The organism is Quatrionicoccus australiensis (assembly GCF_020510425.1).
GTDB lineage: Bacteria > Pseudomonadota > Gammaproteobacteria > Burkholderiales > Rhodocyclaceae > Azonexus > Azonexus australiensis_A.
In genome coordinates this window covers 1,826,936-1,884,606 of the sequence record NZ_JAHBAH010000001.1, presented here as the reverse complement: position 1 = coordinate 1,884,606, position 57,671 = coordinate 1,826,936, and the positions used below count along the sequence as shown (strand labels likewise).

The following is a 57,671-nucleotide window of genomic DNA, read 5'->3' as shown; positions in this document are numbered from 1 at the left end:
CGCCGCCGATTATCTCGACCGGCTGTTCGAGCCGTTTTTCACCACCAAGCCGGTTGGTCAGGGTACCGGGCTTGGGCTGTCGATCAGCTACGGCATCGTCGAGCGGCACGGTGGTCACCTGACGGCCGGCAACGCGCCGGATGGCGGGGCGGAATTCGTCTTGGCACTGCCGCTGGAAAGTCTCTGACCACTTTGTCGGTTCGGCGCGGCGGCAAAACAAGGCAGATGCAATACGAACAATGACTTATTGCGCTGGCACGCAATTTGTATGAAGATCCTAAAATCATTCATACGGATGCCATGGAAACCCTGCCCACCGACTGGCTGTCGCTGCTCATCCTGACCTTCGTGCTTGGCATGAAGCACGGTTTCGACGCCGACCACCTCGCCACCATCGACGGCCTGACCCGCTACAACGCGCGGCAACGGCCGGCTCTGGCGCGTTACTGCGGCACGCTGTTCTCGCTCGGCCATGGCGCTGTGGTCATGGCCATCGCGCTCGGCGTCTCGGCCATTGCCGGGCGCTGGGAAGTCCCGGAATGGTTCGGCCTGCTCGGCGCCGTGATTTCCATCGCCTTCCTGGTTGCGCTTGGCAGCCTCAACCTGGCCGCCGTGCTCGCCGCCGGACCGGACGAAATCGTCCAGCCGGTTGGCCTCAAGGGCAAGTTGCTCGGCAACCTCCGCCATGTTTCGCAGCCGGCGCTGATCGCGCTGGTTGGCGCCCTGTTCGCGCTGTCCTTCGACACCCTGTCGCAAGCCGCCTTCTTCGCGCTGACCGCAACCCAGTTCGGTGGCTGGGAACATGCGCTGATCCTCGCGTCGCTGTTCATGCTCGGCATGCTGCTTACCGACGGCATCAACGGCCTGTGGATCGCCCGCCTGATTGCCCGCGCCGACCAGGTGGCGCTGGTCGCTTCGCGTGTCATGGGCCTGGTCGTCTCCGGCATCAGCCTGCTGGTCGCCGCTTTCGGCGCCGCCAAGCTGCTGTCGCCGGCGGTCGATGTCTGGAGCGAGGGCAAGGAGCTGGTTTTCGGATTTGCGCTGGTGGCGATCATCGCCTTGAGCTTTGTCGCGGCGCTGCGCCTGACGCGTCGGCCGGCCGTGGCCTGATTCATTTATAGGGAAATGGCCGGGCAACCGGCTTTTTTTGACGATGCTGTTAAGACAAAAATTAATTTGCTCATATTTTTTGCTCGCTTGTGCCGGCGCGGCGGCCGAGGAAGCCACGCTTTCGACCGTCGAAGTGCGCGCGCAAACCGAGAATCTTGAAGGCATCGCGATGGCGGGCAGCGCGGGCGTGGTGTCCAGCCAGCGTCTGGCGGCCGTGCCGATGCTGCGGCCCGGCGAGGCGCTGGAGATGGTGCCTGGCCTGATCGTCACGCAGCATGCCGGCGACGGCAAGGCCAACCAGTATTTCCTGCGCGGTTTCAATCTCGACCACGGCACCGATTTTGCGACTTACGTCGGCGGCGTGCCAGTCAACATGCCGACGCATGCGCACGGCCAGGGTTACACCGATCTCAATTTCCTGATCCCGGAACTGGTCGACCGTATCAGTTTCCGCAAGGGACCGTATTACGCCGAAGAGGGCGATTTCTCGTCGGCCGGTGCGGCGCATATCGATTATCGGCGGCGCCTCGACGGCACGCTGGCGCAACTGACGCTCGGCCGGAACGGCTACGCGCGCAGCCTGATCGCCGGCTCGCCCGAGCTGGCCGGCGGTCATCTGCTCTACGGCCTGGAGCTGTTTCATAACGACGGGCCGTGGCAGGTCGACGAACATTACCGCAAGCTGAACGGCGTGCTCAGTTACAGCCAGGGCACGCGCAACAACGGCTTTGCCATCACCGGCATGGCCTATCGCGGGCGCTGGACCTCTACCGACCAGATCGCCCAGCGCGCCATCGACAGCGGCGCGGTCGACCGCTACGGTTCGCTTGATTCGAGTACCGGCGGCGAGACGCAGCGCTACAGCCTGTCCGGCGAATGGGCGAAGCATTGGGGCAAGGCGCAGAGCAAGGCGAATGTCTGGTGGCTGCAATCGAACCTCGACCTGTGGTCCAACTTCCAGTACTGCCTGAACAACGGCTGCCCGCCGGGCGACCAGTTCAAGCAGTCCGAACATCGTCAGGCTGGTGGTTTTTCGGCCTCGCATGCGATGTTCGACAACTGGGCCGGTTTTGATGTGACGAACAGTTTTGGCCTGCAAACGCGCGTCGACCGTCTGAGCCCGGTCGGACTGTACGCGACGAGCAATCGCGAAACCTTGTCCTCCATCCGCGAAGACAAGGTCACGCAGCGCAGCATCGGGCTGTGGGCGCAGAACGAGACGCGGTGGACCGACTGGTTCCGTTCGATCCAGGGCCTGCGCGCCGATGCCTATGACTTTACGGTCGACGCCAGTTTAAGTGCCAATTCCGGGCGGGCCAGCGACCAGATGCTGACCCCAAAGCTGGCCCTGGTCTTCGGGCCGTGGCGCAAGACCGAGCTCTATCTCAATTACGGGCACGGCTTTCACTCCAACGACGCGCGCGGCACGACGATACGCGTCGATCCGGCCGACGGTGTGACTCCCGTCAGCAAGGTTCAGCCGCTGGTGCGCACGCGCGGCTACGAAATCGGCCTGCGTTCGGAAATCCTGCCCGGCTGGCAGTCGACCGTTGCGCTCTGGCAACTGACCGCCGCCTCCGAGTTGCTCTTCGTCGGCGATGCCGGGACCACCGAAGCGTCGCGCCCGTCGCGGCGTTACGGTGTCGAATGGACCAATCTCTACGTGCTGTCCGACTGGCTGGCGCTCGATGCCGACCTCGCCTGGTCGCATGCCCGCTTCCGCGACCACGATCCGGTGGTGGGCGATTACATTCCGGGGGCGGTGACCGGCACGGCCAATCTTGGCCTGACCCTGGACAATCTCGGGCCGTGGTACGGCGCCCTGCGCCTGCGCTACTTCGGGCCGCGACCTTTGGTCGTGGACAACTCGGTGCGTTCTTCGGCGTCGACGCTGACCAACCTGCGCATCGGCTACAAATTCGACAAGCAAACGCAGCTTGCGCTCGACGTGTACAACCTGTTCGATCGCAAGGTGAATGACATCGAATACTGGTATTGCTCGCGCACTGCCGGCGAGGCGGCCAACCCGGCCGGTTGCGCCGATGGCACGGCCGGTGGCTACGACGACCGGCACATTCATCCGAGCGAACCGCGCAGCTTCCGCCTGACCGTCTCGCATCGCTTCTAGGTCAGGGGGCGGCCGCGTCAGAGCGGCCTGTAAAGGCCTTTCGGATTGTACGTAATTGTAACTGTAATTCATAATTACGCTTTCGGGCCCCAATAAGTTGGAGTAATCTACGGGGTTTTCCCTAACAGACAAACCCTCAGGAGAATCCGTGGAAAAGGATCTGCGCGAAGCCGCTCTCGAATACCATCGCTGGCCCACCCCGGGCAAGATTTCCGTGCGCCCGACCAAGGGCCTGACCAACCAGCGCGATCTGGCGCTGGCCTACTCTCCTGGCGTTGCCGCCGCCTGTGACGCGATCGTCGAAGACCCGGCCACCGCCGCCTGGTACACCTCGCGCGCCAATCTGGTCGGCGTCATCACCAACGGCACCGCCGTGCTCGGCCTCGGCAACATCGGCCCGCTCGCCGCCAAGCCGGTGATGGAAGGAAAGGGTTGCCTGTTCAAGAAATTTGCCGGCATCGACGTCTTCGACATCGAGTTGTCGGAAAACGATCCGGACAAGCTGATCGACATGATCGCCGCCATGGAGCCGACGCTCGGCGGTATCAACCTGGAAGACATCAAGGCGCCGGAATGCTTCTATATCGAAGAGAAGCTCAAGGCGCGGATGAATATCCCCGTTTTTCACGATGACCAGCACGGTACGGCGATCATTTCCGGCGCCGCCATGCTCAACGGCCTGAAGGTCGTCGGCAAGAAGATCGAAGAGGTCAAGGTCGTCGTCTCCGGCGCCGGTGCGGCTGCCATTTCCTGCGTGAACCTGTGGTGCGATCTTGGCGTCAAGCGCGAGAACATCACCATTTGCGACTCGAAGGGCGTCATCTACGTCGGTCGCCCGGGTGGCATGGACGAAACCAAGGCCCGCTACGCCCAGAACACTGAAAAGCGCACGCTGGGCGAAGCGCTGGTCGGCGCCGATATCTTCCTCGGCCTCTCTGCTGCCGGTGTCGTCAAGCAGGAAATGGTCGTCAGCATGGCCGAAAAGCCGATGGTCTTCGCGCTCGCCAACCCGACGCCGGAAATCATGCCGGAACTGGTCAAGGAAGTCCGTCCGGATGCGATCATCGCCACCGGCCGTTCCGACTACGTGAACCAGGTCAACAACGTGCTGTGTTTCCCCTTCATCTTCCGCGGTGCGCTCGATGTTGGCGCGACGCGCATTACCGAAGAGATGAAGCTGGCCTCGGTGCGTGCGATTGCCGAACTGGCCGAAGCGGAAGTCACTGACGAAGTGGCCATGGCCTACCCCGGCCGTGATCTGAGCTTCGGTCCCGAGTACCTGATTCCGACGCCTTTCGACCCGCGCCTGATCGTCAAGATTGCGCCGGCCGTCGCCCAGGCTGCCATCGACTCTGGCGTTGCTACCCGTCCGATCACCGACTGGGATGCCTACCGTGCCAAGCTGTCGGAATTCGTCTATCACACCGGTGTCGGCATGCGCGCCATTTTCCAGGCCGCACGCCAGGCTCAGGGCAAGCGCATTATTTATGCCGAAGGCGAAGATGAGCGCGTTTTGCGCGCCGTTCAGGTGGTGATCGAAGAAAAATTCGCCCGCCCGATCCTGATCGGTCGTCCGGAAGTCATCGAACACCGCCTGGCCAAGGCCAATCTGCGCATCAAGTCCGGTGTCGACTTCGACATCGTCAATCCGGAATCCGACGAGCGCTATCGCGAATGCTGGACGGCCTATCACCAGTTGATGGCGCGCCGTGGTGTGACGCCGGCCATCGCCAAGGAAGCCCTGCGCCGCAAGCCGACGCTGATTGGTGCCATGCTGTTGAAGCTCGGCTACGCCGACGGCCTGATCTGCGGCATGACCGGTCAGTTCAGTCATCACATGGGCGTGGTCAAGGAAGTCATCGGCAAGCGCCAGGGCGTCAATACGCTGTCCGCGATGAACTACCTGATGCTGCCGGGGCGCTCGCTGTTCATCTGCGATACCCACATCAACGAGAACCCGACGGCCGAGGAAATCGCCGAAATGACGATCAGTGCCGCCGAACAGGTCAAGCGTTTTGGCCTGCACCCGAAGGTTGCCCTGCTTTCGCACTCCAATTTCGGTTCCGGCAGCTCCGAGTCGGCGCACAAGATGAGCCGTGCTTCGGCGCTGGTATCGGCGATGACCCATGGCGAAATGGAAATCGACGGCGAAATGCATGGCGATTCGGCGTTGTCCGAAGACGTTCGTCTGGCTGCGCATCCGGAATCGACCCTGAAGGGCGAAGCCAATCTGCTGATCATGCCGAACATTGACGCTGCCAACATCTCCTACAACCTGCTGAAGATGACGGCCGGCGAAGGTGTGACGATCGGCCCCATCCTGCTCGGCGCGGCGCGTCCGGTGCATGTCCTGACCTCGACCGCCACCGTGCGTCGCCTGGTCAACATGACGGCGCTGGCCGTGGTCGAGTCGATGGAACGCTAAGCGACTGCAGACGCAAAAATGGCGCAGGAGGGGAAACCTTCCTGCGCCATTTTCATTTTTGCCTTCCGGAGACGGTCGACCGTCCAGCGACTGCCTAATTGGCCAATGCGGCCAGCAACTTGCCGTGTATGCCGCCGAAGCCGCCGTTGCTCATGACCAGGATCTGGTCGCCGGGACGAGCCGCAGCAACGATCTTGCCGACAAGTTCGTCGAGATTGTCTTCAACTTGCGCGCGTTCGCCCATCGGGGCCAGCGCTTCGCGGGCATCCCAGCCGAGATTGCCGCCGTAGCAGAACGCGAGATCGACCTCGCGCAGGCTGTCCGGCAACTGGCTTTTCATCGTGCCCAGCTTCATGGTGTTGGAGCGTGGCTCGAAAACGGCGAGGATGCGGGCGGCGCCCACCTTGCGGCGCAGGCCGGCGACGGTGGTGGCGATGGCGGTCGGGTGATGCGCGAAATCGTCGTACACGGTAATGCCGCGCACTTCGCCACGCACTTCCATGCGCCGTTTGACGTTGACGAACCGGCTCAGCGCTTCCAGTCCCTTGTCGAGCGGCACGCCGACGTGGCGCGCGGCGAGCAGCGCGGCGCAGGCATTGGCGCGGTTGTGTTCGCCGGACAGCGCCCAGGTGCAGCGCCCGATCTCGCCTAGCGGGCCATGCAGGACCAACTCGCCGTTGGTATCGTCGCCAGTGACGCGATAACCGCCTTGGTCGTTGAAGCGCTCGATCGGTGTCCAGCAGCCGCGCGCCAGCACGCGTTCGAGACTGGCTTCGCCGGCGTTCGAGACGATCAGGCCGGCAGCAGGCAGGGTGCGCACCAGGTGGTGGAACTGCGTTTCGATGGCAGCCAGATCGGCGAAGATGTCGGCGTGATCGAATTCCAGGTTGTTCAGGACCACGGTGCGCGGCTTGTAATGCACGAACTTGGAGCGCTTGTCACAGAAGGCGGTGTCGTATTCGTCGGCTTCGATGACGAAGAAAGGCGTGTCGCCGAGGCGGGCTGAAACGCCAAAATTGAGTGGCACGCCGCCGATCAGGAAGCCCGGTGCCATATTGGCATCTTCAAGAATCCAGGCCAGCATCGAACTGGTCGTGGTTTTGCCGTGCGTGCCGGCGACGCCGAGAACCCAGCGTCCCTGCAGCACGTTTTCGGCCAGCCATTGCGGTCCGGAAACATAGGGCAGGCCCTTGTCGAGCACGGCTTCGAGCAGTGGGTTGCCGCGTGAAATGGCGTTGCCGACCACGAATACGTCCGGGTTCAGCGCCAGTTGTTCAATGCCGAAGCCCTCGATCAGATCGACCCCGGCAGCGCGCAGTTGGTCGCTCATCGGCGGATAGACATTGGCATCGCAGCCGGTGACGCGATGGCCGGCGGCAACCGCCAGTTGGGCGACGCCGCCCATGAAGGTGCCGCAGATACCCAGAATGTGAATGTGCATGTCACAGAAGCCCGTTAGAATGGGGGCGATTTTACCCTGATTGAGCATCTATGCCCCGTCATGACAGGCAACACCCGAGCACCAGTGCCCGGGCCAGTATCGCCGCCGCCGCCGCCCGCCTGATGGTGGAGGACGGCATTACCGATTACCACCATGCCAAACGCAAGGCGGCCCGGCAGCTTGGCTTGCCTGAACACACGACCTATCCCGACAACGCCGAAGTTGATGTCGAGTTGCGCGCCTATCGCAGCCTGTTCCAGGATGAAGGGCATACTGAGTTGCTGCTCGCCCAGCGCCAGGTCGCCCTGCACATCCTCGAATTGCTTGAGGCTTTCCGGCCCTACCTGACCGGTTCGGTGCTTGATGGCACGGCTGGCGAGTATTCGACCATCGACATCCTGCTTTTTGCCGACAGTGCGAAAGAGGTCGAGATTTTCCTGCTTAACCGCAATATCGACTTCGAACATGCCGAGGCGCGCAACGACAGGGCAGAGGCGGTGCTGGTCCTGGAAACCGAGGTTGCCGACGTCAATCTGGTGATCCTGCCGCCGCAGATGGAGCGGGTGACGATGAAGCATCGCGACGGCCATCCGCGCGAACGGATTCGTGCCGAGGCCCTGCGCGCCTTACTTTTGGAATAGGCTGGACAAAATGCGGCTATTTACGGCAAACTTGCAGCTATGAAGAAGCAAAAAACCGCTTCCAAGCCGGTCGAAAGGGCCCGCATCCTGGTGGTGCATGGTCCGAATCTGAACCTGCTTGGCACTCGTGAACCCGAGCATTACGGTCGGGTTACCCTGTCCGACATCAACATGGCACTGGCCCGCATGGCGGAAGCTGCCGAGGTTGATCTCGAGGCCTTCCAGAGCAATCACGAAGGGGCCTTGATCGAGCGCATCCACGCCGCTCGCGAACAGGGCGTACGCGCCATCATCATCAATCCTGCCGCCTACACGCATACCAGCGTGGCGCTGCGCGATGCGCTGGCGGCGGTGGCCATTCCGTTTGTCGAAGTGCATCTTTCCAATGTGCATGCGCGGGAGTCCTTCCGGCATCACTCGTACTTTTCCGATCTGGCCGTCGGCGTCATTTGCGGGCTGGGTCACGAGGGCTACCTGCTGGCGCTCGAGTACCTGCTTAACAAGATCAACATTGAATAGTCCGGCCAAAAGCCGGCTTCTTGCGTCGAACTGGCGCAATATCGAAGGGAGTCTCCATGGATCTGCGTAAACTCAAGAAACTTATCGACCTCGTTCAGGAATCGGGTATCTCCGAGCTGGAAGTCACCGAGGGCGAAGAAAAAGTCCGTATCGCCAAGCATTACGGCGCTGTTGCTGCTGCGCCGCAGCAGTATTACGCTGCCCCGGCTCCGGTTGCACCGGGTGCGCCGGCCGCCTCGTCGGTCAACCTCGATGACGAGGATGATTTGCCGGAAGGTCACGTCGTCAAGTCGCCGATGGTCGGTACTTTCTACCGCTCGCCGTCGCCGGGTGCCGAAGCCTTCGTGCAGGTCGGCCAGAGCGTCAAGCAGGGCGAAACCCTGTGCATCATCGAAGCCATGAAGCTGCTCAACGAGATCGAAGCCGATGCCTCCGGCGTGGTCAAGGCCATCCTGCTCGACAATGGCGAGCCGGTCGAATTTGGTGAACCGCTGTTCGTGATTGGCTAATCATGGCCATGTTTGAAAAAATTCTGATCGCCAACCGCGGGGAGATTGCCCTGCGGATTCAGCGCGCCTGCCGCGAACTTGGCATCAAGACCGTCGTCGTCTATTCCGAGGCCGACCGTCACGCCAAGTACGTCAAGCTGGCCGACGAGTCGGTCTGTATCGGCCCGGCCTCGTCGACGCTGAGCTACCTGAACGTGCCGGCGATCATTTCGGCTGCCGAAGTGACCGATGCCCAGGCCATTCACCCGGGTTACGGCTTCCTTTCGGAAAACGCCGACTTCGCCGAACGTGTCGAAACCTCCGGTTTCGTCTTCATCGGGCCGCGTGCCGAAACCATCCGCCTGATGGGCGACAAGGTTTCCGCCAAGGCGGCGATGAAGGAAGCCGGCGTGCCCTGCGTTCCCGGTTCCGACGGCGCCCTGCCGGAAGATCCGAAGGAAATCGTCAAGATTGCCCGTGCCGTCGGTTATCCGGTGATCATCAAGGCCGCCGGTGGCGGCGGTGGTCGCGGCATGCGTGTCGTGCACACCGAAGCCGCGCTGGTCAATGCCGTGGCGATGACCCGTCAGGAAGCCGGTACTTTCTTCGGCAACCCGGCGGTGTACATGGAAAAGTACCTGGAAAACCCGCGTCACGTGGAAATCCAGGTGCTGGCCGACGAGTACAAGAGTGCGATCTATCTCGGCGAACGCGACTGCTCGATGCAGCGCCGCCACCAGAAGGTCATCGAAGAAGCGCCGGCCCCGCATATTCCGGCCCGCCTGATCGCCCGCATCGGCGAGCGCTGTGCCGAAGCCTGCCGCAAGATCGGTTACCGTGGCGCCGGCACTTTCGAATTCCTCTATGAAAACGGCGAGTTCTATTTCATTGAAATGAACACCCGCATCCAGGTCGAACATCCGGTGACCGAAATGATTACCGGCGTCGATCTGGTTCAGGAGCAGATCCGCGTTGCCGCCGGTGAAAAGCTGCGCTACAAGCAGAAGGACGTCGTGTTCCGCGGTCATGCCATCGAATGCCGCATTAACGCCGAAGATCCCTTCACGTTCGTACCCTGTCCCGGCAAGATCGAGTTCTATCACCCGCCCGGCGGTCCCGGTATCCGCGTCGATACGCACATCTACCAGGGCTATACCGTGCCGTCGCATTACGACTCCATGGTCGCCAAGGTCATCGCTTACGGCGATACCCGCGAGCAGGCCATCCGTCGCATGCGCATCGCGCTGTCCGAGATGAGCATTCAGGGCATCAAGACCAATATCCCGCTGCACCAGGAACTGATGCAGGACGCGCGCTTCGTCGAAGGTGGTACGAGCATTCATTACCTCGAACAGAAACTCGCCGACAAGGGCGAAGTGAAGAACTGATATGAGTTGGCAAAGTGTCAGTTTCCTGACCGACGCCTCGCGCGCCGAACCGCTCTGTGACGCCCTGCTCGAAGCCGGCGCGCTGGCGGCCAGCATCGAGGATGCCGACGCCGGCACGCCGGACGAGCAGCCGCAGTTCGGCGAGCCGGGCTCGGTCAACTCGCCGGGCTGGGCGCATTCGCGCGTCGTTGCCTTGCTCGAGGCCGATGCCGATGCGCACGCGCTGCTTGCTGCAGCCGGTGCCGCGATCGGTCTGGACGAGGTGCCCGCGTTTTCCATTGAAACGGTCGAAGAGCAGAACTGGGTGCAGCTGACCCAGTCGCAGTTTGACCCGATCCGCGTTTCCGAGCGTCTGTGGATCGTGCCGTCCTGGCACGAATCGCCCGATCCGGCAGCGGTCAACCTGATTCTCGACCCGGGAATGGCTTTCGGCACCGGTTCGCATCCGACCACCCGGCTTTGCCTGGAGTGGCTGGAGCGTACGGTCAGTGCCGATTGCACCGTGCTCGACTATGGCTGCGGTTCCGGCATTCTGGCCATTGCTGCGGCACGTCTTGGTGCCGGCCGTGTGGCGGGTGTCGACATCGATCTGCAGGCGGTCGAGGCGGCCAAGGCCAATGCCGAGCGTAACGGCGTCACCGCCCTGTTCGCCGATTCGGCTCAGCCGGTGGCTGGCGAGTACGATCTGGTCGTTGCCAATATCCTGTCCAATCCGTTGCGCGTACTGGCCCCGGCCATCTGTGCGCACGTCCGCTCTGGCGGTCGCCTGGCCCTGTCCGGCATCCTGCGCGAGCAGGCCGAGGAAATCATCGGCATCTACGCCCAGTGGCTGCCGATGCAGGTCGCCGATACGCGTGAGGACTGGGTCTGCCTGAGTGGGGTCAAGCCCTGATGCGAACACGCTGCCCGGCTTGCAGCACGGTTTTCCGTGTTACCTCCGAGCAGTTGCGCCTCAAGGCGGGAAAGGTCCGTTGCGGACATTGCCAGACCCTGTTCAATGCCTTTGACCAGTTGATTACCGAAACGGCGCAGGTTGAAGCAACGCCAGTGCCGGTTTCGGAAGTTCCTCCGGTGCTTGTTGGTAGCGAAATTCCGGAAAATCCTGCCGCGTTCGCCGAAGTAGAAGACAGAGTCCTGCCGGAACCGGAACCGGAACCGGAACCGGAACCGGAACCGGAACCGGAACCGGAACCGGAACCGGAACCGGAACCGGAACCGGAACCGGAACCTGAGCCTGAGCCTGAGCCTGAGCCTGAGCCTGAGCCTGAGCCGCCGGCCGCAGCGGTGGCCGAGCCAGCGGTCGACCTGCCGGAAGAGCCCGATTTGCCACCGGTCGAGCGTCTCGATGCAGAACTCGCCGAGTCGCCCGAAGAGAGCACGCTGGCTGCCCGCGAGGCGGGTCTGGTTGCCATACGCGAGCTCACCGACAGTCAAAGCCACAACCGCTGGGCCGCCGGTACGCTGGCCAGCAGCGGTCTGGGGGCTTTCGACAGCGGCCACGCCCGACCGGCCGTCTGGCCGTTCGCGCTGGTTTCCAGCCTGCTCTTGCTGACCTTGCTGGCGCAACTGCTGTTCCACTTCCGGACCGATGTCGTGCGTCGTCTGCCGGATGCTGCCGCGCTCTACGAGCTGCTGGAGGTCGACGTGCCCTTGTCGCGCAATGTCGAACTGGTCACGATCGAAGCCTCCGATCTGCAGGCTGACAACCAGCGCGGCATGTTCGTGTTGCAGGCGACGCTGCGCAATCGCGCCACCTATGCGCAGGACTGGCCAGCCCTTGAACTGACCCTGACTGATACCCACGACACCGTCGTTTCGCGGCGCGTGTTGGCGGCGGTCGACTATTTGCCGCCGGCTGTTTCGCCGGCCGCGTTCCCGGCCAATGGCGAAACCGCCGTTCGCTTATGGATCGAGGCCCACGACATCGGTGCCGCCGGTTACCGGCTTTACGTCTTTTACCCCTGAGAATTCTCGATGACTACCCTGATCTGCGGCTCGCTGGCTTTCGACAACATCATGGTCTTTCCCGACCGTTTCAAGAATCACATCCTGCCCGAGCAGATTCACATCCTGAACGTCGCTTTCCTGGTGCCCGAGCTGCGCCGCGAATACGGCGGCTGTGCCGGCAACATCGCCTACAACCTGATGCTGCTCGGCGGCGAGCCGATGATCATGGCCACGGTTGGCGACGATGCGCCGCCTTATCTGGCCCGTCTCGACCAGCTCGGCCTGCCGCGCACGCATATCCGCCAGGTGCCGGGCACCTTCACGGCACAGGCCTTCATCACCACCGATCTCGACGACAACCAGATCACCGCCTTCCATCCGGGCGCGATGACTTTCTCGCACCTCAACAAGGTCGAGCAGGTCAAGGGCGCCAAACTGGGCATCGTCGCACCGGATGGCCGCGAAGGCATGATGCAGCACGCGCGCGACTTCGCTGCGGCCGGCGTGCCGTTCATCTTCGATCCGGGTCAGGGTCTGCCGATGTTCAACGGCGATGAACTGCTCGATTTCCTGCAGCTCGCCGACTACGCCTGCTTCAACGACTACGAAGCCAAACTGGCCTGCGACCGCACCGGGCGCAGCCTGGAACAGCTCGCCAAGGAAGTGAAGGCGCTGATTGTCACCCGCGGTGGCGAAGGTTCCGAGATCTACGCCGATGGCCAGCGCATCGAAATTCCCTGCGTCGAAGCCGAGCAGGTGCTCGATCCGACCGGCTGCGGCGATGCCTACCGCTCCGGCCTGCTCTACGGCATCGTCAATGGCTACGACTGGCTGACGACCGGCCGTCTGGCGGCGGTGATGGGCGCGATCAAGATCGCGCATCGTGGCGGCCAGAATCACCAGCCGAGCCGTGAGGAAATCGGCGCGCGTTACCAGCGCGCTTTCGGTTCCCTGCCCTGGTAAGAGGCATTCGCTTGAAACATACGCGTCATCTTCGGGCAACGCGTATGTAACAACGCTCATCCAGACTTGTTCTCCAGACAAACAAGGAGAACAAAATGGAAAATATCCGCAAGGAAGCGGGTCGCGATCGTCCCAAACGCCATCAGCTCGCGGTCGGTTTTGCGCGCAGCCCGAGTGACATTCTCGAAGCGCAGCGCCTGCGCTACCGCGTCTTCGCCGGCGAGATGGGTGCCAACCTGCCGAGCCGCACGCCCGGCGTCGATCACGACATCTACGACCCGTACTGCGAGCATCTGGTGGTGCGCGACACGCAAAGCGGCGAAGTGGTCGGTACCTATCGCATCCTGTCGCCGGAAAACGCGCGCCAGATCGGCTACTACTCGGAAAACGAATTCGACCTGACCCGCCTGCAGCACCTGCGGCCGCGCCTGGTCGAGATCGGTCGCTCCTGCGTGCATCCCGATTACCGCACCGGCGCGACGATTACCCTGCTCTGGTCCGGCCTCGCCCAGTACATGACCGAGAAAGGCTACGACTATCTGACCGGCTGCGCCTCGATCAGCATGGCTGACGGCGGGCATGCTGCTGCCAGCTTGTATAATCGCCTGTCCGAATATCTGGGACCGCAGGAATACCGCGTCTTCCCGCGCTGCCCGCTGCCGCTGGCCGCCCTACAGCAGGACCGGCCGGCCGAAACGCCGCCGCTGATCAAGGGGTACCTGCGTGCTGGCGCGTGGATTTGCGGCGAACCGGCATGGGATCCCGATTTCAACACGGCCGACCTGCCCATCCTGTTGCCGATGGCCAAGGTTTCCAATCGTTACGCCAAGCATTACCTGGGGCAAGCAGACTGAACCAAACCAACTTTCCGATCCGCTGTTTCCGGATCCTTCGCCTGACGCTGCTGGTCATTGCCGGCGTACTGATCAGTTTCGCGATTTTCCCCTTGTGCACCGAGGCGGCGCGTCTGCGCCTGAAGTCGAGCTGGGCGATTGCCCTGCTCGACAGCCTCGGCATCGAGGTCGAGGCCGATCTGACGCATGTCGCGCCCGGCGCGCTGGTCGTTGCCAACCATATCTCGTGGATCGACATTTACGTCATCAATGCGGCGCTGCCCTCGGCCTTCGTCTCCAAGGCGGAAGTGCGCAACTGGCCGCTGATCGGCTGGCTGGCCGCGAAGAACGACACCATCTTCCTGCGTCGCGGCAGTCGCGGGCATGCCCGCATCGTCAACGAGGAAATTGCCGCGCTGCTCGGACGCGGCCGGCATGTCGCCGTCTTCCCTGAAGGCACGACGACGGACGGGCGCAGCCTGCTGCATTTCCACGCGGCGCTGCTGCAACCGGCGCTGAGTGCCGGGCGGCCGGTGCTGCCGGTGGCGCTTTCCTACTGGGAGCTGGACGGTGAGCGCAGCCTGGCGCCGCGCTACGACGGCGATATTTCGCTCGGTCAGTGCACGCGGGCGATTCTCGGCCGGCGCCGGCTGATTGCCCGTCTGGTGACGACACCGCTGCGCGGCCTGCACGGCGAAGACCGCCGCCAGGTCGCGGCAGAAGCACGCGAAGCGATTGCCTTGGGCGCGCGTTTGCCGCTGGTCGAGGCGCCCTCCGCCGATTTGCCGGTCAGCGCGTCAGCCGCCAGCCAGCCGCTCACCAGTTCTGCAGATTCGGCCTGATTTCAGCGGTCGACCGCTGCGCAAAGCAGATTTCGCCTATCTCCTTATTTGGGAGAAAATCAGGCCTTCGCCAGCCGGCATTGATCAGACCGGCCCGGCGCTTATTTTTGCGGATTGGTGAGGCATGGCTACTTACGCCATAGGCGACATTCAGGGGTGTTTCGATTCACTGCAGCAATTGCTTGCCAAGTGCGCCTTCGATCCGGTGCATGATCGCCTGTGGCTGGTCGGCGACCTGGTCAATCGCGGTCCGCGTTCGCTCGAGACGCTGCGCTTCGTCAAGAGCCTGGGCAAGGCGGCGCTGACCGTGCTCGGCAACCATGATCTCTACCTGCTGATGGTCGCCGAAGGCGGCGCCAAGGCGCGCGGCAAGGACGACACGCTGCAGCCCATTCTCGATGCCCCGGATTGTGCCGAACTGCTCGACTGGCTGCGGCAGCAGCCGCTCTGTCATGTCGAGGACGATTACTGCATGGTGCATGCCGGCCTGCTGCCGCAATGGAGCATCAAGAAGGCGCGCAAGCTGGCGCGCGAGGTTGAGGCGGCGCTGCAAGGCGAGCAATACCGCGAATTCATTGCCAACATGTGGGGCAGCCAACCCGATCGCTGGTCCGACGATCTCGAAGGCTGGCCGCGTCTGCGCGCCGTGGTCAATGCGATGACCCGGATGCGCTTCTGCAGCGCCGACGGTGTCATGGATTTCAAGGTCAAGGGCGAACTGGCGCGGGCGCCGGCCGGCTACATGCCGTGGTTCGAAGTGCCCGGGCGCAAGAGCGCCAAGTCGGTGCTGGTCACCGGGCACTGGTCGGCGCTCGGTTTCCGCCTTTCCGACAACATGCTGGCGCTCGATTCCGGCTGCCTGTGGGGCGGTCATCTGACCGCGGTGCGCCTCGAGGACCGCCAGGTCTTCCAGATCGATTGCGCCGCTGGCGAATCGGTGGTTCTCGTCAAGTAAGCCGCAGTCGGGGCTGGTCACTGCGTGACGAGCCGACATGTCTGGCAGATTTGTCGTTACCATCCGCTTTAATCAATTATTCAGCCCGCAGAATAAAACATGAAAAAGAAGAACTTGCCCGTCATGGTCGCCGTTGCGGCCCTCGCAACCGGCGCAGCCTGGTGGTACTGGAGCAATTCGACGGGGGGCGCGGCCGTTGCCAAGGTGTCGCCACCGGTACCGGTGGTACTGGCCAAAGCCGTCGCCCAGGACATGCCGGTCGTCCTGAGCGCGGTGGGACGAGCCGAGGCTTACGAGACGGTGACGGTCAAGTCGCGCGTCGATGGTCAGGTTGCCAGCCTGCAATTCACCGAAGGCCAGCATGTGCGCCAGGGCGAGGAGCTGATCCGCCTCGATGGCAATGATTTCGGCCTCCGCCTGCAGCAGGCCGAGGCGGCGCTGGCGCGCGACGATGCGCAACTGGCCAAGGCCAAGGCCGATACCGAGCGCTATGTCGCGCTGCGCGCCCGCAACTTCGTGTCCGAGGAAAAGGTCAATGAAATGCGCAGCAACGAGGCCGCGCTGACCGCCACCCGCCGCGCCGACCAGGCCGCGCTGGAACTGGCCCGCTCGCAGCTTTCCTACACCAGCATCCGCGCGCCGTTTGCCGGCGTGGTCGGCGCCAAGTTGGTGTTCCCCGGTGGCACGGTCAAGGCCAACGACACCGGGCTGGCCGTGATCAATCGCGTGCAGCCGCTCTATGTCGGCTTCGCGCTGCCGGAGAAATATCTGCCGCGTCTGCGCGCCGCGCAAGCCAAGGCCGACAAGGCGGGGCTGACGGTCAGCGTCAATCTGCCCGGCGAGCGGCAGACGACTTTCACCGGCAAGGTCCGCTTTGTCGACAATACGGTCGACGCCGCCACCGGCACGATTTTGCTCAAGGCCCTGTTCGAGAACCGCGACGAGGCCCTGATGCCCGGCCAGTTCCTCAACCTGACGCTGAATCTCGATACGCTGGATAACGTCGTTGCGGTGCCCAGCGAGGCGATCCAGCAGGGGCCGGATGGCGCCTTCGTCTATGTTGTCGAGGCAGAAGACAAGGTGGCCGTGCGCAAGATCGAGGTCGGTGCCAGTCATGCCGGTGCGACGGCCGTGCTCAAGGGGGTTGCCGCCGATGAAACGGTGGTCGTCGATGGCCAGCTGCGCCTGACGCCGGGCGCCAAAGTGGTGGCGAAGAAAGCGGCCGCGACACCGGCGGCAACTGTCGCGCCGGCCAAATAAGCGGAGCCGCGCATGCAACTGCCTGAACTGTGTATCCGCCGGCCGGTGATGACGACGCTGCTGGTGGCGGCGGCGGTCATCTTTGGCGTCATTGCCTACCGCGCGCTGCCGGTATCCGAACTGCCCAGCGTCGATTTTCCGACCATTTCGGTCAGTGCCAGCCTGCCCGGTGCCGCGCCGGAAACCATGGCGGCCGCGGTGGCAACGCCGCTCGAAGGGCAGTTCTCGACGATTGCCGGGCTCGATTCGATGACCTCGACCAGTGCCCAGGGCTCGACCTCGATCACCTTGCAGTTCTCGCTCGAACGCAATATCGATGCGGCGGCGCAGGACGTGCAGTCGGCGATTTCCGCAGCCTTGCGCAAGCTGCCGCCCAACATGCCGACGCCGCCGTCCTTCCGCAAGGTCAATCCGGCCGATTCGCCGGTCTTCTACATCGCATTGTCGTCGCCGACGCTGCCGCTGCCGGTGGTCGACGAATACGCCCAGACGCAGCTTGCGCAGCGCCTGTCCACGGTGCCCGGCGTGGCGCAGGTGCAGGTGTACGGCGCCCAGAAGTTCGCCGTCCGCATCCGCGCCAACCCGGATCAGCTGGCGGCGCGCGGCATGGGCATCGACGAGTTGCAGCAGGCGATCAGCCAGGCCAACGTCAACCAGCCGGTCGGCATTTTCGACGGCATCCGCCAGACCTTCGCGATCAAGGACAACGGCCAGCTCGCCAATGCCGCCGCCTATCGGCCGCTGATCGTTGCCTGGCGCAACGGTGCGCCGATCCGCCTGGAAGAAGTCGCCACACCGGTCGACGCCGTCGAGAACAACAAAATCGCCAGCTGGAACGTGGACAAGCGCGCCATCGTGCTCGCCATCCAGCGCCAGCCGGGCAGCAACACCATCGAGACGGTCGATTCGATCAAGAAGATCCTGCCCGGCTTCCAGGCCAAACTGCCGGCGGCGATCGAGATGACGACGCTGTACGACCGCAGCATCTCGATCCGCGAAGCCATCGACGACGTGCAGTTCACGCTGCTGCTGGCCGGTGCACTGGTCATCCTGGTTATCCTGCTCTTCCTGCGCAACCTGTCGGCGACGGTGATTCCCGGCCTGGCGCTGCCGATTTCGGTGATCGGCACCTTCGCCGTGATGTACGCGCTCGGCTACAGCCTCGACAACCTGTCGCTGCTCGCGCTGACGCTGGCGGTCGGTTTCGTCGTCGACGACGCGATCGTCATGCTCGAGAACATCGTGCGCCACATGGAAGCGGGCGAAACGCCGTTCGAAGCGGCGATCAAGGGGGCGCGCGAGATCGGCTTCACGATCATCTCGATGACTATTTCGCTGATCGCGGTGTTCATCCCGGTGCTCTTCATGAGCGGCATCGTCGGTCGCCTGCTGCACGAGTTCGCGGTCACCATCTGCGCCGCCATCCTGGTGTCCGGCTTCGTCTCGCTGACCCTGACGCCGATGCTGTGCAGCCGCTATCTCAAGCACATCGAGGCCGAGCAGCATGGCCGCGTTTTCAATGCTTTCGAGCGTTTCTTCGAGGCGATGAAGAATGCCTACGAGCGCAGCCTGTCCTGGGCAATGGCGCGGCCGCGCCTGATCCTGGCCAGTTTCTTCCTCAGCCTGGCGTTGACCGTGCTGGCTTTCGTTTCGGTGCCCAAGGACTTCATCCCGAGCGGCGACAGCGGCCAGTTGATCGCCTTCACCGAAGGCGCGCAGGATGCCTCCTTCGCGTCCATGGTCGAGCACCAGCGGGCGGCCGCGGCAATCGTCGCGCAGGACCCGAACATCCGTTCCTTCATGTCCTCGGTCGGCAGCGGCGGCATCCGGCCGACCTCGAACACCGGCAGCATCTTCATGCTGCTCAAGCCGCGCGACGAGCGCGAGCTGACGCCGGACCAGATCATTCAGGAGCTGCGCCCCAAGCTCGCCGCGATTCCCGGCCTCAAGGTGTATATGCAGAATCCGCCGGTGATCCGCATCGGCGGCCAACTGACCGCGGCGCAGTACCAATACACGCTGCAGGACACCGATCTTGACGAACTTTACGAGTGGACCGGCAAGCTGCTCGGCGAAATCCGCAAGCTGCCCGGTTTTGTCGATGTCACCAGCAATCTCAACAACCAGAGCCCGGTCGTTGCGCTCGACATCGACCGCGACAAGCTGTCCTCACTTGGCCTGACCTATGCCCAGGTCGAGGATGCGCTGCAGAGCGCCTTCAGCTCGCGCCAGATCTCGACCATCTACGGTGCCGCCAACCAGTACCAGGTGATTCTCGAGGTGGCGCCCGAATTCCAGGCCGAGCCGGCGATGCTGTCGCGGCTCTATGTGCGGGCCAGCGGCGGCAAGCTGATCCCGCTCGACACGGTGGCGCGGATCAGCCGCAAGACGCAGGCGCTGACCGTCAATCACCAGGGTCAGCTGCCCTCGGTGACGATTTCCTTCAACCTCCTGCCCGGCGTTTCGCTCGGCGATGCGGTCGACCGCATCAAGGGCATGGAAAGCCGGATCAGCCTGCCGGTGGCGCTCAATACCAGCCTGCAGGGCACGGCGCAGGCCTTCCAGTCATCGCTGAAGGGTCTCGGCGTGCTGCTGCTGATCGCCATCCTGGTCGTCTATATCGTGCTCGGCATTCTCTACGAGAGCTTCATCCACCCGCTGACCATTCTTTCCGGCCTGCCGGCGGCCGGTCTCGGCGCGCTGGTGACGCTGCTGCTGTTTGGCGTCGATCTCAGTCTCTACGCCTTCGTCGGCGTCATCATGCTGATCGGCATCGTCAAGAAAAATGCCATCATGATGATCGACTTCGCGCTCGACCAGCAGCGCAACAAGCTGGTCGCCGCGCGCGAAGCGATTTACAGCGCCTGCATCATCCGCTTCCGGCCGATCATGATGACGACCATGGCGGCGCTCGCCGGCACGCTGCCGATCGCGCTCGGCATCGGCGCCGGTGCCGAAGTGCGCCGGCCGCTCGGTCTGGCCGTGGTCGGCGGCCTGCTGCTGTCGCAGTTCCTGACGCTTTACCTGACGCCGGTGGTCTATCTGTATCTCGACCGCTTCGTGCCGAAGGCGGCGCCGATCGAGGAATAAGCTGGTCCGGCTCAGGCCGGGCCGGGCGTCTGCCCGGTACAGCCGCTGCGCCGGACATCCCGGGCGCCGGCTTTGTTGCCGCGGCTGGCCGGCTGGAATTTCGACAGCTTGCGCTGCAGGGTGCGCCGGTGCATTTTCAGGATTTCGGCCGTGCGACTGATGTTGCCGTCGTTCTCGGCCAGCACCTGGCTGATGTGCGCTCTTTCCAGCGCTTCGAGCGGCATGCGCTCGCTGCTCGGCACGGCCCGGGCGGCAAGATCGCGTTTGAAGAGTGCGGCGAGGATGGCGCTCGCCTCGACCGGTTTGACCAGATAATCGACAGCGCCCTGCTTGATGCAATTGACGGCAACCGGCAGGTTGCCGCAGCCGCTCAGCACGACGATGCGGCAGGCGGGCAGGGCGGCGCGCAGCGGTGCAATCAGGTTGATCCCCAGGTCGTCGCCGAGGTTAAGGTCGAGCAGCACGAAATCCGGCTGCTGTTCTTCGGCCAGGCGTAGCACGGCAGCGTAGTGGCCGGTGTCGCTTACTGTCAGGCCATGTCGCTGCAAGGCGCGCACCAGACTGCGGCGGAAGACGTTGTCATCGTCGATGACCAGCACGCGGCCCGCCGGCAAACCCGTTCCCTGTGTCATTTTGCCTCGTCCGGGATGGAAAAGCGCGGACCATAACAGCCTGAAAAACAAGGGGAAAGTGGCAAATTGTCGCACCCGTCCTGCGACAATTTGCCACTTTCGGCTTATGTAACGAATGGTAACAATGCGCCCCGCGGCAAATTGCCGCCCGTGCCGGTCGACGCGCAAAAAACACAAGAAATGCCCGCCGGTGCGATCTCCGAATTTCAGGGAAGGGGTTACGGCGTGTCCTTGTTTTTTCCGCGCAGCTACGGCAATCCATCCGGTCGCGAGCATGCCGCCGGCGGTATCGGTTCGGCCCTGCTCGTGCATGGCCTGCTGGTGGCCCTCGTCGTTTTGGGCATCGGTCACGCCGATAGCGTGATCGAGGTGGCACGGCCGCTCGCCGTGCGCATGGTCGAGGCGGTTCGGCCGGAAGAAAAGAAAGTGCTGCCGCCGCCACCCAAGGTCGTGCCGCGCCAGCCGCAGAAAACCCAGCCCGTGCCGATTCTTGCCAGCAAGACGGAAAGCGCCACGAGCGATTTCATCGTGCCGGTCCAGCCGCCCGTTCCCGCTGCTCTGCCCGCGCCGGCTCCGGCGCCGGTCGCGGTTGCCGCGGCCGAGCCGCTGGTCGAGGCCCGTTTCGACGCCGATTACCTGTCCAACCCGAAGCCGCCCTATCCGCGCGCTTCACGCCAGCTTGCCGAAACCGGCACCGTCTATCTGCGCGTCCATGTCGGCCCCGAGGGCCAGGCGCTCAAGGTCGAGCTCAAGCGCAGCAGCGGCTTTCCCCGGCTCGACCAGTCGGCGCTCGATACCGTCGCCCAGTGGCGCTTCGTGCCGGCCAAACGCGGCACTGTCCAGGTTGCTTCCTGGGTAGTCGTGCCGATTGTTTTTTCCCTTTCTTAAGATCAGGAGTCATTCATGGGCATCATGCATTTCTGGAACCAGGGCGATATCGTCACCCATTCCATCGCGGTCGTGCTGGCCATTCTTTCGCTGCTCAGCTGGGCGATCATCGGCAGCCGCTTCTTTGCCCAGTTGAAGCTCAACCGCAGTATCGACCAGGCTTTCGACGCCTTCTGGGGCGCCGCCGATCTCGAGCGCGGCCTGGCCGCCATCCGGGAGAAGGATACGACCGGCATCTTTGCCGGCATGGCCGATACCGCAGCGCATGTCGCAAAAATGCACGCGCAGCAGAAGGAAGTGACGATAGGCGGCGGCATCTCGGTCAGCGAAGTGCTGACGCGCAGCCTGCGCAACTACATGGTGCATGCCCAGGCACGCTGCGAATCGGGCCTGACGCTGCTCGCCTCGGTCGGCTCGACGGCGCCGTTCATTGGCCTGTTCGGTACGGTATGGGGCATCTACCACGCGCTGGTCGGTCTCTCCGGCGCCACCCAGGTGGTGCTCGACAAGGTTGCAGGGCCGGTCGGCGAGGCGCTGATCATGACGGCCGCCGGCCTCTTCGTCGCGATTCCCGCCGTGCTCGCCTACAACGCGCTGAACCGCGCCAACCGCTTGTCGGCCGCCTACCTCGACGGCTTTGCACACGACCTGCACACCTTCCTGACCACCGGCTCGCGCTATGCGCTGGCCAAAGCGGCGTAAGGGGCGGCGATGTCTTTCGGTTCCTTCGGCGAAGGCCAGAACATGCCCATGGCCGACATCAACACGACACCGCTGGTCGACGTGATGCTCGTCCTGCTCGTCATCTTCATCATCACCGCACCGCTCTTTCACCAGGCGATCCCGGTCGACCTGCCGCAGGTCAGTTCGAGCAAGCTCGACGACAAGCCGCTCGTGATCCAGTTGGCGATCGATGCGCAAGGCATCGTTTTCCTCGACGGCGAGGCGGTGCACCGTGACGCACTCGATGCGCGCTTCGCCGGACTCACCGCCGGCAATCCCGAGTTGCACCTGCGCGCCGACCGCTCGACCCGCTACGAAGTCGTCGCCGACGTGATGGCAGCGGCGCAGCGCAACGGCCTGATGAAGATCGCTTTCGTGACGCAGCCGCAGGAAGCGCGCTGATTTTCGCTACTCCTTCTTATTTCATCCGATATTTCCGGAAATACCTTCTCATGAAAAATACGCACCTGCCTGACGTCTGCGCCCCTGCCTTCCGGCGGAAAATACTAGGCGCGCTGGTGGCCAGCGCTTTTGCCGGCACATTTGCACCAGCGTTTGCCGAAGAAGACAGCCAGCTTTCCCACGTTGTAGTCAGTGCTTCAAAGATTGAACAAGCGACAGCCGAAGCGCCGTCCAATGTTTCGGTGATTACCGCCAGCAAGATTGAAAACTCGAATGCAATTCGCCTCGGCGACGTGCTGACCGCCCAGGTTCCTGCTCTTTATCTGCGCGGAGGCGCGGTCGGCAATACGAGCCGCGATGCCGGATCGTCCATCATTTCGTTGCGCGGGGCCTACGGGGCAAGAACCAAGGTGGTGATCGACGGCGTGGCTAGCCTGGCCGATGCTAATTCGGGCAACCTGAATCTCTCCACGCTTGGCCTGGGGGATGTCGAGCGGATCGAAGTCGTGCCCGGCGTTTCCTCCTCGCTATATGGCAGCGATGCCATTGGTGGCGTGATCAACGTGATCACCAAGGCACCGACCAAACGCGAGATCAATGCCGGCTATACGCAGGGCTTTGGCGATGGCGAGCGGACCAGGTATGAGTTTGGCTATCGCGATCGTTTTGCAAGCGGCCTCGGAATTTCCTTGAGCTATTACCACCAGAAAATGGAAGGGTATGCCAAGAACGACTTTCTCACGGTCAAGCCTGGTGCTTGTGGCACCTGTACGACAGCGGTTTCCGGGTGGACGAAGACAGTCGATAACACGGGGGTGACGCAGTACATCATTGGTGACAAGGGAGCGGTTGCATCGACTGCCCAGAATTTCAATGCCACTCTGTTTTATGACATCTCGCCTGATAGCAAGGTTAAGGCGGGGTTTACTTACTATGACAGCACGATCGGTTATAGCCCGTACAACCTTTACCTGAAGAGCGCGGCGGGTGATGTCACGCTTCCAGCGACCAATCTGCAAATTGACGGAAAACGCATAGCCAGCCTGACGGAAGCCTCGCTTTCCCTGCCTGGCGAGAACTCTAAAGTCGATACGCGCTATTTTGCCGGCTACGAAGGCAAGATCTTCGGCGACTTTCTGCTCAAGTTTGATGTTTCCCGTTTTGACCGTGATGCCTTCTACCTGTCCAAGGGGACAACAGTCGCCAGCACCTATTCTGGTGGCCCGGGTACGGCAACGCACACGCCGAACATCACGAATGACGCGCAGCTTCAGTTGAGCTTTGCTGCCGGCAATGATCACTTCATCGTTACCGGGCTGGCCGTCAATACCGGGCAGCTCAATCGCCGGGTCTATACCGTTTCCGACTGGCGTAACGACGACAGCAAAACGGCAACGACGGATAGTGCTGATGGTTATACCCGGACCAATTCGATTTTTATCCAGGACCAATACAGCCTCACCTCCGCCGCTACCCTCTATCTCGGGGCGCGTTATGACGACTGGTCTACGCATGGAACGATCAAGAAGCCGGCGGGCATCAATCCGCTGGTCAATGTCGATGAGCACTCCTATTCAGCACTGAGCCCGCGTGTTGCCCTGGTCTACAAACTGATTGATGGAGTTACTCTGAAGTCTTCAATGGGCAATGCTTTCCGTGCTCCGACGCTGTATGACCTGTATGCCGCCGATACCGTTTCCGGCGCCAAACTGATTACTTCTGATTTCAATCTCAAGCCGGAAAAGGCCCAGGCTTGGGATCTGGGAACGGAAATAAACCTGAAAAATGGGGCAAACATCCGGATGGCGTATTTCCATACCAAGATCAGCGACATGATCTATTCGAAGGAAACCGCCTACACCGGGCCTTACACGGCATCCATTCCGGCTACGGTCACCATTCTCAGCCAGAAAACCAACGCTGCCGAAGGCCTGACCAAAGGGGTGGAGCTGAGTGGTGACATGCCGCTGACGCGCTGGCTGCGGGCCAGTGCCAGCTATACCTATACCGATGCGCGGATCACCAAGGACAACACCGGTACCGGCCTGCTCGACAAGCAATTGGTATTTGTTCCGAAGAACATGGCCAGCCTGGGGCTGGACGCCAAGTATCACCAGTGGTCGGGCAGCTGGCTGTCGCGCTATAGCGGTCTGACTTATTCCAATGCAACCAACAGCGACACCGAAAAGAACGTCTATGGCGGGGTGTCGAAGTATTGGGTATCCGACATGAAGCTCTCCTATCAAATCGACAGGAACTTCAAGGCCAGCTTCCTGGTGAACAACGTCTTCGACAAGAAGTACTACGAGTATTACCTGATGCCTGGACGCAACTTGGCACTGCAGGTCTCGGCCTCCTTCTGATCGCTCGGACAGGCGCTGGCCCCGGCCGCGCTCCTGTCCGACGTTCTTCCCGTTATCCCGACATGACGAGGCAAGCTATGTCTTCCCTGGCGCTGACCGGCAAGAGCCGGCAATTGATCACCAAGCTCCATCGCTGGAGCGGGCTTGCCCTGTTGGCCTTTCTTTTTGTGGCTGCGTTTACCGGCGCATTTGTTTCCTTTCGTTGGGAAATCGATACCTTTCTCAATCCTCAACTGTTCAAGGTCCAGCCGGCCGGCAAACCCTTACCACAGTTGGACCTGATCGGGCGCATTGAGGCGGCCTTTCCGGATGCTCTGGTCTCTACCCTGACTTATCCGAAAGCCCCTGATGACGCATTGCGGGTCTCCTTGAAATCGCGGATGGACGCGCATGTCGTGCACAAGCATGTGCCGGGCATGAAGTCGGCAGTCGCCTTCAATCAGGTATTTGTGAATCCGTATAGCGGTGAAATCCTCGGGCAGAGAAATACCTCCGATTTCACGGTCGACCGTATCAACTTCATCCCCTTCATGCTGCGTCTGCATTACTCCCTGTTTCTCGAAAAATGGGGTGTCTGGCTGATGGGAGGAAGTGCCCTGGTCTGGCTGCTGTCGAGCTTTCTCGGTCTGGCGCTGGCCTGGCCGCGACTCTGGCGGAACATCAAGGCGTGGCGGCCGCTGCTGGGCATTCGCTCCCGTCAGGGCGAATACAAATTCAATTATGACCTGCATCGTTCAGCCAGTTTGCTGACCTTGCCGGTGATGATCGTGGTTGCATTCAGCTCGGCCTATTTCAATTTGCCGGACCTGGTCAAACCGGTCATTGGCGTGTTTTCTCCGATTTCCAGCACGTCGACCGTAGCCAGTGTCGGGCAGGTCGGGTTGGACGACTCGATTTTGCCTCCCGAGCAGGCTGCCGCGGTGGCCCTGCAGGTTTTGCCGGAAGCCCAGGTCAGCTATGTCAATCGTGATTTCACCAAGGGGCTATACGCCGTACGCCTCAAGCTGCCGACGGATGTCGCGCCGATTGGCAACAACACGGTGTATGTCCGCATGCGCGATGGCGTGGTGAGTTCGACCCGCTTGGCAGCCAATCGCAGTGGTGCCGATACCTTTATTGCTTGGCAAATGCCTTTGCATTCCGGAGTGGCATTCGGCCTGGCCGGCCAGATCATCATCTGTCTCTGTTCATTGGCTCTGCTGGCCATGTGCGTGACCGGCTTCAACGTCTGGTTGCGCAAGCACCGTAGCGAAAAGGACCTGGCCATGCGGCGCCGGGCGCGCCAGACACCGGTATCTGAGCAACAGGCAGCGGCGCCGATCGAAGCGTGAATATCTTTCAAAACCAGGAAAGGGGTCTTCCCATGAAATCTCCGGTTCATTTTGTTGCGCTATTGCTTGCCGTCCGCTTGTTCGTTCCCGGCGCGGCCCAGGCGGCGCCCGAATTATTCTGGCTGACCGACAGCGTACCGAAAAAGGCACAGCCTGCGGCGGTACACGCGCATGGCAATACCGATGCCGTGATGAACGGCGAGGAGGCTGACACCATTCACAATGCGACCAAGCATCTCTGGTTCCGTGTGGGCGATCAGTTGGCCGATGCGGCCTACCTCGACGCGAAGGAATTCTCCGGCCAATTGCTTGTGCTCGATGCGCTCGGCATGCGCAGCACGGTCGATCAGGTACCGGCCAGCGGCCTGGCGCACAGCAAAATGGAGTTCAAGGAACTCGGCTTCAACAATGCTTACGCCCGTCGTGAGTTGTTGAGCGAGCAAACCCTGTGGGTCCAGACGGCCAAGGCGGAAGTGCTCAAGGGAAGCTGCTGTGAGCGGGAGGTGGCGCCCGAGCAACTCAAGGCGATCAGCGACCCGGATCAGCCACTTGAGCTGGTGCGCGAACACATGGACAAGGAGAAGCTGTTCACCCGTATCGTTTCGGGTGACACGCTGCAGTTCACCGTGCTTGGCCGAGGCCAGCCTTTGGCCGGAGTGCCGGTCACCATGCTGACGCAGCAAGGCTGGCAAAAGAAGGCCATCTCGAACGAACAGGGCGTCGTCGAATTTACGCTGATTCGCGATTACTTCCCGGCCTGGAACGATTTCCGCCGGCGCACCAAGGAAAGCTATGTCCTGGTCGCCGACCGCGAGGTGGCCGAGACCGGGATGTTCCAGGGCAATGCCTACAAGAAAGTCCATTATCAGACCACCTTGTCCGGCAAGTACGCGCCTTCTCCGCATGACTACAAGTCATATGCCTATGGCCTGGGCATCGCCGTTTTCGTTCTTGCTTTCGGCGGACTCGGTGTCTATCTCTATCGCCGGCGCCGGGTAAAGCCCTTCCAGGAAGTCCGCTTCAGTGAAGGGAGCTGAGGTGGGGCGTTTCAAGGCCGCGTTTGACATGGTCGACTGGAACCGCTTCCGCTTCTGGCTCCAGTTGTCCTTCTTCATTCTCTTCGTGTACGGCGGCTATGTCGGGATCAATGTCGGCAACAACCTGCCGACCTTTTCCTGCGGCTACAACACCGAGGGACGTGGCGGGATGTGCTACCTGATCCCGCTGCAACATCAATTTGCCTGGGGCTGGCAAAAGCTGTTCAGTGCAGCTGCCCTGACCATCCTGACCGGCTTCCTGACCTTCGGCCTGTGGTTCATTGTTTTCAACAAGGGCTGGTGCGGGTTGGCCTGCCCGCTGGGCACGATCCAGGACTGGATTACCGCATTGCGCCGCCGCCTCGGCATTCGTTACGGACGCTATACGCTGGCGCAGTTCCGCGCACTTTCGCAGATCAAGTACGTGCTGCTCGCGTTGATGCTGCTGATTCCGCTCGGCATCGGCGCCGGCTGGTTCTCGAAGGACATGGGATCGCCTTTCTGCATGATTTGTCCGGGCCGGATGATCATTCCGACCCTGACCGGGAAGTTCGATCACTGGACGGTCGACTTCTCGACAACGGCAAAAATGGCCATGACGGCCCTGGGCATGGTGGTGACCGGCCTGTTTTTCGTCGGCGCCTTCGTCAAGAAGCGCTTCTTCTGCTTCTTTTGCCCGATGAGCGCCCTGCATTACCTGATTTCCAAACCGGCGCTACTCACCCTGAAAAAGGACGGCAGCAAATGCACGCGCTGCGGTGACTGCTATCGGGTCTGCGACATGGAAATCAAGGAGATTGCCGACGACGTCAGCAATCCGCGAATCATGATGGACGACTGCACGCTGTGCCTCAAGTGCGTCGCCGCCTGCCCGGAACCCGGCGCCTTGAAGGCCAAATTTGCCACCGTGACCTTCTTCGAATCGACCGAAGCTGGATTCATCAAACGCATGCACAAAGGAATTGATCTTGAGCAACCGAAGTCCTGAGCGCCAGCCTGTTCCGTTTCACCAGAGCCGGCAGGCGCGTGAGGCGGAGGTCATGCTCGATCACATCGTCGATGACTTTCTCGAAAATCCGGCCGGGATGAAGTACTTCTACGACTTGTTCCGCCAGGTCTATATCCGCGGCGAGTCGCTGGAGCGGCAGGGGCCGCAGGTTGGCATCACCTGCATCCAGGCGCCGGAGGAATTGATTTACGCGCATGGTGCATCGCCCGTCCGGCTGTGCAATGGGTCGTATCACTATGACCAGATCGGCGCCGATTTCATGCCGGCCAAATCCTGCTCGCTGGTCAAGGCGACGCTGGGCATGCTGTGCTCCGAGAACGCCATTCCCAAGTTGGGCAAGCTCGACCTGATCGTCAATCCGACGACCTGCGACCAGAAGAAAAAAGCCAGCGTGATGATGGAAGGCATGGACCATGTCGTCCATGACCTGGAGTTTCCCAACGTCAAGGAAAGCGAGGCCTCGCGAGTGTATTGGCAGCGTTCGGTCCGGCAGTTCTCGGAACGTCTGCGCGCCTTGACCGGCGAAAAACTCACCAAGCCGAAACTGCGTGCGGCGATGGCCAAGACGGCCCGCGCCCAGAAGGCTTTCCGGACGATGAACGGCTTCCGGAAAAACTCGCCGGCGGTGTTCCTTGGCAAGGATGCCTTTCTGGTGACCAATGCCTACTTTTTTGACGATATCGAGCGGTGGACCGCTGCGCTCGAAGTCTTGAATCTCGAATTGGCTGAACGCGAAAAGGCGGCTTTCAACGCTGCCCAGAAAAAGGCGCCGCGCATCGTGTTTACCGGTTCGCCGCCGATTTTTCCGAACCTGAAGCTGCCCCTGCTCATCGAGCAGGCCGGCGGCGTGGTGGTGGCTGACGAAACCTGTTCGGCCAATCGCATGCTCTACGACATGACGGCGGTCGACGAATGGCTGCTCAACGACATGGTCGACAGTCTGGCCGACAAGTATCTCAAGCCCTGCACCTGTCCGATCTTCACCCGCAACGATGATCGCCTGCGCCGCTTGCTCGAACTGGCAAGCACCTTCAAGGCCGATGGCGTCGTCTACCAGTCCTTTGCCGGTTGCCAGGTTTACGAAATGGAACAGCGCAGCGTTGCCGATGCCCTGAACAAGGCCGGCATTCCGATGCTGTACATCGAAACCGACTACAGCCCGGATGACATGGGGCAGTTATCGACCCGGATCGAGGCCTTTCTCGAATCCATCAAAACCCGGAAAAGGCAGCAACGGACATGAGCTATTTCGCAGGAATCGATATCGGATCAACCGCCATCAAGGTCGCCTTGGTCGATGCAGAAGGGAAGATCAAGGGCGTGCATGTTGCCGACTCGGGCAGCCTCTTTCACAAGAACGCCAAGGAAGCCTTGCGCGTTTTGTTGGAAAAAAACGGTGTCGACCGTAGCGAGGTGAAATACTTGATTGCCACGGGTTACGGCCGGAAGTTGTTCAAGGAAGCCGATGACTCGATCAGCGAAATCACCGCCAATGCGATTGGCGCCCACGAAACCGGCAAGGCCTATGGCGGTGTAAGGACCATCATCAACATCGGCGGCCAGGATTCGAAAGCCATCCAGATCGACGACGCAGGTTGCGTCACAAATTTTGTCATGAACGACAAGTGCGCCGCCGGGACCGGTCGCTTTCTCGATGTCGCCGCGCGCAACATGGATATCGACCTCGAGGAACTGGGCGACTACCACTTCAACGGCAAAGGGGCGCCGCTGTCGATCAACAGCACCTGTACGGTCTTTGCCGAATCCGAAATCATCGGGCTCCTGGCCAACGGCCACGGCAAGGAAGAAATCGTTGCCGGCATTCATTACTCGATTGCCAAGCGCACGGTTCGTCTCGCCAAACGGGTCGGGATCGAGGATCGGGTCTATTTTGACGGTGGGCCGGCGCTCAACAAGGGCCTGGTGGCGGCCATCCAGGACGAACTGCAGCGGGAGCTGGTGGTACCCGAATATCCGCAGACCACGACGGCTTACGGCGCGGCGGTGCTGGCGCGCAGCGAGTACCTGGCCGATCTGAAGGACGGGCTTTGAGCCTGGTACCGGATGCGGTCAGTGCCATCGGACTGCCTATGGCACTGGGGCTGGGCATGCTCTACGGTCTTGGCCCCTGTCTGGTTAGTTGCCTGCCGTACCTGGGGCCGGTGTTCCTGAATGCTGATCAGGGCGTCAGGCAGTCCTGGAAAATCCTGCTCCCCCTGTCGCTTGGGCGACTGACGGTTTATTCCGGATTCGGTGCGGTCAGCGGCTGGTGGGGGTCGCGTTTCGTGGCTGGGGTCGAGGGCTGGGTGGTGCATCTGGCGATCGGCCTGGCGATGCTGCTGGTGGGCTTGTCCCTGCTCTCCCGGCGATGTCGGGGATCGTCGTGCAAGGCCGGGGCGGCAGGCGAAGCCGTTGTCGCATGGTCATCGCGCAAGCCTTCTGTGGCGCCGCAGATGATGCCGTTCGGCCTGTTCCTGATGGGGGTGGGCATGGCGCTGACACCTTGCGCCCCCTTGAGCGCGGTTCTGATTTCGTCTGCGGCGACCGGTAGTTCCGGTTTGGGTGCGCTGCTCGGTCTGTGTTTTGGTTTGGGAGCGATAACCGCACCGTCACTGGTTTATGGCGTTGTGGTGGCGTATTTCGGTGAGCAGTTGCGAGCTCGGCTCGGCACCTGGCTGCCGCGTCTGGAAGGACTTAGCGCAGGTTTGCTGGTTGCCGTGGGCATCACGCAGTTGCTGCGCCTGTATTGAAGATCGGAGTCATCAGTTGAAACCAGTATTTATCCTGCCTCTTGCCCTTTCCTGCCTGGGTGCTGTTCAAGCCCAGGAGCGGGTGCTCGCCGAAGTGACGGTCAACGCGACCGGCTCCGATATTGACGAAAGGCGGCAGGCGGCAACGCAAAAGACAATCATCGACCGCCAGGGTATCGAGGCGACCGGCGGTTTGTATGTGGGCGAAGTACTCAGCAAGCTGCCCGGCATCGATGCCGGAGTTCCCAGTAGCGACGGTTCGGTGGCTCTGCGATCGCGCGGTATGGTCAGGGATTCCGTACAAGTATTGATCGACGGCGAACGTCCGCCGGGCGACGCCCGCCATGCCTTGCTAATTGTTGCGCGGATGCCGGCCGGCGAACTGGAACGGGTTGAAATCATGAAAGGCGCAACGGCCGAATTCGGCAGCTCGACGCCGGTGACCGTAAATCTGGTGACCAACAAGGCCAGGCGAAACGACTCTTTGACTTTCAAGGCGGCAGGCGGTGTCCGGGGTGACGAGCCGGTCGCCCAACTGTCCCTGACCAAGACCGGCAGCAGTGGTGCGTGGTCGTGGAGCATTCCCTTGTCGATCAGCCAGTCGAACAGCCCGGTCGACAAGCGTCTGAGTCGACAGGAGTCGAATGCCGGGGTGCGGACGCTCTGGCAAACGGATCGCGAACAGGGGCGCAACGCAATATCCGAGCTTTTCCTCGGTCCCAAGCTGAACTGGAAGGAAGGGCAGAGCAGCTTCAGCCTGTGGCCGATGCTGTTCATGGCGAAGGGCGAGCGCAACTCGACTTTGACGCGTGATGAATATGCCGACCCGATACTCGGAACCGGTGCGAGTACCGTATTGCAGCGTAATGACCGGGAAGAAAGCGACCGGCGGGCAGCTCGCTTGCGTTTCGAGGGAGAAACCGTGGTGGCGGGTAGCAAGTTGTCCGCCCGCCTGACCCTGGTCAATAGCGAACAGAATCGGGACGTGACGCGCGACAGCAGTGGCGTGCGATCGACAGAGCGCTATCGGCGCGGTGAAGATGAAGTCAACGCGGCTTTGCGGGCCGATCACGGCTGGGGCGATCACGTTTCGGCCTTGGGCCTGGAATACATCACCCTGAGTCGTACCGAGCGCCAGAATTACACCGGGACTTTTGCCGGCAGCGATGTTTTCCGCGCGAAAGAAAAGCAGGCAACGCTCTGGTTGCAGGATGAATGGGCGCTTGCCAAGGACTTTAGTCTGACGACCGGGGTTCGGGGCGAGTCGATCGATCTTGCCGCTGATTCTCCTGGCAGGCAGCATGCTGCACTTTCGCCATCCATTTCCGTTCGCTGGGAGTTCAGCGAGGGCTGGGTATTCCGCTCATCGCTCGGTATGGGCATGAAAGCGCCAAAACTCGAGGAAATCAGCAATGCGCCGGTCCGTTCGGTCAGCAGCAACTCGCCGCTGGAAGCAGATCGTCGGGGAAACCCAGATCTGCGGCCGGAGAAGTCGACCAGCCTGGATCTGGCGCTCGAATATTATTGGCCGGGCGAGATTGCGGCTGTCGGCCTGAATGCCTATGTGCGCGACACCTCCGACTTCATCGAACGCCGTACCGTACTTGAGGGCGCGCGCTGGGTCGAACGTCCCTACAACGAAGGCGATGCCCGGCACTGGGGCGTCGAAATCGACGGCAAGATCAAGGGCGAGCTGATCGGCCTGGCCGGCGCTTCCTTGCGCACTCACCTGACCCTGCCGCGGGCGACGGTTGAAGACAGGCGTCTGGGTGTCAGTCGTGCGGCGCGTGAGGTGCCCAGCTATGTCTGGACGCTGGGTTACGATCAGACCTTGTCCGGTCTTGCCTCGAATGCAGGCGTTCTGTTGCAGCAGACGGGCAAGACAAAGACCGATGTTCCCGGAGAGTTGTGGGCGGAAAACAAGGCGCGTTCGGTGCTCGACGCCTACTGGGTGAGAAAGGTCAGCCGTTCGGTCAATCTTCGTCTGACTTTGCAGAACATTCTCGGCGATGATAGCCGGCGCACGGTGCGCGCCTATTCCGGTGGACAGGACTGGCAGTTGGGCAGCCTGGACAAGCAACCACGCTCGGCTCTCCTGACGCTGGAAGGGAAATGGTAAGCATGCAGCGCATCTCTTCTTTGATCGCTGGCCTGTTATTGTCGTCTTGGCTGATGCCATTGCAGGCGCAGCAGGTCCGGCCGGAAACGAACATCAAATGGCGCCAGTCGGCCTATCAGGTGATGAGCTGGAGTACTTCGCGCATTCGGGCCAATGTCGAGGGGCAGTTCAGTCGTGACGAGGTGATTCGGGCGGCCAGCCTGCTCAATGCGTTCGCGACAGCCGGCATGGGCGGCTTGTACCCGCCGGGTAGTGAGAGTGGAAGCGGCTGGCATGAAACGACAGCACGCCCGGAAATTTTCCGCAATCCGGCATTGGCCGGCGAGCGCGCCGGTGCCTTGGCACGAGAGGCAGGCACCCTGCTGACTATTGCCCAGACGGCTGATGTTGCTGTCATCAAGCAGCAGTACGGCAAAGTGATACAGGCCTGTCGGGCTTGCCACGACGACTTCAAGATTCGCGAATGATGGTGTTTCGGGCGCAAGGCAGAGTTTTGTCGGCGCCTGACCCCGACGCTCAACCTGCGCCTCTCCGGCCAGAACCAGCTGAAAACCGACACCCGCCGCCAGCAGGAAGCCTACGCCGGCGCTGTGTCATGGTCCCTGAACCCGATCGAACGTGGGGTAAGGATGGTGATGCTGGCGCTGGAGGGGAAGTGGTGAGGAGGATGTGTGCTTTATGCCCAAAGCGGATAAAACTCGCTACAAAGAAAAAGCTTTGAAGGTGTCGAAAATCAAGCGGCCAGAAATTGCTAACGAGCATATGAACAAAAGAACAACAAATCTCTGCGCGTCTGCAATTACGAAACGACTACCAGAACCTCGTTCTTCTGGTGGCAGTTCTTTCTCCCCATTCAATCCAACTAATTTCTCAGTCTCGCCTTCCGAGTAGTTGCGTATTAAGCCCATCCATTGGGCAAACTGGATGTTGAAAAATACGGATAGAGCACTAAGCACGAGAAGAATCCATTTATCCATAGCCCCTCCAGGTTAAAGACAATTACACACGTGTAATGTTGCCTGCTTCTGGCTGATTCCCGCCTTCCTCAATCCAGCAACATCGCCTCTTTCAGCGCCGCCGGCAGCAGTTTCCGGTGCCAGAAATCTTCATGTCCGAAGTTGTTTTCGACGCGCAGGGCGCAGCCTTTTTCCAGTGCGAGCTGGGTTGGTTTGCCGTTTTCGCGCAGTTTGGCGGCGTCCATGCGTTTGCCCAGTGCGACGCCGGAGAGGCCGAAGGGTTTGCCGATTTCGGTGATTTTCATCCAAATCGTGCGGTCGACCGCTATGGGGGCGGCAATGCCGATGGCGCGCTTGGAGAGGGCGTCGGCGGCGCCGTTTTCTTCGCGCGGGATCCAGCACAGGCGGACTTTGGGGATCTGGGCGCGCAGTTCGAGCACGGTCTTGCAGAGCGGGACGAGGCCGGCCGAGTTGATCAGCCATTCGCCGTTGACCTGCTTGATCACCAGCTGGCTGTCGCCATGCACGATGAGGTCTTCGACGCCGGCATCGAGCGCGGCGTCGAGCAGGGCGATCAGGGCGCAGTATTCGGCTTCGTTGTTGCTGCCGTGGCCGATTTCTTCGGCAATCTCGATGAGCTGCCCGGCTGGGCCGCGCAGTAGCGCACCGATGCCGCGCAGGCCCGGGTTGGTGTGCTTGGTAGCACCGTCAAACCAGGCCAGCCAGGTGTTGTCATCCATGGCTCGCGCTGCGCCGGCCTACTCGACGGTGACCGACTTGGCGAGATTCCTCGGCTTGTCCACATCCGTGCCCTTGACCAGCGCCACATGGTACGACAGCAGTTGCAGCGGGATGACGTGCAGGATGGGCGACAACTCGCCGTAGTGTTCCGGCAGACGCAGGATGTGCACTCCTTCCGAAGCCTGGATTTCCGAATCGGCGTCGGCGAAGACGTAGAGTTCGCCGCCGCGCGCCTGGACTTCCTTGAGGTTGGACTTGAGCTTGTCGAGCAGCTGGTCGTTCGGTGCCACCGAAATCACCGGCATGTTGGCGTCGACCAGTGCCAGCGGCCCGTGCTTGAGCTCACCGGCCGGGTAGGCTTCGGCGTGGATGTAGGAGATTTCCTTGAGCTTGAGCGCACCTTCCATGGCGATCGGGTAATGCCGGCCGCGTCCGAGGAACAGGGCGTGGTGCTTGTCGGCAAAATGCTTGGACCAAGCGACGATCTCGGTTTCGAGCTGTAAAACCTTGTTGACCGCTACCGGCAGGTGGCGCAGCTGGTCGAGGTAGGCGGCCTCCTGTTCGGCGCTCAGGCGGCCCTTGACCTTGGCGGCGACGAGCACGAGCAGGAAGAGCGCGGCGAGCTGGGTGGTGAAGGCCTTGGTCGAGGCGACGCCGATTTCCGGGCCGGCGCGGGTGATGAAGCGCAGCGCGCATTCACGCACGATGGCCGATTCCGGCACGTTGCAGATGGCCAGCGTCTTGGTCTGGCCGAGCGCCTTGGCGTGGCGCAGCGCGGCCAGGGTGTCGGCGGTTTCGCCGGATTGCGAGATGGCGACGATCAGCTGGCGCGGGTTGGGCACCGAGACGCGGTAGCGGTATTCGCTGGCGATCTCGACATTGCACGGCACGCCGGCGATGGCTTCGAGCCAGTAGCGGGCGGTGTAGCCGGAGTGGCTGCTGGTGCCGCAGGCGAGGATCAGGATGGAGTCGACATCGGCGAGCAGCGCCGCGGCGTCGGCACCGAAGATGCCGGGCTGGATGCTCTTGCTGCCGCCGATCATTTCGAGGGTGTTGGCCAGCGCTTCCGGCTGCTCGAAGATTTCCTTCTGCATGTAGTGCTGGTAGTTGCCGAGTTCGACGGCGGCGGCCGAGAGTTGCGAGACATGCACCGGCCGTTCGACCGGCGTGCCGTCGAGGCGGGCGATGTTGACGCTCTGGGCGGTCAACTCGGCAATATCGCCATTTTCCAGGTAGACCATGTTGCGCGTCACCTGGAGCAGGGCCGAGGCATCGGAGGCCGCGTAGTTGCCGGTTTCCGAGACGCCGAGCAGCAGCGGCGAGCCTTCGCGGGCGACGATGACCTTGCCCGGTTGCTTGGCGTCGATCACGGCGATGGCGTAGGCGCCAACCAGCCTGCGGCAGGCGAGCTGCACCGCCTTGAACAGGTCAGGTTCGCTCTTCAGCGTCGCTTCGACCAGATGGGCTATGCTTTCGGTGTCGGTGTCCGAGGTGAACACGTAGCCCTGGGCGCTCAGTTCGCGGCGCAGGCTTTCGTAATTCTCGATGATGCCGTTGTGCACGACGGCAATGCTGCCGGAAACATGCGGATGGGCATTGCGTTCGCTCGGCACGCCGTGCGTCGCCCAGCGCGTGTGGGCAATGCCGGTCACGGCGCTGGTGCCGGCCGCGGCGGCTTCGAGTTCGGCGACGCGGCCGGTCGAGCGCACGCGCTCGATGCCGCCGGCCCCGATCACGGCCAGCCCGGCCGAGTCGTAACCCCGGTATTCGAGCTTTTTCAGGCCTTCAACAAGGGTGCCTACGATATTGTTGCCGGCTGCTGCCGCGACGATGCCGCACATGAGAGTTCCTTAAAGCTTGTAGTAGTCGCGATACCAGGTGACGAAACGATTGACGCCTTCCTGGATCGGGGTGGACGGCGCGAAGCCGACCCATTCGTTGAGCAGCGCGGTATCGGCGTAGGTGGCCGGGACGTCGCCGTCCTGCATCGGCAGCAGGCGCTTTTCGGCCTTCTTGCCGATGCCGGTTTCGATGGCACCGATGAAGTCGAGCAGTTGCACCGGATCGTTGTTGCCGATGTTGAAGACGCGATAGGGCACGTTGCTGGTTGCCGGATCGGCTTCGTCCGGCACGTAGCCGGGATTCGGTTCGGCGACGCGGTCCATGGTCCGGATGACGCCTTCGACGATGTCGTCGATATAGGTGAAATCGCGCTGCATGTTGCCGTGGTTGAAGACGTCGATCGCCCGGTCGTTGAGGATGGCGCCGGCAAACAGGAAGGGCGACATGTCCGGACGGCCCCACGGGCCATAGACCGTGAAGAAGCGCAGGCCGGTGGTGGGCAGGCCGTAGAGGTGGCTGTAGGTGTGCGCCATCAGCTCGTTGGCCTTCTTGGTCGCGGCATACAGGCTGACCGGGTGGTCGACGCTGTCGTGCTCGGAGAATGGCATCCTGGTGTTGCCACCGTAGACGCTGGAGCTGGAGGCATAGACCAGGTGCTGCACCTTGTTGTGGCGGCAGCCTTCGAGAATATTCACGAAGCCGACCAGGTTGCTGTCCACGTAGGCATGCGGATTCTTGATCGAGTAGCGCACGCCGGCCTGGGCGGCGAGGTGGATGACGCGATCGAATTTCTCGTCGGCGAACAGCTTCTCGATGCCCGGACGGTCGGCGATGTCGAGCTTGATGAAGCGGAAATTGGCATGCGGCTGCAGCTGTGCCAGACGCGCTTCCTTGAGCGAGACTTCGTAGTAGTCGTTGAGGTTGTCGATGCCGACCACTTCGTCGCCGCGCGCCAGCAGGCGCAGGGCGGTGCTCATGCCGATAAACCCGGCGGCGCCGGTGACGAGAATTTTCATGTTCAGGATCCTGCGAGGGAAAGTCGGGATTTTACCGCAGCGCAGCAGAGTCGTTCCTGCGCTCCAGCATCTTGGAATATTTCATGAAGCTGTTGAAACAGCCGATGGCGATGTGGATCAGCCCGGGCAGACCATCGCGGAAGCCCTGGCGGATGAAATAGAACTTGATGAAGCGCACCAGCGGGCTAAGCGCGATGCGCGCAAAGCCGGTGTGCTTGCCGGCGGCCAGCGCCATTTCGGCGGCCAGTGTGGTGTAGCGGTTCTGCTTGGCGAGATAGGCAGCCAGCGTTTCGGCCGAGTCGTGCAGCAGGTCGCCGGTCAGCGTGCCGACGCTGGCGTTGGTGATGATCTTTTCGTGCACGGCATCGTCCGACCAGCGCGCCTGGCGACGATCGAACAGGCGCAGGCTCCAGTCCGGATAGCCTTCGCCATGGCGCAGGTAGCGGCCGAGGAAGCGGTTGCAGCGCGCGAAGCGGTAAGCGTTGTTCAACGGCGCGACGAGGGTATTTTCGATGGCGGCCTGCAATTCCGGCGTGACGCGCTCGTCGGCATCGAGGCAGAGTACCCAGTCGTGGGCGGCGGCGTCGACGGCGAACTGCTTCTGCGGTCCGAAGCCCAGCCAGTCCTGCTCGATGACGCGGGCGCCATGGCGTTCGGCCAGTTCGCGCGTGCCGTCGGCGCTGCCGGAATCGACGACGACGATCTCGTCGGCGAAGCGGGCGCTGCGCAGGCAGGCTTCAAGCTGTGTTGCCGCATTGAGCGTGATGATGGCAACGGATAGCGGCTGGCGCGAAGCGGGCATTTATAATGGCGACTTTGAAAAGACGTCATTTTATCTGCCGATGCGCATTCTGCTCGTGAAAACTTCCTCGCTCGGCGACGTCATCCACAATCTGCCCGTGGTCAGCGACATCCGCCGCAATTTCCCCGATGCAACGGTCGACTGGTGCGTGGAGGAGAATTTCGCCGCCATTCCCCGCCTGCATCCGGCGGTCGATCAGGTGATCCCGGTCGCCATCCGGCGCTGGCGCAAGAAGCTGCTGAGCGGCGCCACCTGGCGCGAGATTTCGGCGTTCGGCCGGCTCATCCAGCGCGAGCGCTACGATCTGGTGATCGACACGCAGGGGCTGGTCAAGAGCGCTTTCATCGCCCGCCGGGCGCGTGGTCCGTTGGCCGGTTACGCTGCCGATTCGGCACGCGAGCCGCTGGCGGCCAGTCTCTATGGCCAGCACTTCAGCATTTCCCGCGATCTGCACGCGGTGGTGCGCAACCGCCAGCTGGTCGGTGCGGCACTTGGTTACGCCGTCGAAGACGGCCCGGATTACGGCATCGCGGTGGCACCGTCCGCTGCCGACTGGCTGCCGCCCGCGCCTTACGTCGTCTTCCTGACCGCGACCAGTCGCGACGACAAGCTTTGGCCCGAGCAACACTGGCTGGAACTAGGTCATGCCTTGCACGCGCAGGGCATCCGCGCCGTGCTGCCGGCCGGTACGCAGCCCGAACGCGACCGGGCGGCCCGACTGGCGGCCGGCATTCCCGGTGCCGTCGCGGCGCCGCCGATGTATATCCCGGATCTGGCCGCGGTACTGGCCGGCGCGCGCACCGCGATCGGTGTCGATACCGGCCTGACCCACCTCGCCGTGGCGCTGGATATCCCGACCGTGGCGCTGTACACCGCCACCGATCCCGGCCTGACCGGCGTGCTCGGCACCGGCTTTTGCCGCAACCTCGGCGGCAAGGCGCTGATTCCGGACGTCGCCGCCGTGCTTGCCGAACTGCAGCCGGTGCTCGGCTGATGGCCCGCTCGCTGTATTCCCTGATTCTCTACCTGATCACGCCGCTGATCTGGCTGCGCCTGCTCTGGCGCGCCCGCAAGCAACCCGAGTATCTGCACCATTTGCGCGAGCGCTACGGTTTCTACCGGTCGACGCCGCCGCAAAGCCTGATTTGGGTGCATGCCGTGTCGGTCGGCGAAACGCGGGCCGCGCAGCCTTTGATCGAGGGCTTGCTGGCCCGCTGGCCGGAACATCGCATCCTGCTCACCGGCATGACGCCGACCGGGCGTGCGACCGGGCAGGAGGTCTATGGCGAGCGCGTCATCCAGGCTTACCTGCCCTACGACTATCCCGGTGCGGTCGACCGCTTTTTTTCGCACTTTTCGCCGGCCTTCGGCGTCTTGATGGAAACCGAGATCTGGCCCAACCTGCTGCGTGCCGCATTGCATCACCGGATCCCGGTCATGCTCGCCAATGCCCGGCTGTCCGAGCGTTCGGCACGCGGTTACGGCAAGCTCGCCAGTCTGGTGCGGCCGGCTTTTGCCGCGCTGGCCGGCGTCGCCGCGCAGACGCCGGGCGATGCCGAACGGATCGCGGCGCTTGGCGCCACAGCGGTCGACGTCTGCGGCAACCTCAAATTCGACGTTACGCCGGCGGCGGAAAAGCTGGCGCTGGGTGCGGAGTGGCGGCGCGCCATCGGGTCACGCCCGGTTTGGCTGGCGGCCAGTACGCGTGAAGGCGAGGAAGAACTGGTGCTGGAGGCGTGGTCGCGCGTCAGTGTGCCGAATACCTTGCTCGTGCTGGTGCCGCGTCACCCGCAGCGCTTCAGCGAGGTGGCCGGTTTGCTGGCCAGACAAGGCTTGAGCAGCGTACGCCGCAGCGAAGGTTTGCCCACGGCCGAAACGCAGGTCTGGCTCGGCGACAGCATGGGCGAGATGGCGGCTTACTACGCGCTGGCCGATCTCGCCTTCATCGGCGGTAGCCTGTTACCGCTTGGCGGGCAGAACCTGATCGAGGCGGCGGCTTGCGGCTGCCCGGTGCTGGTCGGGCCGCACACCTTCAACTTCCTGCAGGCGACCGAAGATGCGATCGCCGCCGGTGCGGCACGGCGTGTCGACAGCCCGGCGGCATTGGGCGAGGCGGTTGCCGGTTTATTGCAGAATGAGAATGAACTGGTGCTGATGCGCCAGTCGGCGAGCCGTTTTGCGGCGGCGCATCAGGGTGCGGCTTTGCGCACCCTGGATCTTATTGCGCGCTGGACGGGTCGAGCAGGCTGTTGATCTGGGCGACGTCGTCGTCGCCCAGCGCGCCGACCGCGGCCTTCAGGCGCAGTTGCGCCATCAGCGTGTCAAGCGTGGCCTTGGCCAGATCGCGGCGGGTCACGTAGACCTGGTTCTCGGCATTGAGCACATCGATATTGATGCGCACGCCGACTTCATAGCCCAGCTTGTTCGATTCCAGCGCCGATTGCGATGACACCAGCGCCGCCTGCAGGGCACGTACCTGCGCCAGACCATTGACCACGCCGAGGTAATACTGGCGGGCAGACAGGGCCGCACCGCGGCGCGTCGCCTCAAGGCTGGATTCCGCGGCATTGCGGTTGGCGGCTGCCTCGCGCTGGCGGGAAACGACCAGGCCGCCCTGGAAGAGCGGGATGTTCAGCTGCAGGCCGATGTTCTGGACATCGGTATCGTAGGCGCCACCGTAGGCCTGGAGAAATGATTTGGAGTAGCCCTTGTTGGCCACCAGATCAAGCGTCGGATAGTGGCCGGCACGCTGCTTGTCGAGTTCCCGCGCGGCGATGTCGGCGTTGGCCTGTTGCACCTGGACGGCGAGGCTGTCCTTTTCGGCGGCAGCGACCCACTGGCTCATGTCGTTCGGCTGCGGCGGCGTCAGCGGTGCATCCTTGCGGACGACGGCGAGCAGGCCGGGTTCCTTGCCGAGAATGGCCGCCAGCGCATGCTGTTTGACCTCGAGATCGCTTTCGGCAGAGATTTCCTGCGCCGAGGCAAGGTCGAAACGGGCCTGGGCTTCATGCGTGTCGGTGATGGTGGCGGTGCCGACCTCGAAGTTCTTTTTGGCGGATTCGAGCTGTTGACCGATGGCGCTCTTGTTGGCCTTCACCGCCTTGAGGTTTTCGGTCGCGTAATTGACGTCGAAATAAGCCTGGGCCACGCGCAGGATCAGATCCTGTCTGGCCTGCGTGAAATTGACCTCGGCCTGGACGACCTGAATCTTGGCCTGGTCGTAGCTGACCCAGTTCTGCCAGCGGAACAGCGGCTGGGAAAGGGTGAGCTGGTAGCCGTTCGAGTTGTAGCGTGCCTTGGTTGGTGTGCTGCCGTTATGCGGGCTGATTTCATTCTCGTTCCACACCGTATTGCCCGACAGCGACAGGCTGGGCAGCAGGCCGGCCCGGCCTTGCGGTGCCTTTTCGCGGCCGGCATCGAGCACCGAGCGCGCCGCGGCAAAGGTCGGGTCATTGTCCTGCGCCGTGCGATACACCTGCATCAGGTCGGCCGCAAAGAGCGGCGACGCGAACAGTGGAGAAACAATCAGCCAGGCAAGTTTTTTCATCATTCCCTCAATAGCGGCGAAGGCTGGGGTCGACATCGGTTGCCCAGGCGTCGACACCGCCCGACAGGTTATGAACGGCGCCATAACCCCGGCGTTCCAGGAACATGGCAACCTGCATGCTGCGGCCACCGTGATGACAGATCACGACGATGTCGCGTTCCGGACTCAGCTCTTCACAACGGACCGGCACCACATGCATCGGAATGTGCAGCGAGTCGGTCAGATGGCAATGCTCGAACTCCCACGCTTCGCGTACGTCAAGCAACAAGGGTTGCGGGCGGCTGGCATCGGCCAGCCATTCTGCGAGTTGGCGAGGTGAGAGTTGATTCATCAGAAAATGAAGTTGGCCTTGGCTGGCGTTCCATCCAGCGCCGGAATGACTGTTTCGAAGAGGTTGATCGTGTTGTAGATGCCGTCAGCGGTACAGGTGATCAGCTGGGCTTCCATGACCGGCGCTTCGCCGACCGTGATGGCCAGGCGGCCACCGACGCGCAGCTGCCTGAGCAGGGCTTCCGGAACGGCCGGAACAGAGGCGGAAACAACGATCGCGTCGTAGGGGCCGCGGCCGGAAAAACCGTTGGCGCCATCGCAGACTTCGATCGAGACATTGCTGATGCCGGCGCGTTCGAGATTCTGGCGAGCCAGGTCAGCCAGCTCGGGGCGGCATTCGACGCTGACGACGTGCTCGGAACGGGCGGCGAGCAGGGCAGCCATGTAGCCGCTGCCGGTGCCGATTTCGAGAACCTTGTCGGTCTTTTTCAGGCTCAGTTCCTGCAGCAGCTTGGCTTCGACGCGCGGTGCCAGCATGACCTGACCGCTGCCGAGCGGGATTTCCATGTCGGCGAAAGCCAGGTTGCGATAGGCGGCAGGCACGAAATCCTCGCGCTTGACGACAAAAAGCAGGTCAAGAACCTGCGGATCCAGAACCTCCCAGGGCCGGATCTGCTGTTCAATCATGTTGAAGCGTGCTTGCTCGATGTTCATTTGGGTTCTCCGCAGGCTTAATATTAGCACAAGCTAATATAGTGATTCCGACAAAGCAAAATTATACCTGAGTCTCCGGGGCTAGCCTGCGCAGGCCCTGCCGCAGCAGGTCGATATGAATCTGCAGATACAGTTGCGGGTCGCTTTCGGCGCTCTGGCAGCAAGACAGCGAAAAACGCCAGATCAGCAGCATCAGGAGGGGGGCAATGATCACGTCGATGGTCGTTTCGACATCCATCTCGCGGAATTCGCCACTTGCCATGCCGCGTTCCAGCGCTGCGCCGACCAGCGCCCGCCCGCGGCGGATCACGTTTTCGTAGTAATACTGGGCAACTTCCGGGAAGTTGCGCGCTTCGGCCACCATCAACTTTGGGATGCCGGCGAAATCTGTTTGTCCGATTTTGCTCCACCAGTTGGCGAGCAGTTTTTCCATCAATGCGAAACTACAGCCGGTGTGGCGGGCGGCGATTTCCTCGTTCTCCAGCATCACTGGAATGATGCCTTCCTGGATCACCGCCTTGAACAGCGCTTCCTTGCTGTCGAAGTAGAGGTAGAGCGTGCCCTTGGAAACCCCTGCGCGGGCAGCGACATCTTCCAGGCGGGTGGCGGCGAAGCCTTTTTCGACAAAAAGCTCAAGGGCAGCGGCCGTCAGTTCGGCGGGACGGGCTTCCTTGCGGCGTTTACGGGGTGCGGTAACGGACATGGGTAACTTAATGACTGATCGGTCATTAAGTTACCACCGCCGTTTGTTTCAGGTCAACGACCTTCCTTGATCAGGCGACTGGCCGCCGGCTGGATCGGGCGAGCGTTGTTCTTGTAGAGCCGGCTGAAGATGTTGATCTGCTCGGCCGAAACCTGCACCGGCTGCTTCATGACCAGCCACAGTACGCCTTCCGAGCAGGGCGGCGTGGTCAGCGAGCCCATGTAGGTGTAGTAGCTGCGGCTCGACGGGAGCAGCGTGGCCGGGTCGATGGCCAGATCGGGCGGCTGCACCTCGGCGTTCTTTTCCAGCGGCATGTTGTTCCACAGGGTCTGGATGAAGGGGTTTTCATTGCCCCGCTCGAGCAGCACGGCGACGACCGCAAGCTGGCCTTCGTCGGACTTGTGCACCAGATGCACGACCATGTCGAAACGCTGGCCATTGATCTTTTCTTCCGACGGACGGTGGAAGTGGAATTGCACCAGTTCATAGGTCTTGCCGGTCAGCGAGATTGAACTGTCGGCGACGGCAACCTGCACGGTATGGCCGTTGTCGACGATGCGGAAGGTCGACGGGCGATAGTTGAACTTGATCGGTTCGAGGTCGACCTTGATGCCGTCCCTGATGTCGATCGGCGACTGGCGCTGGCCGATCGCGCAGGTGGTATTTTTTGGGTCGAGCTTGGACCAGTTTTCCGGGCCGCCGGCGCCTTCGTAATCCCAGTGGATATGGGCGTGCTGCACCGCCGGTTCGCTGTGCGCGATTTCCAGCATGTAGCCTTCCTGCTTCGCCGCCTTTTTCGCCTTGGGGGCTGCGGCCGCGCTGTGCACAACCACCATCGCTGCTTTGGGCGCGACAGGTGCCGGCGCAGCATGAGCGGCCGGTGCTGCATGAGCGGCGGGAGCAGCATGGGCAGCGGGAGCTGCATGAGCGGCCGGGGCGGGGGCAGCCTGCTTGGCAGGGGCTTCCTTGGCGGCCTCGGCGGCGGCCTTCAGATTCGGCCGGATCGACGGAATCGGACTGCTTTCCGACACCTTGGTTGCTTCCGCGGCTTGGCCTTGATCGGCTGCCTTGATCGCGGCAGCGGGCTTTTCCGTCTTGGCCAGTTCCTTCTGGAGCAGCGCTTCATTGGCCTGTTTCAGCTGGCCGGCGGCTTCGTTGGCCTTCTGGGCGAGTTCGGCGGCGCTTTCCTTTTGCGGCCGGCAGACTTCGCGCAGCACCTTGTCGTCGAGCGTGCCGCTGCGCACCGGCAGGTCGGGGCTCTTCAGGCTTTCTTCACGGACAATGTCGCCCTCGCCCTTCTTGAGGACGCGTCGGAGCGTGCTGGCATTGCGTCCGGCACAGTCGTAGCGGGTGGTGGCCTCGATGAAGCGATAGCTGTTGCCGGTCTTCTGGTCGATCAGTTCCTTGTCGAGGATGACGCGGGCCAGTGCCTGCACCTTGTCGCCGTCTTCGCGCTTGATGCTGGTGCGGTCGAGCTCGATCTTCTTGCCCGGCTCGGAGGAAATGGTCTGCCAGGTCGGCGCTGCGCCGGCCGTAAACGGCAGGCAGAGCAGGACGGCGGCAATGGTGAGAAGACGCATCTGAAACCCCTTTGATCTTTTTCGTTTGAATTCTGGCGCTTGGTAAGGTTATTTCGACCAGATTCGAGAAATCTTGAGCGCAGAATGGCGTTCCTTGCATTTTGCCTGTGTTTCCAGTAACTTGCGACCCACTCGTTAGGGGTGCCCGGCAAGCTCAGGGCTGAGAAAAACCCTTCGAACCTGACCGGGTCATGCCGTCGTAGGGAAACGAATTTCGCACTCGCGGAACCTGATCGCTCCTTGCCCGTCTTACCCCGTTGCACCCACGCAAGGAAGAACCATGAACGCCACCGAACAATTTCTCGCCGCCAACGCCCATGTGGACGCGGCCGCCGTCCAGCCGCTGCCGAATTCGCGCAAGGTCTATATCGAGGGCAGCCGCCCCGACATCCGCGTCCCGATGCGCGAAATCTCGCAGGACGACACGCCGACCGCCTTCGGTGGCGAAAAGAACCCGCCGATCTACGTTTACGACTGTTCCGGTCCGTACTCCGACCCGGCGGCCAAGATCGACATCCGCTCCGGCCTGCCCGCACTGCGCGCCGCCTGGATCGCCGAGCGCGGCGACGTCGAGGAACTGCCCGGCCTGAGCTCCGAATTCGGCCAGAAGCGGGCCGACGACAAGTCGCTCGACGAACTGCGCTTCCCCGGTTTGCACAGGAAGCCGCTGCGCGCCAAGGCCGGCAAGAACGTCTCGCAGATGCACTACGCCCGCCAGGGCATCATCACCCCCGAGATGGAGTACGTCGCCATCCGTGAAAACAACAATCGCCGCGCCTACATGGAGTCGCTGCGGTCGACCGGCAAAATGGGCGAAAAAATGGCTGCCCTGCTCGGTCGCCAGCACCCCGGCCAGAACTTCGGCGCCAGCATCCCGGAAGAAATCACGCCGGAATTCGTGCGCAGCGAAATCGCCCGCGGCCGCGCCATCATCCCCAACAACATCAACCACCCGGAAAGCGAGCCGATGATCATCGGTCGCAATTTCCTGACCAAGATCAACGCCAACATCGGCAACTCGGCGCTCGGCTCCAGCATTCAGGAAGAAGTCGAGAAAATGACCTGGTCGATCCGCTGGGGCGGCGACACGGTGATGGATCTGTCCACCGGCAAGAACATCCACGAAACGCGTGAATGGATCATCCGCAACAGCCCGGTCGCGATCGGTACCGTGCCGATCTATCAGGCGCTGGAAAAGGTCAACGGCAAAGCCGAAGACCTGACCTGGGAAATCTTCCGCGACACGCTGATCGAACAGGCCGAACAGGGCGTCGACTACTTCACCATCCACGCCGGCGTTTTGCTGCGTTACGTGCCGTTGACCGCCAACCGCATGACCGGCATCGTCAGCCGCGGCGGCTCGATCATGGCCAAGTGGTGTCTCGCCCACCACAAGGAAAGCTTCCTCTACACGCACTTCGAGGAAATCTGCGAAATCATGAAGGCCTACGACGTCGCCTTCAGCCTCGGCGATGGTCTGCGCCCCGGCTCGATCTACGACGCCAACGACGAAGCCCAGCTTGGCGAACTCAAGACCCTGGGCGAACTGACGCAGATCGCCTGGAAGCACGACGTGCAAGTCATGATCGAAGGCCCCGGCCATGTGCCCATGCACATGATCAAGGAGAACATGGATCTGCAGCTCGAATACTGCGACGAAGCCCCGTTCTACACCCTCGGCCCGCTGACCACCGACATCGCGCCGGGCTACGACCACATCACCAGCGGCATCGGCGCCGCGATGATCGGCTGGTACGGCACGGCCATGCTCTGCTATGTGACGCCCAAGGAACACCTCGGCCTGCCCGACAAGGACGACGTCAAGACCGGCATCATCACCTACAAGCTCGCCGCCCACGCCGCCGACCTCGCCAAGGGCCACCCCGGTGCGCAGATCCGCGACAACGCGCTGTCCAAGGCGCGCTTCGAGTTCCGCTGGGACGACCAGTTCAACCTCGGCCTCGATCCGGACAAGGCGCGTGAATTCCACGACGAAACCCTGCCCAAGGAATCGGCCAAGGTCGCCCACTTCTGCTCCATGTGCGGCCCGCACTTCTGCTCGATGAAGATCACGCAGGAAGTGCGCGAATTCGCGGCGCAGCAAGGGCTGGATGAAGCAGCAGCGCTGGAAAAGGGGATGGAAGTGAAGTCGGTGGAGTTCGTGAAGGCTGGTGCTGAGGTTTATAGCAAGGTCTGACCCGGTCAACTGCGAAAAAGCAGCAAAAAGGCGACTGAATCAGTCGCCATTTTTACGTCCGTGAAATGTTTGCTTACCGCATTTACGTTCATTTACAGCCTGTTAACCGCCATTAACCCGTGTTGATAAGAGTATTCGTCCTGTCGCAACGCCGCTTTTGCCGGCTTGCTTATCCCTCGAAAGGAACAGGACATGAACAAGATCAGCTCCCCCACTTTGAAACGTTTTCTCGCTGCTGCCGCGCTGGCGCTGGCCGTGCCGCTGACGGTCTCGGCAGCGCCCGGGCCGCAGGGTGACTGTGCCGGCATGGAGAGTCGTGGCGCGCATGGCAAGCGCGCCGGCGGCATGGAACGGATGGCGCAGGGCGGTTCGGAGTCGCCGATGCATGCTTTGCGCGGCGTTAATTTGAGCGAGGTGCAGCGCGACAAGGTGTTCGAGATCATGCATGCGCAGGCCCCGGTCATGCGCGAGCGGGCCAAGGCCGAGCAGAAGGCCAATGAAGAATTGCGCAAGCTGGCCGCCGCGCCTGATTACAGCGAAGCGAAGGCGCGTGCGCTGAGCGAGGCGATCGGCAAGGCGGCCGCCGAAGCGGCGCTGGCCCGGGTCAAGGTGGATCGCCAGATCGCCGACGTCCTGACCCCGGAGCAGCGCAAGCAGCTGGCCGAAGCCAAAACCCTGCCGGATGCGCCGCGCAGTCCGGTTGGCGAAGGGCGCAATCCGCCGCCGGTGCGCTGAGACACAGACGGCAGCCGTGCGCTGCCGCCAGCATCAGGGGCTGCCTGGGCAGCCCTGATTTTTGCCCTTTCCGGCCGGTCGACCGTTGGTCGGCGCCTGATTTGCCTTCGTCCTGGCCGCATTCAAGAAAGCCGCCATGCTCGCTTCCTGGTCCTACTCCTACGCTCCGCTGATGCCCGGCTTCGGCCGGCCGCAGGAGCATGTTGCAATCCTGCTGCTGCTCGTCATGAGCCTGCTGCTCGGTGCCTGCACCGCACCACGCCGGGCGCCGCCGGCTGAAGATGCAGCTGTGCATCGCTACGCCGAGCGCGCCTACCAGCCTGAAGTCCGGCATGGCTTCGACAGCTTCAGCGAGCATTGGCCGAGCGGTGATCCCGCCGCGCCCGCGCCTGTCCCGGTCAGTCTGCTGCTGCCGCGCGGCAGCGGCACGCATCCGCTGATCGTCTATCTGCCCGGTCTGGGCGAGCCGGCCGACGCCGGCAAACAGTGGCGCAGTGCCTGGGCCGAAGCGGGTTACGCCGTGCTCGCCCTGCAACTGCCGCGTTTTGCGCAGATGCCCGGACGCTATGCCAAGGACGCCGATTACACGGCGCTGGCGCGCGAGAACTACGCAACGGCGGCGCTCAACGAACGCCTGCGCGCGGTCGGCTGCGTGCTTATTGAGCTCAAAAAGCGGGTCGACCGGCGGGAAGCGCCGTATGACCGCATCGATACGGCGCAGCTGGTATTTGCCGGCTACGATCTTGGCGCCCAGACGGTGCAGGCGCTGGCCGGCGAAAAAATGCCCGGCGTGGTTCTGCCGGCATTGCCGCAGGCGCCGCGCGCGGCCATCGTGATCAGTCCCTATGCCAGTGCCGGCGCGGGTCTGGCGCGGCGTTTCAGCGATGTTCGCCTGCCGGTGCTGCTCGCGACGGCAAGCGAAGACAGCGACAGCTTCGGCGTCGTGACGGCGCTGAGTGTGCGCACGGCGCCCTATACCTACATGCCGGCTGGCGACAAATACCTGTTGCTGCTCGCCGGTGGTTCGCACCGCGCCTTGTCGGGCGATACCCGGCGCGGCGGTGGGCTGGATGACGTCGCCGAGCCGCGTCAGGCCGATGCCGGCGGCCGCTCGAGAGGCGGTCCGGGGGGCGGCATGCCGCCCGGCGGCGCTCAGGGTGGTCCCGATGGCGGCATGGGCGGCGGCATGGGCAGCGGGCGCGGCGGTCCCGGCGGCGGGATGGGCGGTGGTGCGGGTGAGCGGCCGGGAAGTGCCGGCATGAGCCGGCAGGCTGTACCGGACAATCCGCGGCATGCGGTCGCCGTGCAGCGCGTCAGCGTCGCCTTTCTCGATGCCATCCTGCGCCGCGATGCGCTTGCCGGCGAGTGGCTGGAGCGCGATGCCGAGCGCTGGCTGGGCGAGCTTGGCGAGTTGCGGCGCAAATGAGATGCCGGCGTCTTTACCCGGATTTACATCCGTATCCGTCCGGCAGCGCGCCTGCATCCGGAAAATACGCCTTCGACCTCGTCTGACTGAATCATGAAATACCGACAAACCCTGCTGGCCGCCAGCCTCTCCCTTCTGCTCGGCGGTTGTTCGCTACTGCAGCCACTGGTCGGGCCGGATTACCGCCTGCCTGAACTGCGCCTGCCGCAAAGCTGGCTGCGCGCCGAACCGGCCGCCATGGCCGCCCCGGCCGTCGATCCGGCGACCTGGTGGCGGCAACTGAACGACCCGCAACTGGACGGCCTGATCGAAGCCGCATTGCAATCCAGCCTCGATCTGCGCGCCGCGCAGGCCCGATTGCGGCAGGCGCGCGCCAGCCGCAGTCAGGCGGTAGCCGGGCTGGCGCCCAGCGTCGGCGCCTCGGGCGGCGCTTCGCGCAGCAAGAGCGCCAGCGAGATTGCGCCGAACGCGACGGTCAACACGCTGTATCAGGCCGGTTTCGACGCCAGTTGGGAGCTTGATCTGTTCGGCGGCACGCGGCGCGGCATCGAGGCGGCGAATGCCGATCTCGCGGCCAGCCAGGCCAGTCTCGACAACACGCGCGTGTCGCTGGTCGCCGAGGTGGCACGCAACTACGTCGAACTGCGCGGCTACCAGCAGCGTCTGGCGATTGCCCGCGCCAATCTGGCCAGTCAGGCGGAAACCCTGCAGATCACGCAATGGCGCAACGAGGGCGGGCTGGCGAGCAGTCTCGACGTCGAGCAGGCGCGCACGACGCGCGAGCAGACGCGGGCGAGCATTCCCGATCTGCAGAACGGTCTGGTCGCCGCCGAAAACCGGCTGGCCATTCTGCTCGGCCGGCAACCCGGCGCGCTGCAGGCCGAACTGGCCGCGACGAAACCCTTGCCGCTGGCGCCGGACAGTGTCGCGGCCGGCATCCCGGCCGATGTGCTGCGCCAGCGCCCGGATCTGGTCGCTGCCGAGCGCACGCTGGCCGCCGAAACGGCGCGCGTCGGGCAAAAAATCGCGGCGCGCTTCCCCAGCCTGACGCTGTCCGGCAGCTTCGGCTGGCAGGCTTACGGCCTGTCGGCGCTGGGCGGCAGCGGCACCCTGGCGCGCTCGCTGGCCGGTTCGCTGGCGGCGACGCTGTTCGACGGCGGTCGACTGCGCGCCCAGGTCGAAATCCAGAACGCGGTGCAGGAGCAGGCGCTGATTTCCTACGAATCCGCGGTGTTGACCGCGCTCGAGGAAATCGAGAACAGCCTCTATGCCTACGCGCAGGCCCGCGAGCGGGTGAGCGCCCGGCGCGCCGCGGCGGAGGCGGCCCAAAACGCCGCACTGCTGGCGCGCAGCCAGTACGAATCCGGCCTCGCCGACTTCCAGAAGGTGCTGGAAACCGAACGCACCCGGCTGACGGCCGAAGACAACCTGGCGAGCGCCGAAACAACGGTGCTGACCAGTCTGATCACTCTCTACAAGGCGCTGGGCGGCGGCTGGCAACAGCCCGCGGCCGGCGAAGGCAAAGCATGACCCCGACCGACAATTCCACCGAAGCGCTCAACGCGCTGCTCCGCAACGCCCTGCCGAAAAGTGGCGGCAACCGTCTCAAACGCTGGGGCCTGCCGGCGGCCGGCCTGTTCGTCGCCATCGTGGCCGGCTTGCTGCTGGCCGGCGGCAGCAAGGCGCCGACCGGCCAGTTTGTCAGCGAAGAGGCGGTCAGCGGCAAGCTGCTGGTCACCGCCTCGGCGAGCGGCACGCTGCAACCGACCAAGTCGGTCGACGTCGGCTCCGAACTCTCGGGCACGCTGGCCAGCGTGCTGGTGCTCGAAAACGACGTGGTCAGGAAAGGCCAGTTGCTGGCCCAGCTCGATACCGCCAAGTTGAGCGATTCGGTTGCCAAGTCGCAGGCGGCACTGGCCGCGGCCGAGGCCGGCGTTGCGCTGGCGCAGGCGACGGTCGCCGAAAGCCGGGCTTCGCTCAGCCGCATGCAGCGCGTCGCCGAACTTTCCGGCGGCAAGGTGCCGGCCAGGAGCGAACTCGATACCGCTGAAGCAACGCTGGCCCGTTCCATCGCCAGCGAGGCGAGCGCCCGGGCCGATGTCGTGCAGGCGCGGGCAACCCTGAAAACCGACGAAACCAATCTCGGCAAGGCGACCATCCGTTCGCCGGTCGATGGCGTCGTGCTGACCCGCAAGGTCGAGCCCGGCCAGACCGTGGCGGCGGCGATGACGACGCCGGTGCTGTTCGTGCTGGCCGAGGATCTGTCCAAGATGGAATTGCAGGTCAAGGTCGACGAGGCCGATGTCGGCAACGTGAAAAACGGGCAAAAAGCGACGTTTACCGTCTCGGCCTGGCCCGGCCGCAAGTTTCCGGCGTTGATCAAGCGCGTCGGCCTCGGCTCGACGACGACCGACAACGTCGTCACCTACAAGACCATTTTGCAGGTCAATAACGACGATCTGGTACTGCGTCCGGGCATGACGGCGACCGCCAGCATCGTCACCGCCGAGCGCGAAAACGCGCTGCTCGTGCCCAACGCGGCGCTGCGCTTCACGCCGCCCGGCGTCGGCGGTGCCCAGATGCCGGAGCGCAGCTTCCTGTCGCGCATGCTGCCCGGCCCGCCGCCCAGCCCGGCCAAGTCGAAGCCGGCCGCGCCCAGCGGCGGCGAGGCGCAGGTCTGGGTACCGGGCGAAAACGGCCCGCAGGCAGTGGCGATCAAGACCGGCGTCAGCAACGGCCGCCAGACCGAGGTGCTTGGTGGCGAGTTGAAAGCCGGCATGGCGGTGATCACCGATTATCAGGAGATGAAGAAGTGATTTCGCCCTTTTTTACCGGTCGACCGCTGGAAATGCCGGTTTTTGCCGCGCCGGGAGAGGTTGCGTGAGTGCACCGCTGATCGAACTGCGCGCCATCACCAAGACCTACGGCACCGGCCAGACGGCGTTTCAGGCGCTGGGCGGCGTGGACCTGAAGATAGCCCCAGGCGAGTTCGTCGCCGTCATGGGGCCGTCCGGCTCCGGCAAGTCGACGGCGATGAACCTGCTCGGCTGCCTCGATACGCCGACTTCCGGCGAATACCTGTTCCGCGGCATCCACGTCGAACAGCTCGACCGCAACCAGCGCGCCCTGTTGCGCCGCCAATGCCTGGGCTTCGTCTTTCAGGGCTTCAACCTGCTGGCGCGCACCTCGGCGCAGGAAAACGTCGAACTGCCGCTGCTCTACCGCGGCGAACCGGCCGAAGTGCGCCACGCCGCCGCGCGCGCCGCGCTCGCCAAGGTCGGCCTCGACGGCTGGGAAACGCATACCCCGGCCGAGTTGTCCGGCGGCCAGCAACAGCGCGTCGCCATCGCCCGCGCCATCGTCACCAATCCGCTCGTGCTGCTTGCCGACGAGCCGACCGGTAATCTCGACAGCAAGCGCAGCCACGAGATCATGGAGTTGCTCGGACGGCTGAACAGCGAACAAGGCATCACCATCATCATGGTCACCCACGAACCGGACATGGCGCAGTACGCGCGGCGTATCGTGCATTTCGTCGATGGGCTGGTGGACAGCGACAGCGCAGCGGAGGCCACATGCTCCTGAACGCACTCCTGCTCGCCCTGCGCGAGATCCGCCGCAACCTGCTGCGCTCCTTCCTGACCGTGCTCGGTATCGTGATCGGCGTCGGTGCGGTGATCACCATGGTGACGCTGGGCAACGGCGCGACCAAGATGGTTTCCGACCAGATTTCCAGTCTCGGCAGCAACCTGCTCATGGTCATGCCCGGCCAGCGCCTCGGTCCGGGCCGCGACAGCGCCGGCGCGCCCAAATTCAAGATCGCCGACGTCGAGGCCATCCAGCAGCAGGTCAATGGCCTCAAGGCCGTCGCGCCCGTGGTCGGCAGCGCCGTGACGCTGGTCGCCGGCACGCAGAACTGGTCGTCGACGGTGAACGGCACAAGCAACGACTATTTCATCTCCGGCAACTGGAAAATCGCCGCCGGGCGCCAGTTCAACGAGGACGAGGAACGCGCCGGCAAGGCAGTCTGCGTGATCGGCAATACGGTCAGGAAGGAGCTGTTCGGCGCCGGCAATCCGGTCGGCAGCAGCATTCGCGTCAAGACCTTCGACTGCGAGGTGATCGGTCTGCTCGTCGCCAAGGGCCAGGGCGGCATGGGGCAGGATCAGGACGACACCGTGCTGATGCCGTTGCGCACCGCGCAACGCCGGCTGACCGGCACGCTCGACATCGGCAACGTCATGGTCTCGCTCAAGGACGGCACCAATTCGACGGTCGCCATTGCCCAGCTGCGCAGCCTGCTGCGCGAACGCCGCAAGCTGGCCGAAAACGCCGATGACAATTTCAACGTGATGGACACCAAGCAGATCGCCGAAACGCTCTCCGGCACCATCGGCACGATGACCGCGCTGCTCGGCGCGGTCGCCGCGGTCAGCCTGCTGGTCGGCGGCATCGGCATCATGAACATCATGCTGGTCTCGGTCACCGAACGCACCCGCGAAATCGGCATCCGGCTCGCCATCGGCGCGCTGGAAAACGAGGTGCTCTGGCAATTCCTGATCGAAGCCGTCGTCCTCTCCGCCTTCGGCGGCCTGGTCGGCATCGCCCTCGCCTTCGTCGCCTGCCTCGGACTGTCCACGCTGATGCACATGCCCTTCCTGTTCAACCCGGCGATCAACCTGACCGCTTTCGGCTTCTCGGCAGCCATCGGCGTGATCTTCGGCTACGTCCCGGCCCGCCGGGCGGCACGGCTTGATCCGATCGAGGCCTTACGGCATGAGTAAGGTGGGAAAATCAGGTTTTTGGGGCAGTTGACCGGTGGGCGGGCGGAGTGCTGCCGTAGCCGAGTTTTCAAAGCAGACGCTCAGGAAAACGCTTGAGTTCAGTGGCCGTCAAAGGTAGTTCGCTGGAATGATGGGCTAGACAACATCGGCGAATACAGTTTGAAGTACATGTTCTACGCTTCCCGCGTGACATGCGATATCACCTGTTATGAAGTGGTCGTGACCTTCGTTTTCCTCAAATTCATAGCTTTCCCGAAAATCTATGTAAGCGTCAGAATGAAGTTCGATTCCGATACTGCGAATCTTCTGGAACACATGAACCGCACAATTGAAAATGCACGGGTTGATATTGACAACGTTTCCGTACCATTTCAGAGCATTCCTAACCAAAGGTTCATCTTGCGTTTTTCGCTTTTTCTCGATGCCTCTAATCGATTTCTCTACAAGTCCGCTAGGTACAAGGCACAAAAATAATAGGTCCGTCAATATTGGTGGTAAATCCCGCGAAGCAACCACTCTGATTTCGCTGCGAAGTTCTTCTTCATGATGGAACAGATTTCTCAGCGCCTTCAACGCAACAAACTCCTTGAGATCGAAGAGGTCGGCGTTACATGTCTTCTTGAGCTTGTCGTTAAGGCTATGAAGCGCATTCAGCAAATTAAAAAGCGTATCAACATCCGGTGCAACGCAATGTGCCTCATAGGCTCTAAAGAATCGATCAGCGGCACTAGCGACTACCGATTGTTCGCTGTGGTTGGTTTTCATGGTCTTGTCCAACGTTAAGGTAAGCAGCCTCAAGCGGTGTTTCGCGCGATGTCCGTGTGACCGTAGAATTAGGTCGAATATGAGTCTTCACCACAGATCGCACCGTGTATGCATAAGGTTATGGGAAAGGTATCCGGCACGATGTAGAGCGGCCTTTCTGTCCGGTGGTAACTTCACAAGCGATGGTTCATATCCGTAGTGCAGACCGGCCAAATGATACAACTCGGGACTCAATTCATCTCCGAAGCTTTGATTGCAAGGCTCGCATAGTGTGACCATATTCCTGCTGCTAGTCTCTCCGCCGGTTGAGTAGGGCGATACATGCTGAAGCCGACGTCCCCCCGTTTTCAGTAGCAGAGGGCTTTAGAGTCCGGGGGTAATTTACCTGATTTCTGGGTGAGTGATTTTGCATAGGCTGCGGGCGTCAAACCGCCCAGGGATTTTTTCGGTCGCTCCTCGTTGTACTCGCGGCGCCAGCCTTCGATGACGACCTGGGCATGGCGCAGGCTGGTGAACCAGTGCTCATTCAGGCATTCATCCCGGAAACGCCCATTGAACGATTCGATATAGGCGTTCTGATTCGGCTTGCCTGGCTCAATGAGAAAGAGTTGGACGCCACGGGCATGCGCCCAGGTCAGCATGGCCCGACTACAGAACTCCTTGCCGTTATCCGTCCGAATGGCCTTGGGCAAGCCTCGCGTCTTGGCCAACTGATCGAGCGTTCGGGTGAGTTGCATGCCGCCGATTGCGCGTTCCGGAACAATCGCGACCGCTTCATGCGTCGCATCGTCGACAACGGTCAGGCTTTTGATGACTCGCCCTTCCGCCGTCCGGTCGAACACGAAATCCATTGACCAGACCTGATTGGCGGCCGAAGGGCGCTCTAGTGGGTGACGATCCGACACCGGAATCTTCTTCCGCTTTCGCCTTCTCACTTGCAGACCGGCCTCGGCGTAGAGCCGATCCACCCGCTTGTGATTCACCACCAGGCCGGCCTGCCGCAGCTTCAAGTAGATCATCCCGGCACCGTAGCGCCGATGACGTTGGGCGAGCGTGACGATCTGCTCCTTCAAAGCAGCATTGCGATCCGCCGCCGGCTGGTAACGGAATGAACTCGGACTCATGCCAACGAACCGCAATGACTTTCGCTCGCTGAGCCCCTCGTCGATCAGGTAGCGCACCAGATCACGTCGTGACGGTGCGCTCACCACTTTTTTCGCAGAGCTTCCTTAGCGATCTCGTTTTCCAGCATCGTTTCGGCCAACAGCTTCTTCAAGCGCGTGTTTTCCGTTTCGAGCTCCTTGAGCCGCTTAGCGTCCGACACGCTCATTCCGCCAAACTTGCTGCGCCAGAGGTAGTAGCTTGCCTCTGAGAAGGCGTGCTTGCGGCACAACTCCGCTATCGGCATTCCTGCTTCTGCTTCCCGCAGGAAGCCAATGATCTGTTCTTCGGTGAATCGCTTCTTCATGTCCAATCTCCTTGTCGTGGTGAATTGGACTCTAAAGTCAGGCGCTACTCAATTCCGGGGGGACGTCGAAGCGTCAACTTTTCTTCGGCTCCGCAAACCAAGCAATGTCCGCCATCTCGAGCATGAATCTCTTTCTTGGCTTGACCTCGATATGAGCGCTTTAGAGCACCGGGAGAAGCAATTTCGATGTCCGTATATGATCCCTGTGCTGAATGGATGCACCTATGCTGCTTAAGCCACTGAGGCATGTAAGTTCTCGCGAATGCGGGCTCAACTAATGCCCATCCGTGAACATAAATCCAGACTCGATAAGCCTCAAGTGTATCGATGAAACGAGCTGTTTGGCCAAGCTCTTTCAATGCCTTTGAGAAACCATCTATCTGCGCGAGAGATGGCTCACGGATTTCGAATCGATCATCGGTTGATGGCCTACCAAGCGTGAAGGTACTGAAATATGCATAGCCTCCACACACTTGTCGCAGATCGAATGCATATGCCATTTTTATTTAAGTTCTCATATTGATAATCGAAAACCATACCAATTCAAAGTAACCGCTTGATTCATTATGAGTAGTCTCTAGCAGACTACCCGCATGTGGGATGATAGTACGGACCAGCGGATGTTTTTTATGCGAAAAGCAATAACGCTTGGACGAATGGCTGTAATGGAGGCAAATCTTAAACAGCCGCTCCTGGCCGATAGCATGCCTCCCCCTTTCTGCGACAATACCCGCGTGCCCCAAGTCCGCGAATCTCCCGTACTCGATTGCCGCCCCAGCTGCGGTGCCTGCTGCATTGCGCCGTCGATTTCTTCGCTGGACAAGCCGGCTGGCGTGCCGTG

53 protein-coding genes and 1 riboswitch (2 of these 54 running past the window's edge) are annotated in these 57,671 nt (G+C 62.3%); of the genes, 38 read left to right on the top strand and 15 right to left on the bottom strand.

Annotated features, from left to right (window positions below; all coding sequences use genetic code 11):
• The 4 genes from KIG99_RS09000 to KIG99_RS08985 form a co-directional block, all read left to right on the top strand.
• Nucleotides 1–187: the 3' end of a PAS domain-containing sensor histidine kinase gene (locus tag KIG99_RS09000; RefSeq protein WP_226459857.1), read on the top strand. 1,172 nt of this gene lie to the left of the window's left edge; only the last 187 of its 1,359 coding nucleotides appear in the window; its start codon lies off the left edge, out of view; it ends in the stop codon at nt 185–187.
• Between the two features lie 113 nt (nt 188–300).
• Nucleotides 301–1,110, top strand: a complete 810-nt coding sequence (locus KIG99_RS08995) for a HoxN/HupN/NixA family nickel/cobalt transporter (protein WP_226459856.1) — start codon at nt 301–303, stop codon at nt 1,108–1,110.
• Between the two features lie 79 nt (nt 1,111–1,189).
• Complete coding sequence (locus tag KIG99_RS08990) at nt 1,190–3,238, top strand: TonB-dependent receptor (RefSeq protein WP_226459855.1); 2,049 nt, start codon at nt 1,190–1,192, stop codon at nt 3,236–3,238.
• A 148-nt stretch (nt 3,239–3,386) separates the two neighbouring features.
• On the top strand, nt 3,387–5,663 hold the full coding sequence (locus tag KIG99_RS08985) for an NADP-dependent malic enzyme (protein WP_226459854.1): 2,277 nt from the start codon (nt 3,387–3,389) through the stop codon (nt 5,661–5,663).
• Between the two features lie 94 nt (nt 5,664–5,757).
• On the opposite strand, the gene mpl is transcribed toward KIG99_RS08985, so the two are convergent.
• Nucleotides 5,758–7,104, bottom strand: a complete 1,347-nt coding sequence (gene mpl / locus KIG99_RS08980; RefSeq protein WP_226459853.1) for a UDP-N-acetylmuramate:L-alanyl-gamma-D-glutamyl-meso-diaminopimelate ligase — start codon at nt 7,102–7,104, stop codon at nt 5,758–5,760.
• Between the two features lie 50 nt (nt 7,105–7,154).
• On the opposite strand from mpl, the gene KIG99_RS08975 reads away from it, so the two are divergent.
• The 12 genes from KIG99_RS08975 (at nt 7,155) to KIG99_RS08920 (ending at nt 20,030) form a co-directional block, all read left to right on the top strand.
• Entirely contained in the window at nt 7,155–7,745 is a 591-nt protein-coding gene (locus KIG99_RS08975; RefSeq protein WP_226459852.1) for a hypothetical protein, read from the top strand.
• Nucleotides 7,746–7,784: 39 nt separating this feature from the next.
• Nucleotides 7,785–8,264: a type II 3-dehydroquinate dehydratase gene (gene aroQ, locus KIG99_RS08970; protein WP_226441566.1), complete on the top strand. Its 480-nt coding sequence runs from the start codon at nt 7,785–7,787 to the stop codon at nt 8,262–8,264.
• 56 nt (nt 8,265–8,320) lie between these two features.
• Nucleotides 8,321–8,773 (top strand): acetyl-CoA carboxylase biotin carboxyl carrier protein, encoded by a 453-nt coding sequence (gene accB, locus KIG99_RS08965; protein WP_226441565.1) that lies wholly within the window; start codon nt 8,321–8,323, stop codon nt 8,771–8,773.
• Between the two features lie 8 nt (nt 8,774–8,781).
• Nucleotides 8,782–10,140: an acetyl-CoA carboxylase biotin carboxylase subunit gene (gene accC / locus KIG99_RS08960; RefSeq protein ID WP_226459851.1), complete on the top strand. Its 1,359-nt coding sequence runs from the start codon at nt 8,782–8,784 to the stop codon at nt 10,138–10,140.
• Between the two features lies 1 nt (nt 10,141).
• Entirely contained in the window at nt 10,142–11,032 is an 891-nt protein-coding gene (prmA, locus tag KIG99_RS08955; RefSeq protein WP_226459850.1) for a 50S ribosomal protein L11 methyltransferase, read from the top strand.
• Nucleotides 11,032–12,105: a DUF3426 domain-containing protein gene (locus KIG99_RS08950; protein ID WP_226459849.1), complete on the top strand. Its 1,074-nt coding sequence runs from the start codon at nt 11,032–11,034 to the stop codon at nt 12,103–12,105. Before prmA ends, KIG99_RS08950 begins: the two co-directional genes overlap by 1 nt.
• A 9-nt stretch (nt 12,106–12,114) precedes the next feature.
• Nucleotides 12,115–13,050, top strand: a complete 936-nt coding sequence (locus tag KIG99_RS08945; RefSeq protein ID WP_226459848.1) for a carbohydrate kinase family protein — start codon at nt 12,115–12,117, stop codon at nt 13,048–13,050.
• A gap of 95 nt (nt 13,051–13,145) precedes the next feature.
• On the top strand, nt 13,146–13,904 hold the full coding sequence (locus tag KIG99_RS08940; protein WP_226441560.1) for a GNAT family N-acetyltransferase: 759 nt from the start codon (nt 13,146–13,148) through the stop codon (nt 13,902–13,904).
• A 92-nt stretch (nt 13,905–13,996) separates the two neighbouring features.
• Nucleotides 13,997–14,725 (top strand): lysophospholipid acyltransferase family protein, encoded by a 729-nt coding sequence (locus tag KIG99_RS08935; RefSeq protein WP_226459847.1) that lies wholly within the window; start codon nt 13,997–13,999, stop codon nt 14,723–14,725.
• Nucleotides 14,726–14,849: 124 nt separating this feature from the next.
• The gene (locus KIG99_RS08930; RefSeq protein WP_226459846.1) at nt 14,850–15,680 is read left to right on the top strand and encodes a symmetrical bis(5'-nucleosyl)-tetraphosphatase; all 831 of its coding nucleotides are present in this window, start codon (nt 14,850–14,852) and stop codon (nt 15,678–15,680) included.
• Nucleotides 15,681–15,779: 99 nt separating this feature from the next.
• Nucleotides 15,780–16,940, top strand: a complete 1,161-nt coding sequence (locus tag KIG99_RS08925) for an efflux RND transporter periplasmic adaptor subunit (RefSeq protein ID WP_226459845.1) — start codon at nt 15,780–15,782, stop codon at nt 16,938–16,940.
• Between the two features lie 12 nt (nt 16,941–16,952).
• Nucleotides 16,953–20,030 carry an efflux RND transporter permease subunit gene (locus KIG99_RS08920; RefSeq protein ID WP_226459844.1) on the top strand — a complete coding sequence of 1,026 codons (3,078 nt, stop codon included), beginning with the start codon at nt 16,953–16,955 and terminating at the stop codon, nt 20,028–20,030.
• 11 nt (nt 20,031–20,041) lie between these two features.
• Here KIG99_RS08920 and KIG99_RS08915 read toward each other — a convergent pair whose 3' ends face one another.
• Nucleotides 20,042–20,662 carry a response regulator transcription factor gene (locus tag KIG99_RS08915; RefSeq protein WP_226459843.1) on the bottom strand — a complete coding sequence of 207 codons (621 nt, stop codon included), beginning with the start codon at nt 20,660–20,662 and terminating at the stop codon, nt 20,042–20,044.
• Nucleotides 20,663–20,887: 225 nt separating this feature from the next.
• Here KIG99_RS08915 and KIG99_RS08910 point away from each other — a divergent pair, with 225 nt between their 5' ends.
• From KIG99_RS08910 to KIG99_RS08855, 12 genes are all read left to right on the top strand, one after another.
• On the top strand, nt 20,888–21,550 hold the full coding sequence (locus KIG99_RS08910; RefSeq protein WP_226459842.1) for an energy transducer TonB: 663 nt from the start codon (nt 20,888–20,890) through the stop codon (nt 21,548–21,550).
• A 15-nt stretch (nt 21,551–21,565) separates the two neighbouring features.
• Complete coding sequence (locus KIG99_RS08905; RefSeq protein WP_226441553.1) at nt 21,566–22,252, top strand: MotA/TolQ/ExbB proton channel family protein; 687 nt, start codon at nt 21,566–21,568, stop codon at nt 22,250–22,252.
• Nucleotides 22,253–22,261: 9 nt separating this feature from the next.
• Complete coding sequence (locus KIG99_RS08900; protein WP_226441552.1) at nt 22,262–22,675, top strand: ExbD/TolR family protein; 414 nt, start codon at nt 22,262–22,264, stop codon at nt 22,673–22,675.
• A 50-nt stretch (nt 22,676–22,725) separates the two neighbouring features.
• On the top strand, nt 22,726–25,038 hold the full coding sequence (locus KIG99_RS08895) for a TonB-dependent receptor (protein ID WP_226459841.1): 2,313 nt from the start codon (nt 22,726–22,728) through the stop codon (nt 25,036–25,038).
• Nucleotides 25,039–25,100: 62 nt separating this feature from the next.
• A complete protein-coding gene (locus KIG99_RS08890) occupies nt 25,101–26,369 on the top strand; it encodes a PepSY-associated TM helix domain-containing protein (protein WP_319002368.1) in 1,269 nt (422 codons plus the stop codon).
• Between the two features lie 32 nt (nt 26,370–26,401).
• Nucleotides 26,402–27,406 carry a hypothetical protein gene (locus KIG99_RS08885; protein WP_226459839.1) on the top strand — a complete coding sequence of 335 codons (1,005 nt, stop codon included), beginning with the start codon at nt 26,402–26,404 and terminating at the stop codon, nt 27,404–27,406.
• A 1-nt stretch (nt 27,407) separates the two neighbouring features.
• On the top strand, nt 27,408–28,394 hold the full coding sequence (locus tag KIG99_RS08880; protein ID WP_226459838.1) for a 4Fe-4S binding protein: 987 nt from the start codon (nt 27,408–27,410) through the stop codon (nt 28,392–28,394).
• A complete protein-coding gene (locus KIG99_RS08875; RefSeq protein WP_226459837.1) occupies nt 28,375–29,658 on the top strand; it encodes a double-cubane-cluster-containing anaerobic reductase in 1,284 nt (427 codons plus the stop codon). The genes KIG99_RS08880 and KIG99_RS08875 overlap by 20 nt, the downstream gene beginning before the upstream one ends.
• Nucleotides 29,655–30,467 (top strand): acyl-CoA dehydratase activase, encoded by an 813-nt coding sequence (locus KIG99_RS08870; protein WP_226459836.1) that lies wholly within the window; start codon nt 29,655–29,657, stop codon nt 30,465–30,467. The genes KIG99_RS08875 and KIG99_RS08870 overlap by 4 nt, the downstream gene beginning before the upstream one ends.
• A 38-nt stretch (nt 30,468–30,505) precedes the next feature.
• Nucleotides 30,506–31,165 (top strand): sulfite exporter TauE/SafE family protein, encoded by a 660-nt coding sequence (locus KIG99_RS08865; RefSeq protein WP_226459835.1) that lies wholly within the window; start codon nt 30,506–30,508, stop codon nt 31,163–31,165.
• Nucleotides 31,166–31,181: 16 nt separating this feature from the next.
• Nucleotides 31,182–33,284, top strand: a complete 2,103-nt coding sequence (locus KIG99_RS08860; RefSeq protein WP_226459834.1) for a TonB-dependent receptor plug domain-containing protein — start codon at nt 31,182–31,184, stop codon at nt 33,282–33,284.
• A gap of 2 nt (nt 33,285–33,286) precedes the next feature.
• Nucleotides 33,287–33,751 (top strand): c-type cytochrome, encoded by a 465-nt coding sequence (locus KIG99_RS08855; RefSeq protein ID WP_226459833.1) that lies wholly within the window; start codon nt 33,287–33,289, stop codon nt 33,749–33,751.
• Between the two features lie 234 nt (nt 33,752–33,985).
• On the opposite strand, the gene KIG99_RS08850 is transcribed toward KIG99_RS08855, so the two are convergent.
• The 5 genes from KIG99_RS08850 to KIG99_RS08830 form a co-directional block, all read right to left on the bottom strand.
• Nucleotides 33,986–34,261, bottom strand: coding sequence for a hypothetical protein (locus KIG99_RS08850; RefSeq protein ID WP_226459832.1), 276 nt, complete (start codon nt 34,259–34,261; stop codon nt 33,986–33,988).
• Nucleotides 34,262–34,329: 68 nt separating this feature from the next.
• Nucleotides 34,330–34,980, bottom strand: coding sequence for a ribonuclease HI family protein (locus KIG99_RS08845; RefSeq protein WP_226459831.1), 651 nt, complete (start codon nt 34,978–34,980; stop codon nt 34,330–34,332).
• 18 nt (nt 34,981–34,998) lie between these two features.
• Complete coding sequence (gene glmS, locus KIG99_RS08840) at nt 34,999–36,822, bottom strand: glutamine--fructose-6-phosphate transaminase (isomerizing) (RefSeq protein WP_226459830.1); 1,824 nt, start codon at nt 36,820–36,822, stop codon at nt 34,999–35,001.
• 9 nt (nt 36,823–36,831) lie between these two features.
• Entirely contained in the window at nt 36,832–37,839 is a 1,008-nt protein-coding gene (locus KIG99_RS08835) for an NAD-dependent epimerase (protein WP_226459829.1), read from the bottom strand.
• A 31-nt stretch (nt 37,840–37,870) separates the two neighbouring features.
• Nucleotides 37,871–38,641, bottom strand: coding sequence for a glycosyltransferase family 2 protein (locus KIG99_RS08830; RefSeq protein ID WP_226459828.1), 771 nt, complete (start codon nt 38,639–38,641; stop codon nt 37,871–37,873).
• Between the two features lie 55 nt (nt 38,642–38,696).
• Between KIG99_RS08830 and waaC the strand changes: the two genes are divergently transcribed.
• Together waaC and waaA are read left to right on the top strand one after the other, a co-directional pair.
• Nucleotides 38,697–39,635: a lipopolysaccharide heptosyltransferase I gene (waaC, locus tag KIG99_RS08825; RefSeq protein ID WP_319002367.1), complete on the top strand. Its 939-nt coding sequence runs from the start codon at nt 38,697–38,699 to the stop codon at nt 39,633–39,635.
• A complete protein-coding gene (gene waaA / locus KIG99_RS08820) occupies nt 39,635–40,894 on the top strand; it encodes a lipid IV(A) 3-deoxy-D-manno-octulosonic acid transferase (RefSeq protein WP_226459826.1) in 1,260 nt (419 codons plus the stop codon). The genes waaC and waaA overlap by 1 nt, the downstream gene beginning before the upstream one ends.
• Here waaA and KIG99_RS08815 read toward each other — a convergent pair.
• The 5 genes from KIG99_RS08815 to KIG99_RS08795 form a co-directional block, all read right to left on the bottom strand.
• Nucleotides 40,860–42,188, bottom strand: a complete 1,329-nt coding sequence (locus KIG99_RS08815; RefSeq protein WP_226459825.1) for a TolC family outer membrane protein — start codon at nt 42,186–42,188, stop codon at nt 40,860–40,862. The genes waaA and KIG99_RS08815 overlap by 35 nt on opposite strands.
• Nucleotides 42,189–42,195: 7 nt before the next feature.
• Nucleotides 42,196–42,519 (bottom strand): rhodanese-like domain-containing protein, encoded by a 324-nt coding sequence (locus KIG99_RS08810; protein WP_226459824.1) that lies wholly within the window; start codon nt 42,517–42,519, stop codon nt 42,196–42,198.
• On the bottom strand, nt 42,519–43,172 hold the full coding sequence (locus KIG99_RS08805) for a protein-L-isoaspartate O-methyltransferase family protein (protein WP_226459823.1): 654 nt from the start codon (nt 43,170–43,172) through the stop codon (nt 42,519–42,521). The genes KIG99_RS08810 and KIG99_RS08805 overlap by 1 nt, the downstream gene beginning before the upstream one ends.
• 61 nt (nt 43,173–43,233) lie before the next feature.
• The gene (locus KIG99_RS08800; RefSeq protein ID WP_226459822.1) at nt 43,234–43,875 is read right to left on the bottom strand and encodes a TetR/AcrR family transcriptional regulator; all 642 of its coding nucleotides are present in this window, start codon (nt 43,873–43,875) and stop codon (nt 43,234–43,236) included.
• Between the two features lie 53 nt (nt 43,876–43,928).
• Nucleotides 43,929–45,455 (bottom strand): carbonic anhydrase, encoded by a 1,527-nt coding sequence (locus tag KIG99_RS08795; RefSeq protein WP_226459821.1) that lies wholly within the window; start codon nt 45,453–45,455, stop codon nt 43,929–43,931.
• Nucleotides 45,456–45,582: 127 nt separating this feature from the next.
• Nucleotides 45,583–45,678: riboswitch (TPP riboswitch) on the top strand.
• A gap of 57 nt (nt 45,679–45,735) precedes the next feature.
• On the opposite strand from KIG99_RS08795, the gene thiC reads away from it, so the two are divergent.
• From thiC to KIG99_RS08760, 7 genes are all read left to right on the top strand, one after another.
• Complete coding sequence (gene thiC, locus KIG99_RS08790; RefSeq protein WP_226459820.1) at nt 45,736–47,652, top strand: phosphomethylpyrimidine synthase ThiC; 1,917 nt, start codon at nt 45,736–45,738, stop codon at nt 47,650–47,652.
• A gap of 192 nt (nt 47,653–47,844) precedes the next feature.
• On the top strand, nt 47,845–48,387 hold the full coding sequence (locus tag KIG99_RS08785; RefSeq protein WP_226459819.1) for a Spy/CpxP family protein refolding chaperone: 543 nt from the start codon (nt 47,845–47,847) through the stop codon (nt 48,385–48,387).
• 136 nt (nt 48,388–48,523) lie between these two features.
• A complete protein-coding gene (locus KIG99_RS08780; RefSeq protein WP_226459818.1) occupies nt 48,524–49,813 on the top strand; it encodes an alpha/beta hydrolase family protein in 1,290 nt (429 codons plus the stop codon).
• 93 nt (nt 49,814–49,906) lie between these two features.
• On the top strand, nt 49,907–51,343 hold the full coding sequence (locus KIG99_RS08775) for an efflux transporter outer membrane subunit (RefSeq protein WP_226459817.1): 1,437 nt from the start codon (nt 49,907–49,909) through the stop codon (nt 51,341–51,343).
• The gene (locus KIG99_RS08770) at nt 51,340–52,629 is read left to right on the top strand and encodes an efflux RND transporter periplasmic adaptor subunit (protein ID WP_226459816.1); all 1,290 of its coding nucleotides are present in this window, start codon (nt 51,340–51,342) and stop codon (nt 52,627–52,629) included. The genes KIG99_RS08775 and KIG99_RS08770 overlap by 4 nt, the downstream gene beginning before the upstream one ends.
• Before the next feature lie 64 nt (nt 52,630–52,693).
• Entirely contained in the window at nt 52,694–53,398 is a 705-nt protein-coding gene (locus KIG99_RS08765) for an ABC transporter ATP-binding protein (RefSeq protein ID WP_226459815.1), read from the top strand.
• Entirely contained in the window at nt 53,389–54,597 is a 1,209-nt protein-coding gene (locus tag KIG99_RS08760) for an ABC transporter permease (protein ID WP_226459814.1), read from the top strand. Before KIG99_RS08765 ends, KIG99_RS08760 begins: the two co-directional genes overlap by 10 nt.
• Nucleotides 54,598–54,732: 135 nt before the next feature.
• On the opposite strand, the gene KIG99_RS08755 is transcribed toward KIG99_RS08760, so the two are convergent.
• The 3 genes from KIG99_RS08755 to KIG99_RS08745 form a co-directional block, all read right to left on the bottom strand.
• Nucleotides 54,733–55,362, bottom strand: a complete 630-nt coding sequence (locus tag KIG99_RS08755) for a hypothetical protein (RefSeq protein WP_226459813.1) — start codon at nt 55,360–55,362, stop codon at nt 54,733–54,735.
• A gap of 87 nt (nt 55,363–55,449) precedes the next feature.
• On the bottom strand, nt 55,450–55,713 hold the full coding sequence (locus KIG99_RS20870; protein WP_226461804.1) for an HNH endonuclease: 264 nt from the start codon (nt 55,711–55,713) through the stop codon (nt 55,450–55,452).
• Nucleotides 55,710–56,830, bottom strand: a protein-coding gene (locus KIG99_RS08745; RefSeq protein WP_226458267.1) for an IS3 family transposase whose coding sequence is annotated in 2 segments (ribosomal slippage) — nt 55,710–56,578 and nt 56,578–56,830 — 1,122 coding nt in all. Because the reading frame shifts where the segments join, the coding sequence is not laid out codon by codon here. The genes KIG99_RS20870 and KIG99_RS08745 overlap by 4 nt, the downstream gene beginning before the upstream one ends.
• Before the next feature lie 704 nt (nt 56,831–57,534).
• On the opposite strand from KIG99_RS08745, the gene KIG99_RS08740 reads away from it, so the two are divergent.
• Nucleotides 57,535–57,671, top strand: the beginning of a protein-coding gene (locus KIG99_RS08740; protein WP_226459812.1) for a YkgJ family cysteine cluster protein. Its footprint extends 160 nt past the window's final position; the window shows 137 of its 297 coding nt (coding positions 1–137); the start codon lies at nt 57,535–57,537; its stop codon lies off the right edge, out of view.

Coding starts and splice junctions, on each gene's coding strand:
- prmA (WP_226459850.1), top strand. CDS start 10,142: ATGAGTTGGCAAAGTGTCAGTTTCCTGACCGACGCCTCGCGCGCCGAA.
- mpl (WP_226459853.1), bottom strand. CDS start 7,104: ATGCACATTCACATTCTGGGTATCTGCGGCACCTTCATGGGCGGCGTC.
- KIG99_RS08755 (WP_226459813.1), bottom strand. CDS start 55,362: ATGAAAACCAACCACAGCGAACAATCGGTAGTCGCTAGTGCCGCTGAT.
- KIG99_RS08780 (WP_226459818.1), top strand. CDS start 48,524: ATGCTCGCTTCCTGGTCCTACTCCTACGCTCCGCTGATGCCCGGCTTC.
- KIG99_RS08770 (WP_226459816.1), top strand. CDS start 51,340: ATGACCCCGACCGACAATTCCACCGAAGCGCTCAACGCGCTGCTCCGC.
- KIG99_RS08830 (WP_226459828.1), bottom strand. CDS start 38,641: ATGCCCGCTTCGCGCCAGCCGCTATCCGTTGCCATCATCACGCTCAAT.
- KIG99_RS08815 (WP_226459825.1), bottom strand. CDS start 42,188: ATGAAAAAACTTGCCTGGCTGATTGTTTCTCCACTGTTCGCGTCGCCG.
- KIG99_RS08785 (WP_226459819.1), top strand. CDS start 47,845: ATGAACAAGATCAGCTCCCCCACTTTGAAACGTTTTCTCGCTGCTGCC.
- thiC (WP_226459820.1), top strand. CDS start 45,736: ATGAACGCCACCGAACAATTTCTCGCCGCCAACGCCCATGTGGACGCG.
- KIG99_RS08835 (WP_226459829.1), bottom strand. CDS start 37,839: ATGAAAATTCTCGTCACCGGCGCCGCCGGGTTTATCGGCATGAGCACC.
- KIG99_RS08895 (WP_226459841.1), top strand. CDS start 22,726: ATGAAAAATACGCACCTGCCTGACGTCTGCGCCCCTGCCTTCCGGCGG.
- KIG99_RS08930 (WP_226459846.1), top strand. CDS start 14,850: ATGGCTACTTACGCCATAGGCGACATTCAGGGGTGTTTCGATTCACTG.
- KIG99_RS08810 (WP_226459824.1), bottom strand. CDS start 42,519: ATGAATCAACTCTCACCTCGCCAACTCGCAGAATGGCTGGCCGATGCC.
- accC (WP_226459851.1), top strand. CDS start 8,782: ATGTTTGAAAAAATTCTGATCGCCAACCGCGGGGAGATTGCCCTGCGG.
- KIG99_RS08900 (WP_226441552.1), top strand. CDS start 22,262: ATGTCTTTCGGTTCCTTCGGCGAAGGCCAGAACATGCCCATGGCCGAC.
- aroQ (WP_226441566.1), top strand. CDS start 7,785: ATGAAGAAGCAAAAAACCGCTTCCAAGCCGGTCGAAAGGGCCCGCATC.
- KIG99_RS08915 (WP_226459843.1), bottom strand. CDS start 20,662: ATGACACAGGGAACGGGTTTGCCGGCGGGCCGCGTGCTGGTCATCGAC.
- glmS (WP_226459830.1), bottom strand. CDS start 36,822: ATGTGCGGCATCGTCGCGGCAGCAGCCGGCAACAATATCGTAGGCACC.
- KIG99_RS08905 (WP_226441553.1), top strand. CDS start 21,566: ATGGGCATCATGCATTTCTGGAACCAGGGCGATATCGTCACCCATTCC.
- KIG99_RS08940 (WP_226441560.1), top strand. CDS start 13,146: ATGGAAAATATCCGCAAGGAAGCGGGTCGCGATCGTCCCAAACGCCAT.
- KIG99_RS08870 (WP_226459836.1), top strand. CDS start 29,655: ATGAGCTATTTCGCAGGAATCGATATCGGATCAACCGCCATCAAGGTC.
- KIG99_RS08775 (WP_226459817.1), top strand. CDS start 49,907: ATGAAATACCGACAAACCCTGCTGGCCGCCAGCCTCTCCCTTCTGCTC.
- KIG99_RS08975 (WP_226459852.1), top strand. CDS start 7,155: ATGCCCCGTCATGACAGGCAACACCCGAGCACCAGTGCCCGGGCCAGT.
- KIG99_RS08995 (WP_226459856.1), top strand. CDS start 301: ATGGAAACCCTGCCCACCGACTGGCTGTCGCTGCTCATCCTGACCTTC.
- KIG99_RS08920 (WP_226459844.1), top strand. CDS start 16,953: ATGCAACTGCCTGAACTGTGTATCCGCCGGCCGGTGATGACGACGCTG.
- KIG99_RS08855 (WP_226459833.1), top strand. CDS start 33,287: ATGCAGCGCATCTCTTCTTTGATCGCTGGCCTGTTATTGTCGTCTTGG.
- KIG99_RS08890 (WP_319002368.1), top strand. CDS start 25,101: ATGACGAGGCAAGCTATGTCTTCCCTGGCGCTGACCGGCAAGAGCCGG.
- KIG99_RS08945 (WP_226459848.1), top strand. CDS start 12,115: ATGACTACCCTGATCTGCGGCTCGCTGGCTTTCGACAACATCATGGTC.
- KIG99_RS08760 (WP_226459814.1), top strand. CDS start 53,389: ATGCTCCTGAACGCACTCCTGCTCGCCCTGCGCGAGATCCGCCGCAAC.
- KIG99_RS08845 (WP_226459831.1), bottom strand. CDS start 34,980: ATGGATGACAACACCTGGCTGGCCTGGTTTGACGGTGCTACCAAGCAC.
- accB (WP_226441565.1), top strand. CDS start 8,321: ATGGATCTGCGTAAACTCAAGAAACTTATCGACCTCGTTCAGGAATCG.
- KIG99_RS08800 (WP_226459822.1), bottom strand. CDS start 43,875: ATGTCCGTTACCGCACCCCGTAAACGCCGCAAGGAAGCCCGTCCCGCC.
- KIG99_RS08885 (WP_226459839.1), top strand. CDS start 26,402: ATGAAATCTCCGGTTCATTTTGTTGCGCTATTGCTTGCCGTCCGCTTG.
- KIG99_RS08865 (WP_226459835.1), top strand. CDS start 30,506: ATGGCACTGGGGCTGGGCATGCTCTACGGTCTTGGCCCCTGTCTGGTT.
- KIG99_RS08925 (WP_226459845.1), top strand. CDS start 15,780: ATGAAAAAGAAGAACTTGCCCGTCATGGTCGCCGTTGCGGCCCTCGCA.
- KIG99_RS08805 (WP_226459823.1), bottom strand. CDS start 43,172: ATGAACATCGAGCAAGCACGCTTCAACATGATTGAACAGCAGATCCGG.
- waaA (WP_226459826.1), top strand. CDS start 39,635: ATGGCCCGCTCGCTGTATTCCCTGATTCTCTACCTGATCACGCCGCTG.
- KIG99_RS08850 (WP_226459832.1), bottom strand. CDS start 34,261: ATGGATAAATGGATTCTTCTCGTGCTTAGTGCTCTATCCGTATTTTTC.
- KIG99_RS08950 (WP_226459849.1), top strand. CDS start 11,032: ATGCGAACACGCTGCCCGGCTTGCAGCACGGTTTTCCGTGTTACCTCC.
- KIG99_RS08795 (WP_226459821.1), bottom strand. CDS start 45,455: ATGCGTCTTCTCACCATTGCCGCCGTCCTGCTCTGCCTGCCGTTTACG.